Origin of the sequence: Empedobacter sp. UBA6745 (assembly GCF_002453775.1) — a bacterium.
In the GTDB taxonomy this organism is placed as follows: Bacteria; Bacteroidota; Bacteroidia; order Flavobacteriales; family Weeksellaceae; genus Empedobacter; species Empedobacter falsenii_C.
The window spans coordinates 1-48,353 of the sequence record NZ_DKHL01000016.1; the positions used below are offsets into that span (position 1 = coordinate 1).

General features: G+C 31.8%; 50 protein-coding genes. 19 read left to right on the plus strand and 31 right to left on the minus strand.

Annotated elements, in window-relative coordinates; genetic code table 11:
* The coding region (locus tag B4H69_RS05210; RefSeq protein WP_291093031.1) for a restriction endonuclease subunit S at positions 1 to 539 on the minus strand (539 nt) is incomplete at its 3' end.
* An 85-nt stretch (positions 540 to 624) separates the two neighbouring features.
* On the opposite strand from B4H69_RS05210, the gene B4H69_RS05215 reads away from it, so the two are divergent.
* Both B4H69_RS05215 and B4H69_RS05220 read left to right on the plus strand, forming a co-directional pair.
* Positions 625 to 1,548 carry a tyrosine-type recombinase/integrase gene (locus B4H69_RS05215; protein ID WP_180906027.1) on the plus strand — a complete coding sequence of 308 codons (924 nt, stop codon included), beginning with the start codon at positions 625 to 627 and terminating at the stop codon, positions 1,546 to 1,548.
* 84 nt (positions 1,549 to 1,632) lie between these two features.
* Positions 1,633 to 4,512 (plus strand): type I restriction endonuclease subunit R, encoded by a 2,880-nt coding sequence (locus B4H69_RS05220; protein WP_180906026.1) that lies wholly within the window; start codon positions 1,633 to 1,635, stop codon positions 4,510 to 4,512.
* A gap of 342 nt (positions 4,513 to 4,854) precedes the next feature.
* On the opposite strand, the gene B4H69_RS05225 is transcribed toward B4H69_RS05220, so the two are convergent.
* Together B4H69_RS05225 and fabV are read right to left on the minus strand one after the other, a co-directional pair.
* Positions 4,855 to 6,264, minus strand: coding sequence for an amino acid permease (locus tag B4H69_RS05225; RefSeq protein ID WP_180906025.1), 1,410 nt, complete (start codon positions 6,262 to 6,264; stop codon positions 4,855 to 4,857).
* Between the two features lie 313 nt (positions 6,265 to 6,577).
* Entirely contained in the window at positions 6,578 to 7,780 is a 1,203-nt protein-coding gene (gene fabV, locus B4H69_RS05230) for an enoyl-ACP reductase FabV (RefSeq protein ID WP_180906024.1), read from the minus strand.
* A gap of 150 nt (positions 7,781 to 7,930) precedes the next feature.
* Between fabV and B4H69_RS05235 the strand changes: the two genes are divergently transcribed.
* Positions 7,931 to 8,359 (plus strand): transposase, encoded by a 429-nt coding sequence (locus tag B4H69_RS05235; RefSeq protein WP_180906023.1) that lies wholly within the window; start codon positions 7,931 to 7,933, stop codon positions 8,357 to 8,359.
* 12 nt (positions 8,360 to 8,371) lie between these two features.
* Complete coding sequence (locus B4H69_RS05240) at positions 8,372 to 8,677, plus strand: helix-turn-helix domain-containing protein (protein WP_219034548.1); 306 nt, start codon at positions 8,372 to 8,374, stop codon at positions 8,675 to 8,677.
* 32 nt (positions 8,678 to 8,709) lie between these two features.
* Here the strand turns inward: B4H69_RS05240 and B4H69_RS05245 are convergent, their stop codons facing one another.
* Positions 8,710 to 9,021, minus strand: a complete 312-nt coding sequence (locus B4H69_RS05245) for a DUF3817 domain-containing protein (protein ID WP_038333915.1) — start codon at positions 9,019 to 9,021, stop codon at positions 8,710 to 8,712.
* Between the two features lie 196 nt (positions 9,022 to 9,217).
* Between B4H69_RS05245 and B4H69_RS05250 the strand changes: the two genes are divergently transcribed.
* Positions 9,218 to 10,336: a calcium:proton antiporter gene (locus tag B4H69_RS05250; protein WP_180906021.1), complete on the plus strand. Its 1,119-nt coding sequence runs from the start codon at positions 9,218 to 9,220 to the stop codon at positions 10,334 to 10,336.
* A 61-nt stretch (positions 10,337 to 10,397) separates the two neighbouring features.
* On the opposite strand, the gene B4H69_RS05255 is transcribed toward B4H69_RS05250, so the two are convergent.
* The 4 genes from B4H69_RS05255 to truA all read right to left on the minus strand — a co-directional run bounded on the left by B4H69_RS05255 (position 10,398) and on the right by truA (position 14,480).
* Positions 10,398 to 11,348: a LysR substrate-binding domain-containing protein gene (locus B4H69_RS05255; RefSeq protein WP_038333906.1), complete on the minus strand. Its 951-nt coding sequence runs from the start codon at positions 11,346 to 11,348 to the stop codon at positions 10,398 to 10,400.
* A 135-nt stretch (positions 11,349 to 11,483) separates the two neighbouring features.
* Positions 11,484 to 11,900, minus strand: coding sequence for a hypothetical protein (locus B4H69_RS05260; protein ID WP_180906020.1), 417 nt, complete (start codon positions 11,898 to 11,900; stop codon positions 11,484 to 11,486).
* Positions 11,901 to 11,977: 77 nt separating this feature from the next.
* Positions 11,978 to 13,738, minus strand: coding sequence for an ABC transporter ATP-binding protein (locus B4H69_RS05265; RefSeq protein WP_244958010.1), 1,761 nt, complete (start codon positions 13,736 to 13,738; stop codon positions 11,978 to 11,980).
* Positions 13,725 to 14,480 carry a tRNA pseudouridine(38-40) synthase TruA gene (gene truA, locus B4H69_RS05270; RefSeq protein ID WP_180906018.1) on the minus strand — a complete coding sequence of 252 codons (756 nt, stop codon included), beginning with the start codon at positions 14,478 to 14,480 and terminating at the stop codon, positions 13,725 to 13,727. Before truA ends, B4H69_RS05265 begins: the two co-directional genes overlap by 14 nt.
* Before the next feature lie 34 nt (positions 14,481 to 14,514).
* On the opposite strand from truA, the gene B4H69_RS05275 reads away from it, so the two are divergent.
* The gene (locus B4H69_RS05275) at positions 14,515 to 15,006 is read left to right on the plus strand and encodes a metallophosphoesterase family protein (protein ID WP_180906017.1); all 492 of its coding nucleotides are present in this window, start codon (positions 14,515 to 14,517) and stop codon (positions 15,004 to 15,006) included.
* 44 nt (positions 15,007 to 15,050) lie between these two features.
* Here the strand turns inward: B4H69_RS05275 and B4H69_RS05280 are convergent, their stop codons facing one another.
* Positions 15,051 to 16,085, minus strand: a complete 1,035-nt coding sequence (locus tag B4H69_RS05280) for an alpha/beta hydrolase (protein ID WP_180906016.1) — start codon at positions 16,083 to 16,085, stop codon at positions 15,051 to 15,053.
* Positions 16,086 to 16,175: 90 nt separating this feature from the next.
* Here B4H69_RS05280 and B4H69_RS05285 point away from each other — a divergent pair, with 90 nt between their 5' ends.
* Entirely contained in the window at positions 16,176 to 16,898 is a 723-nt protein-coding gene (locus B4H69_RS05285) for a YqjF family protein (RefSeq protein WP_180906015.1), read from the plus strand.
* A gap of 3 nt (positions 16,899 to 16,901) precedes the next feature.
* Here the strand turns inward: B4H69_RS05285 and B4H69_RS05290 are convergent, their stop codons facing one another.
* The gene (locus B4H69_RS05290) at positions 16,902 to 17,381 is read right to left on the minus strand and encodes a GNAT family N-acetyltransferase (protein ID WP_180906014.1); all 480 of its coding nucleotides are present in this window, start codon (positions 17,379 to 17,381) and stop codon (positions 16,902 to 16,904) included.
* Positions 17,382 to 17,542: 161 nt separating this feature from the next.
* On the opposite strand from B4H69_RS05290, the gene B4H69_RS05295 reads away from it, so the two are divergent.
* Positions 17,543 to 18,313, plus strand: a complete 771-nt coding sequence (locus B4H69_RS05295; protein ID WP_180906013.1) for a CDGSH iron-sulfur domain-containing protein — start codon at positions 17,543 to 17,545, stop codon at positions 18,311 to 18,313.
* A gap of 71 nt (positions 18,314 to 18,384) precedes the next feature.
* Here the strand turns inward: B4H69_RS05295 and mnmA are convergent, their stop codons facing one another.
* The 3 genes from mnmA to B4H69_RS05310 form a co-directional block, all read right to left on the minus strand.
* Positions 18,385 to 19,578 (minus strand): tRNA 2-thiouridine(34) synthase MnmA, encoded by a 1,194-nt coding sequence (gene mnmA, locus B4H69_RS05300; RefSeq protein WP_180906012.1) that lies wholly within the window; start codon positions 19,576 to 19,578, stop codon positions 18,385 to 18,387.
* A 64-nt stretch (positions 19,579 to 19,642) separates the two neighbouring features.
* Complete coding sequence (locus B4H69_RS05305; RefSeq protein WP_180906011.1) at positions 19,643 to 20,959, minus strand: Na+/H+ antiporter NhaC family protein; 1,317 nt, start codon at positions 20,957 to 20,959, stop codon at positions 19,643 to 19,645.
* 165 nt (positions 20,960 to 21,124) lie between these two features.
* Positions 21,125 to 21,991, minus strand: coding sequence for a cupin-like domain-containing protein (locus B4H69_RS05310; RefSeq protein WP_291093041.1), 867 nt, complete (start codon positions 21,989 to 21,991; stop codon positions 21,125 to 21,127).
* A 289-nt stretch (positions 21,992 to 22,280) separates the two neighbouring features.
* Between B4H69_RS05310 and B4H69_RS05315 the strand changes: the two genes are divergently transcribed.
* Positions 22,281 to 24,434, plus strand: coding sequence for an OmpA family protein (locus tag B4H69_RS05315; RefSeq protein ID WP_291093043.1), 2,154 nt, complete (start codon positions 22,281 to 22,283; stop codon positions 24,432 to 24,434).
* A gap of 63 nt (positions 24,435 to 24,497) precedes the next feature.
* Here the strand turns inward: B4H69_RS05315 and B4H69_RS05320 are convergent, their stop codons facing one another.
* Complete coding sequence (locus B4H69_RS05320) at positions 24,498 to 25,703, minus strand: RsmB/NOP family class I SAM-dependent RNA methyltransferase (protein WP_038333863.1); 1,206 nt, start codon at positions 25,701 to 25,703, stop codon at positions 24,498 to 24,500.
* 54 nt (positions 25,704 to 25,757) lie between these two features.
* Positions 25,758 to 26,180, minus strand: coding sequence for an acyl-CoA thioesterase (locus B4H69_RS05325; RefSeq protein ID WP_291093045.1), 423 nt, complete (start codon positions 26,178 to 26,180; stop codon positions 25,758 to 25,760).
* A gap of 362 nt (positions 26,181 to 26,542) precedes the next feature.
* On the opposite strand from B4H69_RS05325, the gene B4H69_RS05330 reads away from it, so the two are divergent.
* On the plus strand, positions 26,543 to 28,675 hold the full coding sequence (locus B4H69_RS05330) for a Tex family protein (protein WP_291093047.1): 2,133 nt from the start codon (positions 26,543 to 26,545) through the stop codon (positions 28,673 to 28,675).
* Positions 28,676 to 28,685: 10 nt separating this feature from the next.
* Positions 28,686 to 29,117 carry a DUF4844 domain-containing protein gene (locus tag B4H69_RS05335; RefSeq protein WP_180906005.1) on the plus strand — a complete coding sequence of 144 codons (432 nt, stop codon included), beginning with the start codon at positions 28,686 to 28,688 and terminating at the stop codon, positions 29,115 to 29,117.
* Positions 29,118 to 29,182: 65 nt separating this feature from the next.
* Here the strand turns inward: B4H69_RS05335 and B4H69_RS05340 are convergent, their stop codons facing one another.
* Together B4H69_RS05340 and B4H69_RS05345 are read right to left on the minus strand one after the other, a co-directional pair.
* On the minus strand, positions 29,183 to 29,686 hold the full coding sequence (locus B4H69_RS05340) for a DUF2314 domain-containing protein (protein ID WP_280046156.1): 504 nt from the start codon (positions 29,684 to 29,686) through the stop codon (positions 29,183 to 29,185).
* A gap of 42 nt (positions 29,687 to 29,728) precedes the next feature.
* Positions 29,729 to 31,117 (minus strand): HTTM domain-containing protein, encoded by a 1,389-nt coding sequence (locus B4H69_RS05345; RefSeq protein WP_280046155.1) that lies wholly within the window; start codon positions 31,115 to 31,117, stop codon positions 29,729 to 29,731.
* Between the two features lie 72 nt (positions 31,118 to 31,189).
* On the opposite strand from B4H69_RS05345, the gene B4H69_RS05350 reads away from it, so the two are divergent.
* The gene (locus tag B4H69_RS05350) at positions 31,190 to 31,591 is read left to right on the plus strand and encodes a thiol-disulfide oxidoreductase DCC family protein (protein ID WP_280046154.1); all 402 of its coding nucleotides are present in this window, start codon (positions 31,190 to 31,192) and stop codon (positions 31,589 to 31,591) included.
* A gap of 1 nt (position 31,592) precedes the next feature.
* Here the strand turns inward: B4H69_RS05350 and B4H69_RS05355 are convergent, their stop codons facing one another.
* From B4H69_RS05355 to hisE, 4 genes are read right to left on the minus strand one after another with little or no spacing between them, the layout of a single operon-like run.
* Positions 31,593 to 31,988: a hypothetical protein gene (locus B4H69_RS05355; RefSeq protein WP_280046153.1), complete on the minus strand. Its 396-nt coding sequence runs from the start codon at positions 31,986 to 31,988 to the stop codon at positions 31,593 to 31,595.
* A gap of 23 nt (positions 31,989 to 32,011) precedes the next feature.
* A complete protein-coding gene (locus tag B4H69_RS05360) occupies positions 32,012 to 32,692 on the minus strand; it encodes a TPM domain-containing protein (protein ID WP_280046152.1) in 681 nt (226 codons plus the stop codon).
* A 16-nt stretch (positions 32,693 to 32,708) separates the two neighbouring features.
* Positions 32,709 to 33,485, minus strand: a complete 777-nt coding sequence (locus B4H69_RS05365) for a M48 family metalloprotease (RefSeq protein WP_180906002.1) — start codon at positions 33,483 to 33,485, stop codon at positions 32,709 to 32,711.
* 18 nt (positions 33,486 to 33,503) lie between these two features.
* On the minus strand, positions 33,504 to 33,848 hold the full coding sequence (hisE, locus tag B4H69_RS05370; protein WP_180906001.1) for a phosphoribosyl-ATP diphosphatase: 345 nt from the start codon (positions 33,846 to 33,848) through the stop codon (positions 33,504 to 33,506).
* 230 nt (positions 33,849 to 34,078) lie between these two features.
* On the opposite strand from hisE, the gene gcvP reads away from it, so the two are divergent.
* The 3 genes from gcvP to B4H69_RS05385 all read left to right on the plus strand — a co-directional run bounded on the left by gcvP (position 34,079) and on the right by B4H69_RS05385 (position 38,084).
* On the plus strand, positions 34,079 to 36,934 hold the full coding sequence (gcvP, locus tag B4H69_RS05375) for an aminomethyl-transferring glycine dehydrogenase (RefSeq protein ID WP_180906000.1): 2,856 nt from the start codon (positions 34,079 to 34,081) through the stop codon (positions 36,932 to 36,934).
* A 149-nt stretch (positions 36,935 to 37,083) separates the two neighbouring features.
* Positions 37,084 to 37,794, plus strand: coding sequence for an aquaporin Z (aqpZ, locus tag B4H69_RS05380; protein ID WP_114999241.1), 711 nt, complete (start codon positions 37,084 to 37,086; stop codon positions 37,792 to 37,794).
* A 47-nt stretch (positions 37,795 to 37,841) separates the two neighbouring features.
* Positions 37,842 to 38,084 carry a hypothetical protein gene (locus B4H69_RS05385; protein ID WP_114999239.1) on the plus strand — a complete coding sequence of 81 codons (243 nt, stop codon included), beginning with the start codon at positions 37,842 to 37,844 and terminating at the stop codon, positions 38,082 to 38,084.
* A 91-nt stretch (positions 38,085 to 38,175) separates the two neighbouring features.
* On the opposite strand, the gene B4H69_RS05390 is transcribed toward B4H69_RS05385, so the two are convergent.
* The 9 genes from B4H69_RS05390 to B4H69_RS05430 form a co-directional block, all read right to left on the minus strand.
* A complete protein-coding gene (locus B4H69_RS05390; RefSeq protein ID WP_114999237.1) occupies positions 38,176 to 38,604 on the minus strand; it encodes a hypothetical protein in 429 nt (142 codons plus the stop codon).
* Positions 38,605 to 38,676: 72 nt separating this feature from the next.
* The gene (locus tag B4H69_RS05395) at positions 38,677 to 39,246 is read right to left on the minus strand and encodes a DUF1572 family protein (RefSeq protein WP_114999235.1); all 570 of its coding nucleotides are present in this window, start codon (positions 39,244 to 39,246) and stop codon (positions 38,677 to 38,679) included.
* A 6-nt stretch (positions 39,247 to 39,252) separates the two neighbouring features.
* Complete coding sequence (locus tag B4H69_RS05400; RefSeq protein WP_291093055.1) at positions 39,253 to 39,774, minus strand: DUF421 domain-containing protein; 522 nt, start codon at positions 39,772 to 39,774, stop codon at positions 39,253 to 39,255.
* 245 nt (positions 39,775 to 40,019) lie between these two features.
* On the minus strand, positions 40,020 to 40,928 hold the full coding sequence (locus B4H69_RS05405) for a M28 family metallopeptidase (RefSeq protein ID WP_114999229.1): 909 nt from the start codon (positions 40,926 to 40,928) through the stop codon (positions 40,020 to 40,022).
* Between the two features lie 59 nt (positions 40,929 to 40,987).
* On the minus strand, positions 40,988 to 41,452 hold the full coding sequence (locus B4H69_RS05410) for a hypothetical protein (RefSeq protein WP_114999226.1): 465 nt from the start codon (positions 41,450 to 41,452) through the stop codon (positions 40,988 to 40,990).
* A 1-nt stretch (position 41,453) separates the two neighbouring features.
* Positions 41,454 to 42,122, minus strand: a complete 669-nt coding sequence (locus B4H69_RS05415) for a sterol desaturase family protein (RefSeq protein WP_114999224.1) — start codon at positions 42,120 to 42,122, stop codon at positions 41,454 to 41,456.
* 133 nt (positions 42,123 to 42,255) lie between these two features.
* On the minus strand, positions 42,256 to 43,539 hold the full coding sequence (locus B4H69_RS05420; protein ID WP_114999222.1) for a citrate synthase: 1,284 nt from the start codon (positions 43,537 to 43,539) through the stop codon (positions 42,256 to 42,258).
* Between the two features lie 80 nt (positions 43,540 to 43,619).
* Positions 43,620 to 44,912, minus strand: coding sequence for a phosphopyruvate hydratase (gene eno / locus B4H69_RS05425; RefSeq protein ID WP_038333789.1), 1,293 nt, complete (start codon positions 44,910 to 44,912; stop codon positions 43,620 to 43,622).
* A 206-nt stretch (positions 44,913 to 45,118) separates the two neighbouring features.
* Positions 45,119 to 45,568 carry a hypothetical protein gene (locus tag B4H69_RS05430; RefSeq protein WP_114999220.1) on the minus strand — a complete coding sequence of 150 codons (450 nt, stop codon included), beginning with the start codon at positions 45,566 to 45,568 and terminating at the stop codon, positions 45,119 to 45,121.
* A 134-nt stretch (positions 45,569 to 45,702) separates the two neighbouring features.
* Here B4H69_RS05430 and greA point away from each other — a divergent pair, with 134 nt between their 5' ends.
* The 4 genes from greA to B4H69_RS05450 are packed head-to-tail and all read left to right on the plus strand — an operon-like array spanning position 45,703 to position 47,554.
* Positions 45,703 to 46,182 carry a transcription elongation factor GreA gene (greA, locus tag B4H69_RS05435; protein WP_019976987.1) on the plus strand — a complete coding sequence of 160 codons (480 nt, stop codon included), beginning with the start codon at positions 45,703 to 45,705 and terminating at the stop codon, positions 46,180 to 46,182.
* Between the two features lie 22 nt (positions 46,183 to 46,204).
* Complete coding sequence (locus tag B4H69_RS05440; RefSeq protein ID WP_114999218.1) at positions 46,205 to 46,597, plus strand: HIT family protein; 393 nt, start codon at positions 46,205 to 46,207, stop codon at positions 46,595 to 46,597.
* Between the two features lie 3 nt (positions 46,598 to 46,600).
* Positions 46,601 to 47,170 (plus strand): tetratricopeptide repeat protein, encoded by a 570-nt coding sequence (locus B4H69_RS05445; protein WP_038333778.1) that lies wholly within the window; start codon positions 46,601 to 46,603, stop codon positions 47,168 to 47,170.
* Positions 47,171 to 47,554 carry a hypothetical protein gene (locus B4H69_RS05450; protein ID WP_052217679.1) on the plus strand — a complete coding sequence of 128 codons (384 nt, stop codon included), beginning with the start codon at positions 47,171 to 47,173 and terminating at the stop codon, positions 47,552 to 47,554.
* Here the strand turns inward: B4H69_RS05450 and B4H69_RS05455 are convergent.
* Positions 47,551 to 47,979 carry an NUDIX domain-containing protein gene (locus B4H69_RS05455; RefSeq protein ID WP_180905999.1) on the minus strand — a complete coding sequence of 143 codons (429 nt, stop codon included), beginning with the start codon at positions 47,977 to 47,979 and terminating at the stop codon, positions 47,551 to 47,553. The two genes, B4H69_RS05450 and B4H69_RS05455, sit on opposite strands and share 4 nt — an antisense overlap.
* Between the last annotated feature and the right edge of the window lie 374 nt (positions 47,980 to 48,353).

A 48,353-nucleotide genomic window follows, 5' to 3' on the forward strand; every position in this document is an offset into this window, starting at 1 on the left:
ATTATTTTGCTTTGGGTTTGGATTCTCTTGTCCAATAAAGCCAAAAAAGAAGAAATCTTATTCTGTTCATTAAGTTTAGGTATTGCCAAAGAAAGTGAAGATAATTGACTTGAATATAAATGTACTACGGAAATACCTTGCGCCAGATTAGCTATTTCCATTTTCTTTTTACTGTTTAGATAATAAGACAAAAAGATTCCATTATTATTAGTCTTAATAATATTCAAATCACCACCTAGTGCAATGCCCGATTTCAAGACACAGGAAGCTGTCGCAATATCGATTGTTGTTTCGCCAGAAGCAGGAATTATGACGTCATTCTTTTCACTTAAGACTAAAGTTGATGGATTTACATTAGTCTTGGATTTTATCTCGTTGATTACTTCTCTGTAATGCGTATAGAGTTCACCATATCTTATACATTCAATAATTCCATTTTCCTCTATATCACTTTTAGAAATTCCCTTTCCCTTTGAAAACGTAGCAATCTCTCCCAACTTCTTAGTTTCCCACTCTCCCTCAAACTCAGGAAATCTCAAATTTGGAACATTTTGTATCTCAAATCTGAAAGATTAACAATCTTCAATCTCTAAATGTTTTCCTTTGTTAATTAAATTATAAAAGATGGACAAAAAAAACTTTAAGGAAATTGTGGCCCTTTGGAAAACAGACAAAAAGAACTATGTAAAGAAATCAACCTATTCAGCGTATGTATTGTTATTAGAAAATCATTTGTTGCCAATTTTTGGTGAAAATTATGAAGTAGAAGAAGCGGATGTACAAAATTTTGTTTTAAAAAAATTAGAAGCAGGGCTTAGTCAGAAAACGATTAAAGACATTCTGATTGTTTTTAAAATGGTGCTGAAATTTGGTGCAAAGAACAAATGGATTGCTTACGATGCTTTTGAAATTCAATATCCGACAGTACGTGAAAACCAACACGTGGAAGTGCTTTCGAGAACGCATCAGAAAAAAATCATGAACCACATTCAAGAGCATTTCACTTTTCGAAATTTGGGCGTTTTGATGTGTTTATGCTCAGGAATGCGCATTGGGGAAGTTTGTGCCCTTACTTGGGACGATATTGATACAGACAATGGGATTATTAATGTGAATAGAACCATACAGCGAATTTATGTGATTGAAGATGGTGTTCGAAAAACAGAATTGCTTTTGGACACACCTAAAACAAAAAATTCCATCCGTGAAATTCCTATGAACAAAGATTTAATTAGGCTAATCAAACCTATTAAAAAGATAGTCAATCCTTCTTTTTTCGTTCTAACAAACGATGCTAAACCTACAGAGCCTAGAACTTACCGAAGTTTTTATAAAAACCTGATGAGTTATTTAGAGATTCCCGAAATGAAATTTCACGGATTGCGACATAGTTTTGCTACACGTTGCATTGAAAGTAATTGCGATTATAAAACAGTAAGTGTGCTGCTTGGACACTCCAACATCAGTACGACTTTGAATCTTTATGTTCATCCGAATTTAGAGCAAAAGAAAAAAGCAATTGAGCAAATGTCCAAAGCACTTAAATAAATTTTAGATTATGAATTAGGAGATTATTTATTAGATTTGTCTATATACTAAAAGAACCAAATAAACTCTTAATTCATAATTATTTTGAGCAAACAATCCGAGCAAATATTAGAAGAACAATTTGTCTCACAATTACAAAAATTGGGATATAAATATGTGAGCATTAAAGATGAAAAAGCTTTAGAGTCAAATTTGAAATCACAGTTAGAGAAACATAATCATATCCAATTTTCGGGCAGTGAATTTGAAAAGGTATTGAACATTCTTACTAAAGGTTCTGTGTTTGAAAAAGCGAAAACATTACGAGAAAAGAAACATCATATTATCCGTGATAATGGCGATAATTTGTATTTTGAATTTCTAAATGTTGAGCATTGGTGCCAAAATGAATATCAAGTTACCAATCAAATTACACAAGATGGAAAATACGAAAATCGTTACGATGTTACTTTATTAATTAACGGCTTGCCTCTGGTGCAAATTGAATTGAAACGACGCGGTTTGGAAATGAAAGAAGCGTTTAACCAAATTAACCGTTATCAAAAACACAGTTTTGGTGCGGGAAAAGGATTGTTTCACTTTGTGCAATTGTTTATTATAAGCAATGGCGTGAACACCAAATATTTCAGCAACTTTGGTTCTCATCCACAAGAATTTTTGCAGACTTTTCATTGGACAGATGAGCAGAATAATCCATTAAATAATCTTATTACAGAATTTGCCGATACGTTTTTGGAGCCTTGTCATGTAAGTAAAATGATTTGCAAGTATATTGTTCTTAATGAAACTGCGAAAGCCTTAATGGTGCTTCGTCCGTACCAATATTATGCGGTTGAAAGTATCATTAAAAAGGTAAAAGAAAACGAAATTCTGAACGGTTACAATATCGAAAAGAACGGTTATATCTGGCATACGACAGGAAGTGGTAAAACATTGACTAGTTTTAAAGCTAGTCAGATTTTGTCTAACATTCCAGCCATTAAAAAAGTGGTTTTTGTGGTGGATAGAAAAGATTTGGATTATCAAACCAATCGTGAATACGACACATTTAGCAAAGGCTCAGTAAGTTCTGCGACGAATACGGATGATCTTATTCAAAAATTCAAAGACCCCAATGTTCGCATTATTGTTACAACGATTCAGAAATTAAATAATGCAATTTCGGGTAGAAACATTTCGAAAATGAAGCCGATTCAGGATGAAAGAATGGTTTTTATTTTTGATGAATGCCATCGTTCGCAATTTGGTGATACACATAAAAATATCGTTGGTTATTTTAGAAATATTCAGTTGTTTGGATTTACGGGAACGCCTATTCTTGAAAAGAATTCCGATGGCATGAAAACCACAGCAAGTTTATTTGGAAAATGCTTGCACAAATATGTGATTACAGATGCCATTCGAGACGAAAATGTATTGAAGTTTTCAGTGGAATATGTTCAAACTTTCAAGCAGAAAAAGCATATTGTCGATTTGAAAGTAGAGCAAATCAACGAAACCGAAGTTTACGAAGCTCCCGAACGCAAAGAAGCTATTGTTGATTACATTATTCAATATCACGATCAGAAGACGCAAAGTAGAAATTTTTGTGCGATGATGTGTGTGCAGGATATTGATTCGGTTATTCAATACTATGAAATTTTCAAGCGTAAAAAGCTAAATGGCGAACATAATTTGAAAGTGACTACGATTTTTAGTTACGCTCAGAATGAGGAAGAAATGGAAGAGCGCGTTGCAGTACAACTCAATGTTGCTGCAGAACCACAAGCAGAATATGGAACACGTGTTATTCCGCATCGTAGGGAATTGTTGGAAAAATATGTAGAAGATTTCAATGAATTATTTGGAGAGAAACAGAGCATAAAAGACACCGAAGGTTTTTATAATTATTACAATGCAGTTGCAAAAAAGTCAAAACATCCCAAACCAGAAGCCGATATTTTATTGGTTGCCAATATGTTTTTGACGGGGTATGATAGTAAAAATTTGAACACGTTGTATGTTGATAAAAATTTGCAATTTCATGGTTTGATTCAAGCTTTTAGCCGTACCAATCGTATTTTGGATAAAAATAAAACGCAAGGAAATATTGTTTGTTTCCGAAACTTGAAAGATAAGACAGACGAAGCCATTGCATTATTCAGTAATAAAGAAGCCGTTGCCGAAATTATTGTGGAACCATATGAGAAGTATGTCGAACAATTTAACATGGCTGTTGGCAAGCTTATGAGCATTGCGCCAAAAGTGAATTCCGTAGATAAATTGTACAGCGAAGAAGAACAATTAGAGTTTATTAAGTCATTTAGAGATTTAATGCGCTTATTGAAAAAGATGGGGCATTATTCCGAATTTACTTGGGATGATTTAGCTTTAAATCAAGACCTTTTCAACGGATATAGTAGTAAATATCAAGATTTAAAAGATTCAATCAATCTAAAAACGGACGTTCAAAAAACTTCGATTCTTAATGATATCGATTTCGAATTGGAATTGATACGTCGTGATACGATTAATGTTACCTATATCTTGCAATTGCTTATAAAATTTAGTTCGAAACACGGTGCAAAAGACAAGGAAAGTATCGAAAAAGATATTTTTAATTTGTTGAATACTGAAGTTTCTTTGAGGAGTAAAAGAGAATTGATTGAAAAGTTTATTCAGGAAAGTTTACCTCACATTGAAGATTCAGATAGTATTCCAGAAGAGTTTGAAAAATTCTGGAATATCGAACAAGAAAAGGCTATGCAAGAATTGGTGAATGATGAAAATTTATATTTCGAAAAAACTGAAAAACTAATTGAAAACTATCTCTTTACCGAACGAGAGCCACTACGTGATGAGCTTTTAAGTCTTCGAAAAGATGGTAAGCCAAGTGTTTTGAAATTTAAAGAAACGGGTGATCGTATTTTAAATAAAATAAAAGACTTTATCGATACTTTTGTGATTGGCATTGTGGGGGATTGATCTTTTTACAATTACCCAATAACAAAATTAAGAATCCGACGGAGGTATCTTTATAGCTCACAATGACAAATGGTACCTTTGAAATACAAAGAGTACCATTTTTTATTTATTCTTGAATCATATCATTTTCTTCATTCTATTTTATAGAATATTTTTTTTGAAAATCTGAAAATCAAAGTTTATTTAAAAACGTCAAAAACGACATCAAATGTTCGACTGAAGTACCTTTCAGCCCGCTGAAAGCTTGAACATTTGTTCAAGCTTTTTTTGTTTTACATCAACACAAAAAATCCTTCATCTAAAAAGACAAAGGATTTCTAAAAAACTCAAAATGATGATTTCCTAATCATCAACCTTACTATGTTGTTTTCCGTAGAAAAAGTAAATACAAATTCCGATTACTAACCAAATCAAAAGTCTCCACCAACTTTCCATTGTCAAAGATGTCATTAAATAAACACAAACAATAATTCCTAAAATTGGAACTAGAGGAACAAATGGAACTTTAAACTTACGCTCAGCATTTGGCATTTTTCTACGCATCACAATAATTCCAATACAAACTAAAGTAAAAGCAAATAAAGTTCCAATACTTACCATATGACCTAAATCTTTGATTGGTACAAAACCTGCAAAAATGCTAACAAAAACCAAAAAGAATAAATTGGTTTTCCAAGGTGTATGAAATTTTTTGTGAACATCTGAAAAGAAAGAAGGTAACAATCCGTCATTACTCATGCTATAAAATACGCGACTTTGCCCTAATAACATCACTAATATAACCGATGTATATCCTGCGATAATTGCTAAAATCAATACACTTTGCAAAAATGTATATCCTGTTACCGCAAATGCTGTCGCTGCTGGTGAAGCATCTCCTTTAAAGATTTCGTATGGTACTAAACCTGTCATTACCCACGAAAATAATACGTATAAAATGGTACAAATCACCAACGATCCTAAGATACCAATTGGCATTCCTTTTTGTGGATTTTTAGCCTCCTGTGCTGCTGTAGAAACCGCATCAAAACCAACAAAGGCAAAGAAAACAACTGCTGCACCAGCTGCAATACCTGGCATTCCTCCGAATTGTGTTCCTGGAATATTTTTAGGAATAAATGGTATATGATTTTCAGGGTTAATATGACTCCAACCTAAAACAATAAAAACAATTACTACACTTACCTTTAAAATAACAAGAATATTATTAATAATCGCAGATTCTTTTGTCCCTCTGATTAATACTAATGATAATAAACACACAATAAAGATTGCAGGTAAATTTATCATTCCGCCATCAGCTGGAGCATGCAATAATTCTTGAGGTAAATGAATGTTAATTCCTTGCAAAAATTTATCAACATATGCCGACCAACTCACACTTACGGTTGCTGCTGCCAATGCATACTCTAACACCAAATCCCAACCAATAATCCAAGCAATAAATTCGCCCATTGTTGCGTAAGAATACGTGTAAGCACTTCCCGCAACTGGAATCATCGAAGCAAATTCGGCATAACAAAGTCCTGCAAAAGCACAACCAACTGCGGCTAAAACAAAGGATAAAGTAACTGCTGGACCAGCGTGATCTGCTGCTGCAATACCTGTTAAACTAAATAATCCGGCACCAATAATAGCGCCAATACCCAAAGCAACTAAGGCTCCAGAAGATAGAGATCTTTTTAAACCACCTTCCGTTTCTTGCGAATCTTCTATTAGCTTCGCTAATGGTTTAATTTTCCAAATTGACATAAAAATACATGTGTTAAAACTTGATGAAATGTAAAGTGTTTCGGATATATTTTTCAGATTTGAAAAATAAATTTCATATTTTTTGGATATATTTCTAAAAGAAAACTTAAAATTTAATAATAATACAATTTAAAACTATTATTAAACCATATTTTTAAATTATTCATAAAAATTGATTCATATTTTTAACAAAACAAAATTCAATAAATCGAATAAATACGAATAAAATTATTTTTCACTTATTTTATTGAGACAAAAAAAAACCTCGAAAATAATTTTCGAGGTTTTGTATTATTTTATTGAAACGATCTTCTTATTCTGCAATACTTGGAACTGAAACCAATTCGTTTGTATCAGCATCATAATCGATTTCATCAAAACTAAATCCAAACAACTGTAAGAATTCATCATGATAACCTTTGATATCAGAAATTTCTTTGATGTTCTCAGAAGTTACAATTTTCCACAAATCATCTACTTCTTTTTGTACATCTTCGCGCATTTCCAAATCATCGATACGAATACGTCCATTTTCGTCCAAAGGAACTTCTCCGTTTGCAGTATACAAACGCTCTGCAAACAAACGTTGCATTTGCTCTATTGTACCTTCATGAATTCCTTTTGCTTTCATTACTTTGTACAATAACGAAATATATAATGGTACAACTGGAATCGCAGAACTCGATTGTGTTACCAAAGCTTTGTTTACAGAAACGTAAGAAACACCATTCAAATCTGACAATAGTTCGTTGATAACTGGAACCGTTTTTTCTAAATCATTTTTAGCCATACCAATCGATCCATCTTTGTAGATTCTATGAGTCAATTCTGGCCCGATGTAAGAATAAGCAACAGTTTTTACACCTTCAGCTAAAACACCAGCAGCTTTCAAATCTTCCATCCAAAATTTCCAATCTTCACCTCCCATTACAGCAATTGTATTATCAATTTCTTCTTGAGATTCAATCGGATCAATTGTAATATCTGTTACTTCTGCTGTATGAAAATCTACTGTTTTATTTGTAAATGGCTCTCCAATTGGTTTAAGAACTGATGAATACGCAACACCTGTTTTTGGGTGTGTACGACGTGGCGAAGCTAAACTGTAAACCACTAAATCTACTTGACCTAAATCTTGTTTGATTAAATCAATCGTTTGTTGTTTAATCTCATCAGAAAAAGCATCTCCATTAATACTTTTTGCATACAAACCAGCTTCTTGCGCTTCTTTTTCAAAAGCAGCTGTGTTGTACCAACCTGCAGTCCCCGGTTTTCTTGGCGCAGCAGGCTTTTCGAAGAAAACACCTATTGTTGCAGCATTATATCCGAAAGCAGCTGTAATACGAGATGACAGACCAAAACCTGTCGAAGCTCCAATTACCAATACTTTTTTTGGTCCTTCGGCTGAAATATTTTTTGATTTTACGTACTCAATTTGATTGTGAACATTTTTTGCAGTTCCCTCAGGATGAGTCGTAATGCAAATAAAACCTCTTGTTCTTGGTTGAATAATCATTATACTTAATTTAGTCGCATAAATTTATAAAATAAATTCTATATAACGAAACGATCTTTTTGTACATAAAATCATTCTATTTTTGATAAAATTAATAGGAATACTGATTTCGTTTTACTATATTTACAATTACTCAAAACCTACTTACCTATGAAAGATATTCACATAGGCTCTTTAATCAAAAAAAGAGTCGACGAACTTGGAATTGATATATCCCGTATCAAAAGTTTCTTCAAAACTTATTCTGAAAAAGAAATTAATGCTCAATATTTAAGTAAAAGTATACAAACAGACGATTTATTAAAATGGTCGAAGTTGTTGGAATATGATTTTTTTAGAATTTATACGCAGCACATTATTTTATTTGCTCCTGTTGGAAAAAACGCCGCAACTTCAACATCCCCTAAAAGCTCTGTTTTACCAAATTATCGCAAAAGTGTGTATACAAAAGAGATTATAGATTTTGTATTGAATTTATACACTGAAGAAAAAAAGAAAATTCAAGAAATTTCGAATGAATACAATATCCCTAAAAATACCATTCATAATTGGATAAAAAAATACCTACCACAAAATTAAATCTTACTCATTATGGAAAAACCAAACTACCAAAAAATCTATCAAGACATTATCAAACGTAATTTCCCTGAAAAAACTGAACAGACAAAAAAATTGTTAAAAAAGAATATGAATGTCTTGGATGTTATAAAAGTTTCAGAAATCTTAAATGCTAACAAAACAGCCGAAAATCAAAAGCATAAATCTTATGATTTGAATTCTGTTCTAGAAATTTTAAAATTTCAGCAAAAAAATAATTATACCAATACGTATACTGCTGATAAATTTAAAATCAGTCGAAACACTGTAGCTAAATGGCGCAAAATATATGGGTATTAAAAAACGGTTTCAAAAAGAAACCGTTTTTTAATTTATCTATTATTTTTATCCTCTTTTATTACTTTATGTACCGCTAAAGTTGCAAACGGAATAAATGCGTACATCACATAAATGATAAAGTCTTCGTCGTCCCATTTATATATTCTTCTAACTCTAAAAAGTAAAATCAAGTAAGCTGTAAACCAAAAACCGTGAAAACAACCAGCAAATGGCATTGGCAACACATAATCGAATTGATATTTTATTGGCATTGCGACCAAAAATAAGAGCGTACAACTTATCGTTTCCCACACACATGATGTGCTAAACCATTTTTTTAACTTTTCGTCAGATACGTTTAACATTTTGCAAATTTAATCGTTTATTGATAGTAGAGGTATGATAATCATTAGTTAAAAAGTTTATTTTTACTCAATTATTGAAATAACTATTAATATTTATGATAATTAAATGTTATAATTATTACTATTTATGATAATTATACATAATAATTATCAATATTATTTATTAAATTTGTGAAAATCCAAAACCTCATAATTAATGCATGTAGATAATTTTCTTTCAAAAAAATTCAATTTAGCTTTACCATATTGGACAATCATCTGTCCCATTCTTGCCATATTTTCACTAACTATAGCCGAAGGATTTAAAGGTCAGATGTGGTTTTCTGGAGTCTTAGGAATCATTTTAATTTCAGCCGTTTTATCAGCTGTACATCACGCAGAAGTTGTAGCGCATAAAGTTGGAGAGCCTTTCGGAACCATTATATTGGCTTTAGCTATTACAGTTATAGAAGTTTCGCTAATTGTTTCATTAATGATGTCCGAACCTACCGGCTTCCCTTCTGTTTTGGCAAGAGATACCGTTTTTGCTGCTGTAATGATCATTCTTACCGGAATTATCGGAATCTGTTTATTGGCTGGAGGAGTTCGTTATAGAGAACAAAATTTCATCAAACAAGGTGTTTCAACTGCTTTAATTACTTTAGTTGCAATATCTATATTAACCTTAGTTTTACCTAATTTTTTAACTTCAGAAAAAGGAGGAGAATTTTCGACAAGTCAATTAATTTTTGTCGCAATTATTTCGTTGATTTTATATGGCGGATTTATTTCTGTCCAAACCATTCGTCACCGTGATTATTTCTTACCACAAAGTAGCAAAGATAATGTGACATCAGAATTGCATGTCGAAAAACCAAATTTACTTACAACAATTTCTAGTTTGGTTTTATTATTAGTTGCTTTGTGTGCAGTTGTTTTGTTATCAAAAAAATTATCGCCAACCATCGAAACAATTGTGATGGATTTAGGCGCTCCAAAATCATTGGTGGGAATTATAATTGCCGGAGTTATCTTATTACCAGAAGGTTTAGCCGCATATAAAGCCGCAAAACAAGACCGTTTACAAACAAGTCTTAACTTGGCTTTAGGTTCTGCATTAGCTTCAATTGGATTAACGATCCCTGCCGTAGCAATTGTTTGTTATTTCACAGGATTGGAAGTTACATTAGGAATCGACGCAAAATCATCTATCTTATTAGTGTTATCCTTGTTCACCGTTTATTTATCATTAAATTCTGGTCGAACAAATATTCAGCAAGGAATTGTTTTATTAACACTTTTTGCCACGTATTTATTTACTACAATAGTTCCATAAAGGAAATTAAAAGACATAAAAAAAAACGACTCAAAATTTAATTTTGAGTCGTTTTTTGTTTTTATTTTTTTGGTAAAGAAACCATATTCGAATCTAATTTTTGATCTTTTTCTAAGAATATTTTTCCTCTCAAAATACTTTGAATTGTATTGATTAATTCTTTTTCGAAAGAATCTCTCAATTGAGATTGATGAAAAATCAACGAAACTTCACGCGTTGGAACTGGCGACTCAAAGTTTTTGACAAATTTCTTATATTCTTGTGGCAAATCATCTGCAACCAAAGCAGGCAACAAAGTCATTCCATAGCCATCATTTGCTAATTTAACTAAAGCTTCAAAACTTCCTGAATCTAACTTAATCGGACGATTTTTCAGATTAGAAGTATCACATAAAGCCAACACATTATTTCTGAAACAATGTCCTTCTTGCAAGATTAATAAATCAGAAGTGTTTAAATCATCTTCATTGATTTTATCTTTGTCAGATAAGCGATGCCCGTTTGGTACATAAGCTACCAATGGCTCATAATAAAGCGGTTTTTCGATAATTTGATCCTCGAAAAGTGGCGAAACCACAATTCCAAAATCCAACGAACCATCTTTTATTCCTTTTATAATTTTATCCGTTTGCAATTCTTTGATAATAAGATTTGATTTCGGATTATTTTTCTGAAATGTTTTATAAAATAAAGGTACCAAAGAAGGTAAAACAGTAGGAATAACACCAATAATGAAATCACCTTCTAATAAACCTTTTTCTTCGTTTACCAAGTGTTTCATTCGGTTAGCTTCCATTAAAATTGTTTTTGCTTGCGCAACAATTTTCTCTCCAATTTGAGTGATTTTGATTGGATGCGATGTTCTATCGAAAATATCAATATTCAATTCTTTTTCCAATTTCTGAATCTGCATACTCAATGTTGGTTGAGTTACAAAGGATTTATCAGCAGCAATTGTAAAGTTCTTATGCTCAGCCACTGCCAGCACATATTGTAATTGTACTAATGTCATATATAAAAATTGATATCTATAAATTTTTGTGATAAAGATATACATTATTATATTATCAATCTATATCATAAATCATAATTTAATCCATAAAAAAAGCTCGAAGAAATTCGAGCTTATCATTAAATATAAATTTAATTATTTGTTTAATTGTTTCTGAATTTCAGCTGTCCAATCTTGTAATTTTTTAGCATCTTCTGGTTTCAAAGTTTGAGTAAAACCTTGTAATTCTTTTTGAAAATCTACTGATTGTTTTGTCAATTCAGCTAATTTATTTGCATCACCAGCAGTTGCAGCTAATTTCATGTCAGCAGCCCATTTGTTGTATTTTCCAACAAATTCAGTAATTTTTGGATCAGAGAAAGTTGGTAAATCTTTTGCTACATCAGCAACTTTATCCATTGTCTCTTTACCAGCTTCTACTTGGTCTTCTACTGTATTCGCTACATTTTCTTGTGTGTTTTCTACTTTTGCATCTACTTTTTCTTTTTCAGATTTACAAGAAGATAAAGAAACTACACCTAATACTGCAGCAGCTAAAAATAATTTTTTCATTTTTAATTAGAGTTTTAAAGTTAATATTATTGATTGTTCAAGTTAAACAAATCTAACGATTTATTTCTGTTAAATTTTTAATTTTCTTTCGAGAATTGGACTTCATATAAATTGGCATAATAACCTTTCTGAGCCAACAATTCGCTATGTGTACCTTGCTCAACAATCATTCCATTATCCATCACAATAATTTTATCTGCATTTTGAATCGTCGCCAAACGATGCGCAATAATAATAGAAGTTCTGTCTTGCGTTAGCTTATCAGTCGCTTTTTGTATCAATTCTTCCGACTCTGTATCAATAGAAGACGTTGCCTCGTCCAACACCAAAATCTCTGGATTATAAATATATGCTCTCAAAAATGAAATCAATTGACGTTGACCTACAGAAAGTGTCGAACCACGCTCGCTTACCTCACTGTAATAGCCTTTTGGTAATGACATGATAAAATTATCAATTCCAATAATTTTCGCAGCATTTTGGACTTCTTCCAACGAAATATCTTTATTACCTAGAACAATATTGTCATAAATCGTTGTATTAAACAAGAAAACATCTTGCAAAACAACCGCAACGTGTTGACGTAAATTCTTCAATTCCATATCATGAATATTTACATCATCTATTTTAATTGTTCCAGAATCTATGTCATAAAAACGACTCAATAAATTAATTATAGTAGATTTTCCTGCACCTGTGGCACCTACAATTGCAATTTTTTCACCTGGTTTTGTCGAAAAAGAAATTCCTTTCAATACTAAATTATTCGGAACATAAGAAAACTTCACATTTTCAAAATCGATTTTACCTTTTACATGATCCAATTTTATTGTTCCATTATCTGGTAAAGTTTGATCATCATCAATAATTTTGAACACACGATCTGCTCCTACCAAACCACGCTGAATGGTATTGAAACGCTCTGCAATTGCACGCATTGGCGCAGTTAACAACGTAACATATTGTGTAAAAGCAATCAAATCTCCAACAGAAACATCTCCATAAACAGCTGTTCTAAGTCCTCCAAACCAAATCAAACTTCCCGTCGCTAAAGCCGAAATAATATCGACAACAGGAAACATTAATGAAAAATAGAAAACTGTTTTAAGATAGTTTTTCTTTAAATCATTATTAATCGAAACGAATTTATCATATTCCGCTTGCTGACGATTAAAAACCTGAATAATATTCATTCCTGTTAATCGTTCTTGCACAAACGTATTCAATTTCGCCACAATTGTACGCTCTTCTTGGTAAACATTTTTCAATGCTTTTTGGAATAATCGTGTAATAATCATCATCAACGGAAGAATCACAATCACAACCGTTGCCAAAACCCAGTTCATCCAATACATCACAAAAACGATGAAAACGATTTTCAATACATCGCCTAACATCACTAAAATTCCGTCATTGAAAACCTCAGCAATCGTTTCAATATCAGAAACTGAACGCGTTACCAAAACTCCATTTGGCGTTTTATCAAAATAACCAAGCTTGAATTTGATCAAATGATTATACAAACGAACGCGCAACAAACGGATAACTCGCTGTGCAACAACATTCGCTAAATAAACCATAAAAAAGGACAAAATACCTTCGAAAACTAATACCAAAGATAGTTTCACGATTTGCATTTGAAGTCCTGGTAAATCTTTTGTCTGAATATAATCATCGATGATATTTCCCGTTAAATACGGACGATATACAGAAAAACACGCACTAAAAACTGCTACAAAAACCACCGACCAAAACATCACTTTGCTTTGCGCCCCGATTTGTAAAACACGTTTTAATCCATTAAAATCAAACGATGTATTTTCGTTATTTGAACTCATTTTTAAATAATTCTTTTGGATATTGAACATCTACCAAATATAATCCTTGCGCTGGAGCCGAAGCTCCTGCCGATGAACGTTGTTTTTGTTCAATAATTTCTTCAAAATCGTGGATAGAAATTCTTCCTAATCCAACCTCAACCAATGTTCCAACAATTGCGCGCACCATATTTCGCAAAAAACGATCGGCAGTGATTTGAAAAATCAATTGTCCGTTTTCATTTTTGCGCCAAAACGCCTCTCTTACATCGCAAATATTTGTTTTCACATCGGTATGTAATTTAGCAAAACTTCCGAAATCTCCTTGCTTAATTAACAATTTTGCTGCTTCATTCATTTTTTCAATATTCAATTCTCTATTAAAAATCCAAGCGCTATCAAACGCAAAAGGATCTTTGAAAGGTGAAATAAAATAATTGTACGAACGCGAAGTCGCATCAAAACGCGCATGCGCTTCATCATCCATCAAAAATAAACGATAAGCAGCGATGTCTTTTGGTAAAAAAGAATTTAATTTTTTGATTAAATCAATCGATAATTCATCTTCATAATCAAAATGAATAAACATCTTTTTCGCATGAACACCAGAATCTGTGCGCCCTGCACCGACAATCGAAATTTCTTTTCTTAAGATTTTAGACAATCTATCTTCAATAACTTCTTGAACCGAAATTTGATTGGGTTGAATTTGATAACCAAAATAATTTTTCCCGTTGTATGCTAATTCTAAAAAATATCGCAATTGTTGTAAATTTGAGCAACAAAAATACAACCTTTTGAAGAAAATTCTTTTACTTTCGGACACGCATTCTTATATCGACGATAGAATTTTGGAATATGCACAACAAGCAGACGAAATTTGGCATGCTGGAGATATTGGCGATATTTCTGTAACCGATAAATTGGCTGAAATAAAACCTTTGCGTGCTGTTTATGGAAATATTGATGATAATAAAGCGCGCGCAGAATTCCCGCTCAACAACAGATTTTCGTTGGAAGATGTTGATGTTTGGATTACGCATATTGGTGGTTATCCAGGAAAATATAATCCTGCAATTCGAAAAGAAATCACAGAAAATCCTCCGAAATTATTTATTTGTGGACATTCACACATTCTAAAAGTGATGCCTGATAAACAATTGGGTTTAATTCATATGAATCCAGGCGCTGTTGGTAAACACGGTTTTCAGAAAGTTCGTACGATGTTACGTTTTGAATTAAATAAAGGAAGAATCGAGAATTTAGAAGTAATTGAATTTAAGAAATGATTTTGCGAATCTCGAAGTGCGAGATTCGAAGTTCGTATTTCGTTTTATTTCGCTAACTTGAATTCTTTCAGAATAGTAATAAACTTCGGATTAGTAATATATTCTCTAAATTCGTGTGAATTTTGTCCTGAAAAATCAGTTTCTTCTAAAAACGTATAATTTTTAGAAAGTTCATCAAACAAATCTTTTTTGTAACCAAAATCTGTCGCAATCAAACTTCGTGATAAAAACCCGATCTTCCCTTTTCCTAACACATAATCCGTGTCATTTATCGTGATATGCATGCGTTTTAACTGAGGTGTAAAGGTTTTTAATTGATTATTATCCAACGTAAAATCAACTTTTCCAATTGCAGGCGCCAACATAATACTGTAAATTTTATTATTATTTTCTAACAACGTTTCTGCATTCGTAAAATCGACATGATGCGCATTTTCAGCACGTTTTATCTCACTTTCACGCAACGAAGGATTCACAAGTGAACTCAAAACAACCGATGCACCACGACTATGCGAAATCAAATAAACATCTTTGTTATGAATGACATTCAAAATTCTACGAAGTCCAAAAACGCCCGCCATTTGGCTATTTGTCGTTGCACTTACCCAAACTTTTGCTGCTCCAAAAAGACTTTCGTTTACCAATCCATCCCAATAAAAATTAATTACCTCATCATTCGAAGAATTAATATTCATATAAGTTTTGGCTTTATTGTAATTTTTTAGGCTAAACAAATAATCATTGTCAATTCCATGCACAAAAATGATGACACGTTTCTTATTTTTAACTCTTTTTTCGATATTTTTCAAACGCAAACTTTCATAAGAAGTTAATTGATTTTGGAAGTTACTTTCAGTCGCAATTTTCATCAACGAATAATCTCTACGACTTGCATTTTTAGGAGGTTTACCATATGATTTCAACCAATTATCTGGATAAAAATTTCCGTTTTGATCCACAAAAGAACTTGTTGTATTCGGTTGAATAAAATTATTTGGATTCTGAGAAGTTGGCACATTATGTATTGCTGCACATGACGTTAAAAAACTAATCACGAAGACATAAAACAAGTTTTTCATATGATAAAAATTGGTATGCGAAGTAACTACAATTTTCTTTATTTCGCAATAGATTTTGTACCTTCAACCATAAGTTTAACAAGGTTTTAAGTGAAATATACAATCAAACAAATTTTAGCCGAAACAAATCATCGTGCTTGGCAATATCCTTCAAAATCGTGGAAATATTATCAAGAATGGAACAAAGCTTTATTTTTTCATTACAAAATTGACAAAAAAATTTTGAGAGAATTAGTTCCAAAAAATCTAGAAATTGATGAAATAAATGATTCTGCTTGGGTTTCGCTTGTCGCTTTTACGATGGAAAAAATTAGACCTCGCTTTTTTCCTGCATTCTCTCCTATTTCTGATTTTGACGAAATTAATTTGAGAACCTATGTGACAAAAGACGAAAAACCTGGCGTTTATTTTTTATCGATTGAAGCTGGAAAATTATTTTCTGCAATTTTAGCTAAATCATTATCAGGTTTACCATACGAAAAATCAAATATCAACAGAACCGAAAATTCTTATCAAGCCAATCATCCCAAACGAAATTTCTCTTTATTAACGGATTTCCATGTTGGAATGCAAGTAAAACACAAAACTGAATTGGATTTATTTTTGACTGAACGATATTGTTTGTATTTGGAAGATCACAATCAATTGTTTCGTTATGAAATTCAACATTTACCATGGAAAATCAATCAACTTGAATTAGATTTTTTAACGATTGATTACCAACTTCAAGATTTAAATATCCATTCGAGACCAGATTTAGTGCATTATTCAGAAGGTGTGCAAGTTGTCGCTTGGGAGAAAGAAAGAGTTTAACAATTAAATTTTCTTCTTCAACAAATGTTGCATTCCATTGAACCATTCACGTTGAGAACCGTCATCTATATAACCGACTTTTAGATACAAATCATATGCTGATTTATTGTTGAAATTAACCGCTAAAACCAATTCATCAATTGTAGGAAAATTATCTTTTACAAAATCATCCATCAAATTCATAGAAATTTTTCCGTAACCCTTTCCTTGAAATTCTGGATTTATCGATAAAGAACGCAACAACAACGAATTCGTATTATTCGTCATCTCCAATTTATCGTCACCATAATCTAACACAAAAAAACCAATTGGCACTTCATCTAACAAAATTGTAATTGGTTTTGCATGTCCATCTGCGCGTAATTTCAAACGCTCAAAAGTCTCGCTAGGCAAGGCTGTAAAAGGAATTTGGTCTTCTGGCAAATTGTATAACAAAGCATCGTGATGTTTGGTTTCTGTATGTTTGAGTTGAATTGTCGACATGCTAATTATTTTAATTAAAATTAATCAAAACATTCTAAATCTTATGTAAAAACAACAAGGTTTATCTATTAAATTTTAACGAATTATCAATAAAAATTTAAAATCATTCTAACTAAAATACTTTTTAAATTGTAGATAATTTCAATCTAAAATCTACAATTATGGATAATCAAAATAAGTTAAATATTCAAATCGGGACAACTCAAAATACAGATGGTATCTATGTAGAAGTCACAGAAAATGGACCTTATATCTTGCACGGAAAACCTAAAATTGTTCAGCAATTTATCGTTCCAAATCAGCAAGGAATTTCTATCAATTACCAAGAAGGAGAAGAATTTGAAGCAAAAGATGCAACTTATATTTGTCGTTGTGGATTATCCCAGCACAAACCTTATTGTGATGGTTCGCATAAAAAAGCAACAGAAAATGGTGTGGATTTAACTGAAAAAGCAACTTTCAATCCCGAATTATTAACTGCAGAAGTTATAGAAGGACCTGTTGTTTCGCTCACTGATGACGAAAAATTATGTGCTTTTGCTCGATTTTGTGACAATGGAAAACGTATTTGGAACCAAGTTCAAGATTCTACACAAAACTCTGTTGATTTGAGTGTTGAAATGGCGCATCATTGTCCTTCTGGACGATTGATTGTTTGGGATGAAAATAATCAACCAATCGAAGATGATAACACCTCAGCTTCTGTTGGAATTATTGAAGATGTTACGAATGATTTAAGTGGTCCTTATGCATTATGGGGAGGAATTCCGCTAAAAAGTGCGAATGGCGAATATTACGAAGTACGAAATCGACAAACAATTTGCCGTTGTGGACAATCTTCTAATAAGCCTTTTTGTGATGGAACACATGCTTCGATGAGATTTCAAGATGGATTACCAAAGCAACCAAAAGCAGATGGAAAAGTTTTTTAATAAAATAATATTAACATAAAAACGCTCAAGAAAATCTTGAGCGTTTCAATATAATAATGATATTTATATTTTTAATTATTAATAACACCAGAACCTAAAAGTTCGTCATCAACATACCACGCACAGAATTGACCTTCTGTAATCGCAGATTGAGGATTTTCAAATTCAACATACATTCCGTTTTCAGCTTTGTGTAAAATTGCTTTTTGCAAAGGTTGACGGTAACGAATACGCGCCATCACTTCCATTGTTTCATCGGTTTTCAAAGTTAAATCTTCGCGAACCCAATGTACTTCTTCCTCTTTTATAAACAATGCTTTCTTCAACAAACCTGAATGATCAGCACCTTGACCTGTGTAAATAACATTTGTCTCTACATCTGTATCAATAATAAACAAAGGTTCTACTTTTCCTCCAACTCCCAATCCTTTTCGTTGACCGCGAGTGAAATAATGCGCACCTTGATGTTTACCTACAATTTCTCCGTCTTCTTGTTTATATGAGAAACCTTTTGCTTCGAAATCTAATGCTTCATATTTATTTGCAAAAGTTGGAATTTCTCTTTTATATCCGTTCCAATCTTTGGCTATTTCTACAATTACACCTTCTTTTGGTTTTAATTGTTGTTGCAAAAATTCGGGTAAACTAACTTTTCCAATAAAACATAAACCTTGCGAATCTTTCTTATTCGCTGTAACCAAGCCTTGCTCTTGTGCAATTCTTCTTACTTCTGGTTTTTCTATATCTCCAATTGGGAATAATGCTTTGCTTAATTGATCTTGCGACAATTGACACAAGAAATACGATTGATCTTTATTGTTATCATTACCTTTTAACAATTGAAAAATCTCTTTTCCATTTTCATCAATTGTAGAAGTTTTTCGTGCATAATGTCCTGTTGCAACGTAATCTGCTCCTAGTTCTAAAGCTGTTTTCAAAAACAAATCGAACTTAATTTCTCGGTTACATAACACATCAGGATTTGGTGTTCTTCCTTGCTCGTATTCATTGAACATATAATCTACAATACGTTCTTTGTACGAATCAGACATATCAATTACCTGAAAAGGAATATCTAATTTTTTAGCTACCAACAAAGCGTCTGCACTATCTTCTATCCATGGGCATTCATCTTCCAACGTTACCGATGCATCGTTCCAATTACGCATAAATAATCCGATCACATCATAACCTTGCTCTTTTAGCAAATAGGCTGTAACACTTGAATCTACTCCTCCAGAAAGTCCTACGACAACTCTTTTCATCTTAAAAAATTTCAGTCTACAAAGTTATAAAATAATATCCGACGAATGATTATCCTACATCAATCTATTTTTTAAATGATTTTGGCTGAAAAAATAAGATAAAAATAAGGGTACAAATTCCTGTTAAAAACGGATAATATAAGTTAGATAATACATCAACAGAAGAAACTTTTGTTGCACTTGAAATTGTATTTGCAGCAGCAACAGCTGCCAAAACTTGTGCTCCATAAGGTAAAATCCCTTGTACAAAACATGAAACTGTATCCAAAATACTCGCCACGCGTCTACCTTCTAAATCGTGATGATCAGAAATGTCTTTTGCTATTTTACCACAAATCAAAATAGTAATCGTGTTATTTGCCAAACAAGCATTTGCTAAAGCTGTAAGCGACGCAATACTCATCTCAGCTTGACGTTTTGTTTTGATATTTTTGGTTAGATGATAAATGATAAAATCTAATCCACCATTTAGACGAATAATTCCTACAATTCCGCCAATGATTAAACAAATAATACTCAACTCAAACATTCCTTTGAAACCTTCATTAATAGAAGAAACTAAGTCTAGTAAAGGAACACCTGAATAGAACAAACCAATTCCAAGAAACGATAGAATTCCTACAATTAAAGCCCAAATCACATTAATTCCAGACATTGCAAGTCCAAAAACTAATAGATAAGGTAAGATTAAAATCAAGTCAAAATCTAACTGTTTTCCTTGAAAATTGGTTGTGTCAAAATGTTGAGAAAGTGAAAAATATATAATCGTCGAAACAATAGCTGCTGGAACTACTATTCGAAAATTAGTTTTAAATTTAGATTTCATACTAACTTCTTGCGTGCGTGTTGCAGCAATTGTTGTATCAGAAATAAACGATAAATTATCGCCAAACATTGCTCCACCAACCACTGCTCCTAACAAAATTGGCATAGAACCTGGAATCATTTTATCCATTTGTACTGCAATCGGCGCAACGGTTACAATTGTTCCAACCGATGTGCCCAAAGCCGTCGATATAAAGCAAGACAACAAAAAGAATCCTGCTACAATAAAGGAAGCTGGAAGGTAATTCAAGAATAAATTAACTGTTGATTCTACAGCACCAATTGTAGACCCTAAACTTCCAAACGCTCCAGCGAGAAGAAAAATTAAAATCATCAACATAATGGTTTCTTCACCTGCATTCTTACAAAAAGCCTCGGCTTTCGTATGAAATGAAACCTTAGGGAATTGAACAAATGCAATTACGAGCGCCAACATGAAAACAACCAATGCTGGAACGGAGTAAAAATCGTTTAGATAAATAGATGCCGAAAAATAGACAAGTATGAAAATGATTAAAGGCAATAAAGCCCAAAAATTTCCTTTTTTTATGATCATATTACTAAAAATTCAGAAAAATATTCTGCAAATATCTATCGAAATTTTAAAACATGAAAATCAAATATTTATTGATTTATAAGTTTTTAGGACAGTAGAATAAAAAAAGGAACATCTTTCGATAGACATTCCTTCATTTAGAAAATTTTTCTAAAAACTGTATTTTTATTTCGCAATTAATTTATTTGTTTGTGTAATTGCGCGCTCATTTTTTTCAAGAATCCAAGCCTGACCTTTTATTTTTCGCATAATATTATCATACGTACGCATCAAAAAAACATTATAAATAGCTTCTGATAAATGCTTTGGTTTATGCGCTAACGAACGCAAACTCATCGAAAAACCTGGCGTCAAATATTTCATGTAATGCCACCAACCTTCTGGCATATAAAGCATTTCTCCGTGTTTTAAATCAGCAACCATAGGATTGATATTTTTCAGCGCTGGCCATTTATCAAAATCTGGATTATCAAAGTCAATATCTTCTCTACAAATTACCGAATGCGGAATTTTGTACATGTATTTCGAATCCTCTGGCGGAACAATAATACAACGTTTTTTTCCTGCAAAATGAAAATGCAAAATGTTCGCTAAATCGATATCATAATGCATAAAAACATTCGATCCTTCACCTCCAAAAAATAACATTGGCATCGATTTGAAAAGATTCAAACCCAAATCTGGCATTTTATAATCTTGTTGCAATTGCGGAACTTGACTCATCAAATTATACAAAAATATACGCAAATCTGTCGGTTCACTTTGCAACAAATCCACATATCCAGACATTTTCATCTTTGCAACTGGTTCATTTACTTTCTTCGTATAATCAACCGGATCATTATTATATAAAGGGACAACCTTGTCGCCAGCAACTTGTTTTATATACTCAAAATTCCACTTTTCGTACGCAGGCCAATCCTCTGTAATTCGCTCTACTACAACTGGTTTTTGAGGTTTAACGTAATATTTCTGAAAATCTTTTGCAGAAATACTTTCTACTCTTTCAACTTCTGTGAAATTAAAATTCATCTTTTATGTAAAATAAAGTGCAAATTTACTTAACTTTTTTGTTAAATCTGAACGATGCAATTATTAAACCAATCTTTTTTAGATATGATTGAATAATTATTTCTGATTTGATAATTTATTAAATATACATTAAACTTTACAATAACTGATGATAGAAAACACATCAATTCTTTCATTATCTTTACATTGAATTTTTAAAATTGATTCGTTGAACGCAAAAAATCTATTTTTTCCCATCTTTTTTATTCTACTGAATACATTTTGTTGTGCACAGCAAATTTTTCCGTATTTGGAACTTAAAAATGAGGAAGATTTTGAAAAAATAGAAGCAATTTCTCTCGAAAACAACTACAGTTTTAATCATTTATTGGGAAATTTGAGTCATATTTTTACTTTTCAGAACAATTCTTCGGAAAATATTTCGGCTAAATTTATTTACCCTTATCAAGCTTCTCAAAATGTATACGAATTAAAAGCTTTTGTAAATGATAAAATTTTTGAAATTCAATCCAAATCAATTGTAGATATTCGAAAAGAGTTGAAAAATATTGACGCTTCAACTATTTTTAAAAATCAACAAAACAATCAAGTTTTACAATTAGATTTAGGAAAAATTCCTGCGAATGCAATAATTAAAATTCAGCTAAAAGTTTCGAAAATTGTTGAAGAAAATAGTTTGAATTATCAAGTTTCGTTTCCAGAATTTATCGTTAAACGAACAGAATCTTTTACGCAAATTCATCGTTGGAACAATCAATTGAATGGTTTTCCGAAAAACATAAATTCAAACATTCATCTTTCTGGAAATTTTCCAATTTCAAAAATTGTTTCTGATTTAAAGTTTTCAAAGGAAAATGATCGAAATTATGTTTCAAAAAATTCCGATAAAAAGATTCCAACTCTTCAATATGCTTATACAAAAAATGAACTACAAACCGGAATTGAAACGTTTACTGAAAATGGTTGCGATTATATTTTAGGAACAATTGAACCTGCAAATAATCCTTCTAAATATAATGCTCCACGAGAATTTTTGTTCGTTTTGGATGCTTCTGGTTCTATGATGAATCAACCAATTGAAACTTCCAAAAAATTGATGAATCAACTTCTTCCAAATCTAAACGAAACAGATAAATTTAATGTGTTGGTTTATTCTACGAAAAATGAATTAATTTTTAATTCTTCTCAATTTCCAACGAAAGAAAACATCAATTTAGCTTTAGAAAAAATTAATTCTTTGAGTGGAACTGGCGAAAAATTATTGGATGAAGCAATAGAGCAAATTCAGAAAAATCCTTTTGATAAAAATTATAAACGAATCATTACAATTATTTCTGATGGAGCGATGAATTTGAATGAAACTGTTTACAATTCACTCCGAAATTATGCAAAAGATACTCAATTTATAACATTAGGAATTGGAAAGGAATTGGACTATCATGCGATGAATTTCATAAGTTTAGCAACAGGAACGCTTCCGATTACGGTCAATGAACCAAGAGAATTGAATCAGAAAATAACACAATTTCTGCAAGCTGTTTTGAATTCTTCTATTTATCATCTTAAAGTTCAATCATCCCAAATCAACCTCAACGAAACGTTTCCGAAGAATTTCAATACGTATTTAGCTCAAAATTCTGTCAATTTTGTTTCACGCGATTGTAATCGTCGTTATCCAAAAAAAATAGAAATTATTGGTAATCAATCGAACCAAAATTTCACTCAAAATTTTGAAATCAAACAACCAAATCCAAGTGAATTTACCGAAGCAATTAAGTTTTATTGGGCAAAACAAAAAATTGATTATCTCTTAAAAGATGAGGAACGTTGCGGTGAAATGTGCAAAAAAGATGGACGATATCGAAAAGAAATTGAGAAAATTGGAACTGAATTTAACATTTCAACACCTTATAATTTATTGATCCAGAAAGGAAATATAGAAAATTACAACAATGATTATGATACAGATGGCGATGGCGTGATGGATATCGAAGATGAATGTCCGTATATAAAAGGAAATCGTTTTGGAAATGGTTGTCCAGAAAGCAATTTGAGTGATAAAAAGATTGGAAATTATGTTCAAGATTATTCAAATTATTTAATGGAAACCGTCGAATTTGATTTTGATAAAGCTGAAATCAGAGCTATTGATTATCCAAAATTGAATGAAGTTGTTGCAATTATGAAACGAAATCCATCACATCATTTTGTTATCGAAGGTCATACAGATGCGGTTGGAACAGAATCTTACAATATAGATTTATCACAACGAAGAGCAAACGCTGTGTTGAATTATTTGATAGAAAAAGGCTTAAATAAAAATCGATTTTCAATTTCCGCTAAAGGTTTTTCAGACTTGAAACACAAAGAATGCAATCCTGCTGCAAATTGTATTGACTGGAAAAATTTTGAAAATAGACGAGTTAGATTTAAGATAAAATAATTATTGTAACAAAAAAAGACCAAGCTTTCACTTAGTCTTTTGTATCTTATAATAATTAACAGCTTAAGAAATTCTTTCAATCAAAGCCATGTAGAATCCATCATAATTAGTTTGAGATGGATAATGCATTTTATCTGAAACCATTTTATAATTTGGATTATTCTTCAAGAATTTTTCTACTTGCTGCTCATTTTCTTGTGGTAAAATAGAACAAGTTGCATAAACCATCATTCCACCAACTTTAATGATTTTAGAATAATCAGCTAATATTTTTTCTTGTGTTGCTAATATTTCGTCAATAAATTCTGGTCTTAATTTCCATTTTGCATCAGGATTACGTTTCAAAACTCCCATTCCAGAACAAGGTGCATCAATCAATAAGCGATCAGCAGAATTCTCCATACGCTTGATTGTTTTTGCTTCAATCACCTTTGTTTGTACATTTTGCACATTGTTACGTTTTGCACGACGTTTCAATTCTTTCAATTTCCAATCGTACAAATCCATTGCAATAATTTGCCCTTTGTTTTCCATCAAAGCAGCTAAATGCAATGTTTTTCCTCCTGCACCAGCACAAGCATCTACCACACGCATTCCTGGTTGAACACGTAAATATGGCGCAATCAATTGTGATCCTGCATCTTGAACTTCGAACCAACCATTCTGAAATTCATCTGTACGAAAAATATTTGTTTTCTCTTCTAGCTCTAAAGCATCTTGATATTTCGATAAAACTTTCGTTTTTATTCTACGCTCCTTCAACGCTTTTTGTAATGTTTTACGGTCTGTTTTCAAGGAATTCACACGTAAAACTGTTGGTGCTTGCGAGTTCATTGCATGCACTTCATCTAACCAACGATTTCCCAACGACTTCTCTCCTAACTCGAACATCCAATCTGGATACGATTCAGCAACCGCAATATTTTTAGACGAATTGTGATGTCTTTTCAAGACTTCTTTTGGATAGATTTTTTGAAATTCTTCCCATTTTGGTAACGTTTGCTCTGGATCTAAAGCAAACCAAGTTCCAACAAACTCCCAAATTGTATCAGGAGAAAGCGGACGGCTCATTGCCCCTTCAACCAAACGTTTCCAACGAACTAAATCGTAAACCGTTTCGGCAATAAAAGCACGATCGCGCGCTCCCCATTGCTTATTCGATTTCAATGTTCGCTCAACTTCTTTATCTGCATATTTTCCTTCGAAGAAAATTTGTTGCAATGTGTCGGTAATTCCGACAAATAAATTTTTATATGGTAAAATCTTCATAACTCGGTGCAAATTTACAAAGACTTAAATGATTAGCGTAATTAATTTATAAGATTATACAACTTCAAAAAGATCTTTTATCTTTTGAGGAACCTCAACCACTTTATTTTGCTGATAATCGAAGGTAACCATTCCTGTTTTCGCTTTTGCAATTAATTTATCTTTTGTAGAAATTTTATAGATTACATCAAAACTAACACGCGAAAAATCTTGCACACCAATCTCAATCAACAATTCATCACCATAAAAAGCTTGATTTTTATACTCAATCGCAACATCACCCATAATCACACTTACACCTCCAAAATCTAATTCCGAATAGCCATAATGTTGAAAAAACTGAATTCGCGATTCATGTATAATGGACAATACTTTATCGTTTGCCAAATGATTTCCATAATTGAGATCAGTTATGCGTACTGGTATTATTGTTGAAAATAAAAATTTGTCTGAAAAATCTAATTTTATACGAGCCATTTTGTAGATATATTTGCTCAAAGATAAGAAAGTTGTATAAAAAAAAACGGGTTTAAGCTCCTCAGCTTAAACCCAATTGATTTTTAAAAAAACTTACACTAGTAAGTATAAATTTAACATTAAAAAAAATCAATCTTACTCTCTACTACCTAAGGTCAAATTTAGAAATAATTTAATAAACACCAAAACTTTTTAGAAAATTTTTATTATTCTTTTTTATTTAAAATAAGACTGATATTAAAAACTCTAAATATTAGATTATTATATAAAAAAAGCACTCTATTAAATACGACCTATATAAATAAAACATGCTATTTTTTATGTTTGTGAAAAATAGTAATTTGCAAGGCCAAACTTTTAACATGAATTTGATTCAATACATTCATCAACATCTTAATTCTATTTCAGAAAAATCAATCAACAATACAGTAAATTGTTTGAATGAAGATAATACCATACCCTTTATTGCGAGATATAGAAAAGAGGTCACAGGAAATCTTGATGAAGTTCAAATTTCTGCTATAAAAAAACTGCAAAATCAATACAATGAAATTGTTTCTCGAAAAGAATTTATTTTAAAAACATTAGAAGAACAAAATCAATTGAATAATGAATTACAACAACGTATTCAGAAAAGTTTTGATTTGGTCCAATTAGAGGATTTATATCTTCCTTATAAAAAGAAGAAAAAAACACGTGCGACAATTGCGAAAGAAAAAGGTTTAGAGCCTTTGGCGAAAATCATCATGAAACAAAATAATATTCCTGATTTAGATGATTTAGCAAAAAAATATCTGAATGAAGATGTGACAAGTATCGAAGATGCTTTTGCAGGTGTACAAGATATTATTGCGGAATGGATCAATGAAAATGAGTATGTGCGTCATCGATTACGAGATATTTTCAGAAAATCTGCTTTGATTGAAAGTAAATTAGTCAAATCTAAAATAGATGATGAAGATTCGGCTAAATATTCGAATTATTTTGAATACGAAGAACCATTGAAAAAAATTGCTTCTCATCGATTATTGGCTATTTTACGTGGCGAAAATGAAAATTTCTTGAAAGTAAATGTATCAATTGATAAAAAAGAAGCCTTCAAATTTTTGGAGTACACGTTGATCAAATCTATTCAACCAGAAGTTTCTTGGGTTATTGAAGAAGCTATAAAAGATGCGTACAAACGACTTTTGGCTCCTTCAATCTCAAATGAAGTGTTGAAAGAGGCAAAACAAAAAGCAGATGAAACATCGATTAATGTTTTTTCGAAAAACTTAAATCAATTGCTTTTAGCACCACCTTTGGGACAAAAACGAATTTTGGCAATAGATCCTGGTTACAAATCGGGGTGTAAAGTGGTTGTTTTAGATGAACAAGGTGATTTGTTGCACAACGAAAATATTTATCCACATGCGCCACAAAATGAAAAAATACAAGCTATCAAAAAACTAAAATCGCTTGTCAATGCTTATAATGTTGACGCAATTTCGATAGGAAATGGAACGGCTTCTCGCGAGACAGAAAATTTGGTACAGAACATTGCATTTGATCGTCCACTAAAAGTTTTTGTTGTGAATGAAGCTGGTGCTTCGGTTTATTCGGCTTCTAAAATTGCGCGCGACGAATTTCCAGATAAAGATGTTACTGTTCGTGGCGCTGTTTCTATAGGCCGTCGTTTACAAGACCCTTTGGCAGAGTTGGTAAAAATAGAGCCAAAATCGATTGGAGTTGGTCAGTATCAACATGATGTCGATCAAACTTTATTGAAAAATGAGTTGGATGATGTTGTTTCTTTCTGTGTGAACAAAGTTGGTGTAAATCTGAACACGGCAAGCAAACATTTGCTAAATTATGTCGCTGGAATTGGCGAAAAAATGGCTGAAAATATTGTAGAATATCGAAGCGAAAATGGTGCTTTTAATTCGAGAAAAGATTTACTAAAAGTTCCTCGTTTGGGCGAAAAAGCATTCTTGCAAGCTTCTGCTTTTTTACGAATTCCGAATGCAAAAAATCCGTTAGATAATTCTGCTGTTCACCCAGAATCATATGCTCTTGTAGAGAAAATGGCGAAAGATTTGAAAGTTGATTTGAAAGATTTGATTCAGAATAAAGAATTGATTAATCAACTTGATTTGACAAAATATATTACAGAAAAAGTAGGTTTACCAACTTTAGAAGATATTAAAAAGGAACTCGAAAAACCTGGTTTAGATCCGCGTTCTACAGCCAAAGTTTTTAGTTTCGATCAACGATTAAAGAAATTCGAAGATTTGCAATTGGGCATGAAAGTTCCTGGAATTATCAACAATATTACTAATTTTGGTTGTTTTGTAGATATAGGAATTAAAGAAAATGGCTTAATTCATATTTCTAAAATTTCGAATGAATTTATTTCTGATGTGAATTCAAAAGTGCATTTAAGTCAACAAGTTGAAGTAACCGTAATTGGAATTGATACAGAAAAACGTAAAATTCAATTATCTTTGATTGATTAAGGAAAATAATATGAAGACAATTTCAATTCTATATTTTGTACTATTTAATTTAAGTATTTTTTCTTGTGCTCAAGAGAAAACGATTAACAAAGATTCTCAAAAAATGTTTACAGAATTTACTCAAAAAGATAAGTTTAATAAAGATGAATCTCTATTTTATCCTGGGTTAGAGGATAAAAATATTCAATCTAATTTGACAAAAGAAATAAATAAGCTTGCTAAAACATTCGAATCTATTCAAAGTAGTAAAAATCCCAGTAGCGATTTTTATCTTAAAGCAATTGAAAGTAGTTTAAAAACGATTGAAAAATATGATTTAGACACAGAAAATCGAACAAGAGTTGCAAATTATATCGAAGAATTAATGGATATAGTTGAATTAGAAAGTTCAAACGGACTTCTCAATAATTATGTTTATGGTTTTGATCCAACAAAAAAATAATTTCAAAATTAAAAGGCAATCTAACGAAAGATTGCCTTTTTGATTTTATTATTTTTGAGCAGAAATTAATCCTCAAACTTTACTTTATATTGTTTATCAAACTCTTTTTTCTGCGCATCAGTCATCTTACTACGCATATATTTTATTGTAAATCCACCAATCATTTTATCGCCTTTATAATACATCCAATCCGATAATTTAGTCGGATCAATCACAACTGTATCATTGTGTTTCACCAATTTTGTGTATTGCGGAACGTTGTCTACAATTCCTTTTAATTGATCGTTATCCGAATATACATCACGAATCCAAATATGCTCTTTTTGTGTCGAATTCGGAATATCATACATTTGTTTGACAATAAAATTAGTCGTCGTTGTATCTTTCATCGACAACGCCAATTTGAAATCATCAAACGTTTGTTGCGCTTCTTTTCCAATACTGTCCAAATCTTTTTGTTCTTGCTTTTGCTTATCCAAACCTTTGTAAGCACTTACTCCATTATCTTCCTTATTACCACAAGAAAATAATAAAGCCGAAAAAGCTATTGCGAATAATGTATATTTCATAATTGTATTTCTTTGATTGTTGTCCTATAAAGTTACATAAATTTATTCAAAATAAGATAAATTCAACTCTTTTGGTGTTGGCTGAATCCATTTTTGATGTCCAAAATAACTCCAAGTTGTGTAAGCTAAATTGTAATTTGGATTTGTAAATTGATAATAATCGCTGCCATTGACAGAAACTTTCGCATCCACAAAAACTTTGACATCATTCACGCCATTTTTCGCATAATCATACTTTACATAGCGTGCAAATTGCCACATCATGTCTGGACTAACCGCCATTTTTGACATTTGTTTAAAGGTTAGATATTTAGTCAAATCTACTTTCTCGCGTTTCAAGAATTTACCTTTTTTCTGTGGATCTGGTTTCGAAACATATACCACAACTTCACCCGCTTTGTTACGCAACATCATTCGCCAAGCCATGCGATGACCTTCCTCTGTCCAAAAAACATTTCCCGGAATAAAATAGTGTCGAACAGGTAAATATATTTGCCAAATCACATAGAAAAACATCAAATAAGAGAACATGACACGACGAGTTGTCAATAAATTATCTTCATCTGAACGATCCATCATAAATGATTTTTTAGGAAAAATAACTTCCTGAATTTTAACGGGATCATAAAAGAAAATTAACATTGCCAAAGCAAAGAAAGGAAATATCCCAATCCCGAAAACTGCTGAATTGAAAATATGAAAGGCTACAGCACATTTAAAAGCAATTCCGCGCGTTCTATTCATCAACATTGCAGGAATAATCAATAAATCAAAAAAGAAACCACCCCAAGCAAACACTTGTGCAAACTCTAAACTACTTACAACTTTTCCTAAACCAACAAGATTATATTTTGTCGTCAATAAATCGCCATATTCATGGAATTTCATTTGTAAAAAAACACCGTTAAACCAATCTGGATAAATCTTCGCAAAAGCGGCAAAAGTGTATACTATCAACAACTGAATAATGAATAAAGTTGGTACCCAATTGCGCATGGTTAGACGTTTTATTTTCGGGAAAATCAAACTATCAATCGAAAAGAAATGATGTGCAGGAATTATTGTCATCATCCACGAAACTAGCATAAACAGATAATAATGGTTGTTGTAGCTTGTTTTTTGCATGAAATACGTCAACGACCATAAAATCGAAAATACGATAATAGAAAATCGGTAAGCAAAACCAAATACGATAAACCAGCCTAAAACTCCCATGAGTACATACAAATAAATCATATTTTGTCCCAAGAAAACATTGGTCCATTCGAATCCGATGAACGAAAATGTAATATGCGGTTCAACAAAATTTGTTTGTACCCAACCTGTAAAAATGGCTCCCCAACATTCTGCAACAATTAATAAACCAAAGATTATTCGGAAAATTACAAGTGGAGAATTATCAACTTTTCGGAATAAATATTCGCTAAACATGATTGATTGTTAATTTTGGCTAATTTAAAAATAACCTTTAGAGTTTAGCTACTTTTGGCGTATATTTATTGTATGAAAACGAGGAAAATTATTTTGTTTGATGGAATTTGCAATTTATGCAATCAATCTGTTCAGTTTGTGATTGAACATGACAAAAAAAATCAGTTTCGTTTTGCTTCGTTACAATCTGATTTTGGACAAAATTTCTTGAAAGAAAATAATTTAGATGCCACAAAATTTGATTCTGTCGTTTTTATTGAAGATGATAAATTTTATACCAAATCATCTGCAGCACTTAAAATTTCCAAATATTTGGACGGAATAACTTCTTGGTTGAGTATTTTTATGATTGTTCCAAAACCTTTGCGCGATGTGGTTTATAGTTTTATTGCGAAAAATCGTTATCGTTGGTTTGGAAAACAAGAAAGTTGTTGGCTTCCGACTCCAGAATTGAAAGCAAAGTTTATTGATTAAATTATTTTATTTTTTCATATATCCTTTTTATCAAAAGAAAATTCATTACCATTACAGTTAATAGTAAGAAAAATAATACAATATTTCCGTGTATAATTGTCACAAAATAATCTCCCATTTGGATTAATAAAAACGAGAAATTAATACAAAACAGTGCTATTCCTAACACATAATATTTTCTTTTAACAAAAAGACTTATCATAAAGAAAAATAAAGCCAGAATTCCCGTAAGAATTGCAAAAAAATCATCATCATTACCAGAAGACTCTAATTGAGTAACATAGTTAAAATCATCTCCTTGCATAAATCCTAAACCATTAGTGTGATAAAAGAATGAATAACTAGTAATTGCTACAATAAGATATAATACTTCAAGAAAAGAAAAATGGACTTTCAATTTATTAACTCTGTTTAAATTATTTAATCTTCTACAACTATTTTTTCATTAATTTTTACAATAGCTTCATTGATTCCTTCAAAATATTTTTCTTCTTTAAAGTTTGGAACAATTAGCTCATCAATTAGCTTTTGAGAAAAATCGTCAGAAATTATATTTCGAGCAATCTTATTCGTCGAAATTCTAACTTCTCTTGATTTTAAATTAAACACAATTATCATACTTCCTTTTTGAAACAGATCCGAACTATTGTTATTAAGAATTGAAAATGAATAATCTGTTATATTTTCATTTGGAAAATAATCATCCGTAGAAATTATAAATAACTGAAAACGATTGGTCTTTTGAATTTCCTTTAATTGTTTTTCAAGTTTTGCTAAATCTTCTCTATTAAAGACTTTTTCTAAATCAACAATATTTGAAAAGGGAACCAAAGAGTAATTCTCTATAAAAGAAAATTCAGTACAATTTTTAATCAAACTCTTTTGTAAATTGAACTGAAAGACATTTACATCTGATATTAAAAATTTATCCGCATCCGTTTTTATAAAATCTCTAAAATCTAAGAATTTTATTTTTCCTGATAATGATTGATCTTTTGTAATTGATTTACAAATTTCTTTGCTAATTTGACCATAATCTTGAGCATAAGAAAATGTAATATTTGTAAATAAAAGAACTGATAAAAGTATTTTTCTTATCATTACAACGAATTAAAATCTACTGATTTCTATATTTCTCTATAGCAGCTTTTATTTTTTCGCGACGATTTGATGGCGATGGATGCGTACTCTGAAATTCTGGAACTTGGCTTCCTCCTGAAGCTTCTTCCAAAATATCCATTACACCAATCAATGCTTCTGGATTATATCCTGCCTGAATCATAAATCGAACGCCCAAATCATCAGACTCCAATTCATCATCTCGACCATATTTCATGTTCACCATATTTGCCACAACTTGCGCATAATAAGCCGAATTTGCATCTCCAGCTGCAACACCAGCCGCTCCTGCAATTCCTTGCGAAAGCTCTTGTTTCGACATTTGTTCTGCACTATGACGCGCAATAACATGACCAACTTCGTGTCCCAAAACTCCAGCCAATTGATCTTCGTTTTGCAAACGCGTCAATAAGGCTTCGGTAATAAAAATTGGTCCACCAGGCAATGCAAAAGCATTTACAGTTCGATTATCTGCTAACACATAAAACTGAAATGGATAATTCGTTTTATGTGCATCACTATTATTAACAACTTTCGCGCCTACTCGTTTTACAAGCTCCTGGTATTGAGCATTTCGAGATAGTCCACCAAACTCTTGTGCCATTTGCGGAGCCGAATTAATTCCCATCGCAATTTCGTCATCTTTGGTTAATGAAATATATTGCTTTTCGCCTGTAATTTCATTGACTTCAGAAGAAGAAAAATATTTTATAACAGAAAAAATAACAATTGCTGCCGCAATTATTAATTTTATCGACGTTCCGCCCTTTTGCATATCAGTGTAAGGTGTTAATTATTTTTTATGCCTTTTCTTTAAAATCTCCAAAACATCTTTCAATTCAAAACCACGTGCATGTAGCGCCATTAGGTAATAAAAGAAAACATCTGCCGATTCTTCTAAAAAGTTTTCGTCGTTATCTTGTTCCGAAGCAATAACCATTTCTACAGCTTCTTCTCCCATTTTTTTAGCGATTTGAGAATTACCTTTTTTATGAACACGTTTCATTTTAGATTTTTTCGCATCCTCTAATTTCGCCTCTTCCATCATTATTTCCAATTTCTTTAAGAATGGAAATTTTTTCGCTTCTTTGACTTCAGAAGTATTTTCATTAAGTTCCATAAAATCGTTTGTTTTCATAGATTTTTTTAAACGTAGAATAAATTTAAGAAATTCTACCGAATTATTTATCTCAATTCTATTGCCAATATTACTATTTTTTGAAAAAAAAGAAAGATTTTATTCACATTTATTTCTAAAAAAATAAAATTCTAATCTATTCATTCAATTAATTTTTAACATTGTTATTCACTTTTATTTTAAGATAAAAAAACGTATTTTTACGCGAAAATAAACATAGCGCAAACACAATGAACACAAACGATTTTTCCATTAGACATATTGGAAACAATGCGCAGCAAGCAGCTGAAATGCTTTCTGTAATTGGGAAAGATTCTATTGATTCTTTAATTGAGGCAACAGTTCCTCAGAACATTCGATTGAAAAATGCTTTGGATTTACCAGAAGCTTTATCAGAATTTGAAGCTATTAATCATTTAGCTGAAATCGCTTCAAAAAATAAAAAAGTAAAAAATTATCTTGGATATGGATATTATGGTACAATTTTACCAGCGCCAATTCAACGTAATGTATTAGAAAATGCTGGTTGGTACACAGCTTATACACCATACCAAGCGGAAATTGCGCAAGGACGTTTAGAAGCTTTATTAAATTTCCAAACTGTTATTTCTGATTTAACAGGTTTACCTATCGCAAATGCCTCTTTATTAGACGAAGGTACTGCATGTGGTGAAGCAATGCACATGTTATTTGAATCTCGTTCTCGTGATCAAAAGAAAAACAATGTCAACAAATTTTTTGTAGCAGATAATTTATTCCCTCAATCTGTAGCGGTTTTAGAAACGAAAGCACACGGTTTAGGAATTGAATTAGTTGTTGGAAACTTTGAAACGACTGAATTAACAGAAGAATTCTTCGGAGCGATTGTACAATACATCGGGAAAGGAGGACAAATCAATAATTATAGATCATTTGTAGAAAAAGCAAATGCAGTTAATGTAAAAGTTGCTGTTGCAACAGATTTATTAGCTTTAACATTATTAACACCTCCAGGTGAATGGGGAGCTGATATCGCAATTGGTACTTCTCAACGTTTTGGTGTTCCTATGGGATACGGTGGACCGCACGCAGCTTTCTTATCTTGTACAGAAGAATACAAACGTGTAATTCCAGGGCGTATTATTGGAGTTTCTCAAGATCGTTTAGGAAACTATGCGTTACGTATGGCTTTACAAACACGTGAGCAACACATCAAACGTGAAAAAGCGACTTCTAATATTTGTACTGCACAAGTATTGTTAGCGGTTATGGCTTCTTTCTACGCGGTTTACCACGGAAAAGACGGTTTACAATATATCGCTGATCAAATTCATACTAAAGCAGCTGTTTTACACGGAGGTTTAGAGCATTTAGGATTTAAATTAGTAAATACTAATTTCTTCGATACAATTCAAATTGAAGTTGAAAACTCAGACGAAATTGTAAAGATTTTTGCAGAAGAAGAAATTAATGTAAATGGATTCGAGAACGGAAAAATTTCAATCACAATTGATGAAATGACTTCTGAAGAAGATATTTTCGAAATTTTAAGTGTTTTTGCAACAATTAAAAATACAGAAGATGGTTTCGAATTTGAAGTAGATGATTCTTATTTACCTCAAGATTTAATCAGAACTTCTGATTTCTTAACACACGAAAACTTCAATTTATATCATACAGAAACAGAATTAATGCGTTACATCAAGCGTTTAGAGCGTAAAGATTTGGCTCTTAACCAATCGATGATTGCATTAGGTTCTTGTACAATGAAATTGAATGCTGCAACAGAATTATTGCACATGTCTTGGGAAAGAATGGGGAATGTACACCCTTTCACTCCAAAAGATCAAGTAGAAGGTTACCAAACATTAATCCAAAACTTAGAAGATTATTTAGCTGTAATCACAGGTTTTGATGCAACTTCTTTACAACCAAATTCTGGTGCGCAAGGAGAATATGCAGGATTGATGGTAATCCGTTCTTACTTTGAAGCAAGGGGAGAAGGACACAGAAATGTTGCTTTAATTCCACAATCTGCTCACGGAACTAACCCTGCTTCTGCTGCAATGGCGGGAATGCAAGTTGTTGTTGTGAAGAACTTAGAATCTGGTGAAACAGATTTAGTTGACTTGAAAGAAAAATGTGAAAAACACAAAGATAACTTAGCTGCATTGATGATTACTTATCCATCAACGTATGGTGCTTTTGATAGCAATATCGAAGAAGTTACTGAAATGATTCACGCATACGGAGGTCAAGTTTATATGGACGGTGCAAACATGAATGCGCAAGTTGGATTAACTTCTCCAGGAAACATTGGTGCAGACGTTTGTCACCTTAACTTACACAAAACATTCGCTATTCCTCACGGAGGTGGAGGACCTGGTGTAGGACCAATCTGTGTAAAAGCACATTTAGCGCCTTTCTTAGGATCTTCTCCATTAATCGAAACTGGAGGAAAAGAAGCGACAAATACATTCGCTGCGGCTCCTTATGGTTCTGCGTTCATTTTACCTATTTCTTACTCTTACATTTTAATGTTAGGTGCAGAAGGTTTATTGAAAGCGACACAAGGTGCAATCTTGAATGCTAATTACATGAAAACTCGTTTAGAGAAGCATTTTGATATTTTATATACAAATGGAAACAATGTAGTGGCACACGAATTTATCTTAGATTGTCGTCCGTTCAAAAAAGCTGGTATCGAAGTAACGGATATCGCAAAACGTTTGATTGATTATGGATTCCATGCGCCAACAGTATCTTTCCCAGTTGCTGGAACATTGATGGTTGAGCCAACAGAATCTGAAAACAAAGCAGAATTAGATCGTTTTTGTGATGCGTTAATTTCTATTCGTCAAGAAATTGATGAGGTTGCAAACGGAGATTATCCAGTTGATAACAACGTATTACACAACGCGCCTCACCCAATTCACTTGATTACGGCAGACGAGTGGGAATATCCTTACTCTCGTTCTAAAGCTGCATATCCAGCAGAATGGGTTCGCGAACGTAAATTCTTTGCATCTGTTTCTCGTATTGATGATGCTTACGGAGATCGTAACTTAATCTGTACTTGTGCTCCTATTGAGGCTTATATGGATTAATTATTCTAGAAAGAATATATTATAAATACAAATCGCTCTGAGAAATCGGAGCGATTTTTTTATTGAAATAATTTAAATGTTTAAAATGTTTTTATTTCTTAAAATTTTCTTAAATTCATTCCAACTAAACTTTTAATATTAAAACATTTATGAAAAATTATGCTGCCGAGTTTTTCGGTACTTTTTGGTTAGTTTTCGGAGGTTGTGGTAGTGCAATCTTTGCGGCTGGTATTCCCGAATTAGGAATTGGTTACGCTGGTGTTGCATTAGCATTTGGTCTTACTGTACTAACAATGGCTTACGCAGTTGGTCATATTTCTGGAGGACATTTCAACCCTGCTGTCTCTTTCGGTTTATTTGCTGGAGGACGATTTGACGGAAAACAATTATTTCCTTACATTATTTCGCAAGTATTAGGAGCAATTGCTGCTGCTGGAGTATTATACTTAATCGCTTCGGGAAATGCAAATTTCGCTATTGACAATACCAAAGCTGGAGCATTTGCTTCCAATGGATATGGCGCATTTTCACCACATGGTTACAGTATGTTATCTGCTTTTTTAATTGAATTTGTCTTAACAGCCTTCTTCTTAATTGTTATTTTAGGTGCGACAGACAAATTTGCAAACGGAAAATTTGCTGGAATCGCAATTGGATTGGCCTTAACGTTAATTCACTTAATTTCTATTCCAATCACTAACACATCTGTAAATCCAGCCCGTTCTACATCACAAGCTATTTTTGTACGGGGCGAACCTTTAATACAATTATGGCTATTCTGGGTTGCGCCTATTACAGGCGCAATTGTAGGTGGATTAATTTATAAAACACTTCTACAGAAAGAAGAAAATTTAGCATAAAACCTGAAAAGCTCCGAATGGAGCTTTTTTTTTAATAAAATATTAAAATGTCAAAAAATAGAAAACCAAATGTTTTATCAATTGACGAATTAGAAAAAATGAATACAAAACAATTATTAGCTTATCTACATAAACTACATACTTGTGAACAATCATTTGAAAAATCTGATATGATTAACAATCCTGAAATAGTAGATAAAAAAACTATTTACTATAAACAATCGGATAATTGGAAGCAAGCTTATAAAAATGTAAAAGAAATTCTAAAAACAAGAGAACATATCCATTAGTTAGTTGTTATTATTTTTTTTCAAAAACTCATCTGTAAAATGCTGTGTTTTCTTACCTGCCGAAAACTTCGTTTGATTGTAACCTGCTGATTTATTTTTTGAATACAAGAATATATCCATCTAAATCACTTCCGTAATTAATTACTAATGAATCTCCAGCAATTTTATAAAAATCACCTTGTTTCTTATTTTCAACATATAAAATTTTATACTCTATTTTATCATTTAGTTTTTCTTTAGAAGTATAAAAATCATAATTACCAGTTACAATTCCAGCAGTTTCATCTACATGATTAACAACACTTAATTTATTTGTCGAAGTATTAAATTCCCAAATAACTTTTCCTTTTTCATGTTGAATAAAAGCTTGATCAGGGTAAAATCCATATGTTTTATCTAAATTCCAAACTCCATTCAACTCTTTATCTACATTGTTATTTTTAGAGTAATCATCATTTTGACATCCAAAAAATGCAAAAATAGAAAATGTACAAAATGCTACTTTTAAAATTGCTTTCATAATGTTATTTTATTAGTTTAATTTCTAATAAGATAATTAATCATAAAAAGGTTGCGTCAAAGTATTATTTAATTATTCTTCTTTCAAAAACTCATCTGTAAAATGTTGTGTCTTTTTCTCTGTAGAAAATTTAATTTGATTATAGTCTGAAGATTTATTCTTTAGAATTGAAAGTGAATTCCATTTATTATCTTTTATTAACTTTCCTATAAAAACAATTTGACCAACATGATATGGATAATGCGCCAATTGACGATTAATGGCTTCTATTACTGTATGTCCTTCATTTCGGATATAGATGATTTGTTCTAAATCTTCATCCGTTTTGATTTGTGCTAAAGCATTAAACAAACACTTCCAACCTTTCTCCCATTTCTCTAAAAGTTGTTCTTTAGTTTTGATTGTATCTTCAAATTCTTCATCACGATTTCGCCACTCTTTTTCACCATCTGTTGTCAAAAAATCAGTCCAACGCGACAACATATTTCCTGAAAGATGATTCACGATAATCGCAATACTATTTGAGTTTTCATTGTATTGCCAAAACAATTCTTCATCTGTTAATTGCGAAAATGTTTTCTCTCCCAATTGTTTATAATACTGGAATTGTTTGATAATCCCGTTTACTAAATTATTTTCCATATTTTGTTAATTGGTTCCTTGTAAATTTTTGTGATTATGTTTGCGTTTATAATGTGTTTCCTTAAATTGATTTTTATCCGTTGTCACAATTGAGATATTTCCATCAATCTCCATCATCGCCAATTTCACATCTTTGATATGTTCCACACCATGTTCGCGCATTGCTTCGTTCAATTCTTCCGAATTAATTCCCAATTTGCACAACATCGTAAAATCAGCTTTTCCATTACGGATTAAAATTTCAGGTTTTTGTTCAATTAAGTTTCCTAAAAATTTATTCTTTAGCAGTATCTTTTTGACAATAAAATTTAAAAGAAACAATACAAAAGCTGCTATCAATCCACCTTGCAAGCTCGAATCTGAACCAACCATAGCATTTTGAACAGCATTACTAATCAATAAAATCAAAATAACATCTGCTGTATTTAATTGCGATAATTGTTGTTTACCAAAAATTCTAAGTGCAATTAACATAAAAAAATACACCGAAATACAGCGCAAAACGATTCCTAATAACCTTCCATACATTTATTTTAAGGTAAATAAAAGGTACTAAAAAATCCGTTCTGAAATTGGAACGGATTTAAAAATTTATTTTGATTTTCGAAGAATATAAATTCTGGAAACTCTTAAAATTAAATAAATAATTGCGAGATAAAACTTTTTCTCATAAAACAATTCAAGACCTTTTATTGGGAAAAATTTTTCTGATAAAAACGCTAACAATAAAATTACAATAACTGCAATACTAACAATATTAATTGCTTTATCCATTAATCGTTATATTTTGGTTGAATATTTTTCTTCATCATTTCGTATAAAGAATGTCCAATTCCTTGCGTAATTTCTGATAGATTTTCGAAATTAATCACCGAAACTTCATCATTTTTTTGATGATAATGATGTTGATTTTCCATGTTTACAGAAGAAAGCGCATGCGATACCACTTTATGATTTACAAAATTTACATTATCCGAACGATAAAATAATTGTTGTTGTAAATAAGGATCGTTTTCGACTTTGAATGTTCTAGTCGAATTGTTGTTCATCAAATTCATCAAATCCGAACGATCGCTACCTGTCATATACACTTTTCCTTCGCCAAAAGCAGAAACAGTTCCAATCATTTCTAAATTTAACATCACTTTCATATTTGGTAAATAAGACTGAAAATCTGTATTTTCTACCAACATTTTAGAACCAATTAATCCAATTTCTTCAGCATCAAAAGCCATAAACATCATGGTTTGTTTAACTTTTTTATTTTTGAAATAATCAGACAAAGCCATTACAGCCGAAGTTCCACTCGCATTATCATCTGCTCCATTAAAAACTTTATCATCGCCTTTGTCATCTGTTCCAACATGATCAAAATGCGCACCTACAGCGTAAATATCAGACGATTTACCTTCTTTGATTCCGCAAACATTTTGTCCCGTTTTCCCTTTATATTCAAATTCGATTAAATATGAATCACCAACACAAGGTTTTAATTTATTTTGTTTGAATTTTTCAGCAATCAATTCAGCAGCCAATCGATTTTCGGGTGTTCCAAATTTTCGACCTTGCATAGCATCAGAAGCTAATTCTTCGACATATTTCTTTTGATTTTCTTTAGAATATTGCGCGTTTGATTGATTGAATGCAAGTAATCCAATTGCAAGTAAAGTATATTTTTTCATTTTCTGTGTGAGCTTAATTTGACGGAAGATACGAAAAATTAACTTTTCTTCTCAAACATCTAATTATAAACACATGGAAAGATATTTTCTTTTACCAATTCTGTTTTTTCATTTACCTTTTTAAAATACCAAGAAGTAGTATGAGGTCCGGTTGAGATTATATTTGATTTGAAATCATTTAAATTAATCTTAAATCCTAACTTCTTAAAAATCGAATCATTTTCTTTATTTAATCTTATGAAAATAAGGTTATTATTAATCATAGTTGCATAATAATTAGTCTTTATTCCATAAAGTTTGTATCTAGAAATACTTGATAATTGTAAATAATCTTTTTTATAATTTAAATACCAAACATAGCCTTTATTAATACAATAATCATTAAGATTTATATTCGTAATTATTTCTTTTAAATTTTCATCATTTAAAACCACTAATTCAGCAGAAAAATTTTCTTTTATTTCTTGAGCAAAAAGCAAATTAGAAAATAACAATAAAAGTATTATAGTTTTGATACTATTCATATTAACTTTTCTTCTCAAACATCAATTCTTTTACTTTTTCTTTGTCTTCTTTTTCATTCTTTAAGTCGAACATTGTTCCGAAAATACGATCCCAAAATGTATTGGAAACGCCAAAACCTAATTCTTCGTCTTTATAATGATGCAAATGATGATTGCGCCAAAGTGGTTTCATAAACTTGAAAGGCGGCGCAACAGCGTGAATCAAATAATGCATAGACGCATACAATAAATAGCCAATCATAAAACCAGGAAAAAAAGCAAAAGCATATTTACCTAAAATTAAATATTGAATCAAGAAAATGATTGACGCCAAAAGAATACTAGGAACTGGAGGCATAAACAAACGTTGTTTATCGCGCGGATAATGATGATGATTTCCGTGAAAAATGTAAACAATTCGTTTTAGACTTGGTTGTTCAGCTGTCCAATGAAAAAGATAACGATGCGCAAAATATTCGAACAATGTCCAAAATAACATCGCTCCAAAAAATAAGCAGATAACTGTCAAGGCAGATAAATCGTAACGAGAAATTCCATAATAAATACAGTAGGAAAGTAGAGGTATGTACATTCCCCAAATAACTGCGGGATGACCTTTTGTCAACATTTCGAGGTATTTGTTTTCGAAGATTTGTGCTTGACCTTTATTATGTATTTTCTCAAATTTCATGGTTACAAAATTTAATTTACTTAAAAATAAGGCTTTAACACATTTTAAACAAACAATCTCTAAAAATTAATTGTTAAAAAAAATCCGAAAATCAAACTTTGATTTTCGGATTGTATGATGAATAAGATAATTCTTATCTTTTTTCAATTTCAACGTAATCACGTAATGGTGCTCCTGTGTATAATTGACGAGGACGACCAATTGGTTGATTCGTCTCGCGCATTTCCATCCATTGTGCAATCCATCCTGGTAGACGTCCAACAGCAAACATAACTGTAAACATTTCAGTTGGGATATCTAACGCTTTGTAGATAATTCCTGAATAGAAATCTACGTTTGGATATAAGTTTCTTGATTTGAAATACTCGTCTTCTAAAGCAGCTTGCTCTAATTTTTTCGCAATATCTAAAATAGGATCATTGATTCCTAATTTCTCTAAAACGTTATCCGCAGCAACTTTGATGATTTTCGCACGAGGGTCAAAGTTTTTATAAACACGGTGTCCGAATCCCATTAAACGGAATGGATCGTTTTTATCTTTTGCTTTTGCTAAGTATTTTTCAACATCTCCACCATCATTTTTGATCGCTTCTAACATTTCTAATACTGCTTGGTTAGCACCTCCGTGTAATGGTCCCCATAATGCAGAGATACCACCAGAGATAGAAGCAAATAAACCTGCGTGAGAAGAACCTACTAAACGTACACTTGATGTAGAACAGTTTTGTTCGTGATCTGCGTGTAAGATTAATAATTTGTCAATTGCATCAATAATAACTGGATCTAAGTCTAATTCTTGACCTGGTTTTTTGAATAATAATTGATAAAAGTTTTCTACGTAAGATAATTTATCGTTAGAGTAGTTAACTGGTAATCCTTTAATTTTTCTTTGTGTCCAAGACGCTAATACTGGGAATTTACCTAATAAAGTAACTGCCGCTCTATACATATCATCTGGAGAAGTAACGTCTACAACTTTTGGGTTGAATGCTGATAAAGCAGCTGTTAAAGATGTTAATACTCCCATTGGGTGAGCAGAACTTGGGAATGCATCTAAGATTTTGATTAAATCTTCTGACACATAGTTGTACTCATTAATATCAGCGATAAATTTATCTAATTCAGCTTGTGTAGGTAATTCTCCTTTGATTAACAAATACATTACTTCTACGAAAGAAGATTTCTCTGCTAATTGTTCAATAGGATATCCACGGTACATCAATTTACCTTCTTCACCGTCTAAAAATGTAATTTTAGATTCGCATGCCCCTGTATTTTTGTAACCTGGATCCATTGTAATTAATCCAGTAGCACTTCTTAACTTGGAAATATCAATAGATTTTTCATCCATTGTACCAGTTGTAACAGGTAGCTCCAACTCATTTCCGTTGTAATTTAATATTACCTTATCTGACATTTTATAGTTTATATTATTTATTGCGTAATTTACACTTTTTTTATTAATTTGAGACTGATAAATATCAGTCTCAAATTATTTTATCGCTTAACTTTAAAAGCCTTAAGTCCTGGAAAGATTGCAGTTTCTCCAAGAATCTCTTCAATGCGTAATAATTGGTTGTATTTCGCCATACGATCAGAGCGAGAAGCAGAACCAGTTTTGATTTGTCCTGTGTTCAAAGCAACAGCTAAATCTGCAATTGTAGCATCTTCTGTTTCTCCAGAACGGTGAGACATAACTGCTGTATAACGTGCATTTTGCGCCATTTGTACTGCTTTGATCGTTTCTGTTAACGTACCAATTTGATTGAATTTTACTAAGATAGAATTTGCTGTTTCAGCATCAATTGCTTTTTCTAATTTAGTTACATTCGTTACCAATAAATCGTCTCCAACAATCTGAACACGTTTACCGATTTTATCTGTTAAGATTTTCCAACCTTCCCAATCGTTTTCGTCCATACCATCTTCGATAGATATAATTGGATACTTCTCTGTCAATTCTGCTAAATAAGCTGCTTGCTCTGCAGAAGTACGGATAGCTCCTTTTTCTCCTTCGAATTTTGTATAGTCATATTTTCCATCGTGATAGAATTCTGATGATGCACAATCTAATGCAATCATAATTTCTTCACCTGCTTTGTAACCTGCTTTTTCTATTGCAGAAATTACAGTATCTAAAGCATCTTCTGTACCATCAAAAGTTGGTGCAAAACCACCTTCGTCACCTACTGCTGTAGATAAACCACGGTCGTGTAAAATTTTCTTTAATGCATGAAAAACTTCTGTTCCTTTGCGTAAAGCATCAGAAAAAGATTCTGCCTGAACTGGCATAATCATGAATTCTTGGAATGCGATAGGCGCATCAGAATGAGAACCTCCATTTACGATATTCATCATAGGAACTGGTAATGTGTTTGCATTAACTCCACCGATGTATCTAAACAATGGTAAACCTAATTCTTCTGCTGCAGCTTTTGCAACTGCCAAAGAAACACCCAAAATTGCATTAGCACCCAATTTAGCTTTGTTTTCAGTTCCATCTAAATCAATCATTACTTGATCGATTAAATTTTGTTCGAAAACAGAAAAACCAATTAATTCTGGAGCAATCACTTCATTTACATTCTCGATAGCTTTCAAAACTCCTTTACCTAAGTACAAGTCTCCACCATCACGTAATTCTACTGCTTCATACTCTCCTGTAGATGCTCCTGATGGAACAGCTGCACGACCTAAAACACCTGATTCTGTATACACGTCTACTTCTACAGTTGGGTTACCACGAGAATCTAAAATTTGTCTTGCATGGATATGCGAAATAATGCTCATTATTAATATTTTTTAATTGATAAAATTTTGATTTACCAAAAATAATGGATTTGAGTAATCTTTACAACGAAATTATCTTTTTTTAAAAATAATTTAATTCAAAAACCATTCGAAAAATTTATGCATGCATAATAAAGAAGTATAATTTCGATGCCTGCAAAGATTATTATTTTTTGAGTGAATTAAAAAAACTTTCGTTAAAAAATTTAATTCGTTATTGTAAGCGTTCCATTTGCATTTACATACACTTGGTAAGTTCTTGGTGCTCTGTTCGCTACTTTTGTAGGTTGTCCTGTTAATAAAATCCATTCAGAATTATCTGCATCACATACAATACTGATGTCATTCTTTACATACAAAGTAGTTTCTGCACCAGGACAAATATGCGGCGCATTACGATCGTAAGCTTTGAAACCAGAAGCCGTACGCACCACAATCAAACCTCTAGAACCAGCTGTTGCTCCATCTACATATACCCATCCTCCTGGATTGTTTAGATTAGAATACAAAGGTAAATTGATATTGATTGAAACATTCACAATCGTATTTGGCACACAACTTACTACACCGTCATCTGAATTACAACCTTGAAATAAGCTTGCAAAAACACAAACCAAAATAACCTTATTTAGAATCGTTTTAATAAATTGTTTCATTTTTAATTTGCTGTATTTTTTTTATTATCTTTGTAGTACAATAACTAAATAGTCCTGCGCATAGTATTACATATGTGTAGGATTATTTATTTTATAAGACCTATTTAATAAAAAATTAATTAAACATTGTTGTTATGGCAAATATACAATATGTAACGAAAGAAGGATTAGAAAAGTTGCGTGAAGAGCTTCATCAGTTAGAAACTTTTGAGCGTCCAAAAATTTCGCAACAAATTGCTGATGCTCGTGATAAAGGAGATTTATCTGAAAATGCAGAATACGATGCTGCAAAAGAAGCTCAAGGAATGTTAGAGATGCAAATTGCTAAATTGAAAGAAGTTGTAGCATATGCACGCGTAATTGATGAATCTAAATTAGACCATTCTAAAGTATCAATATTATCAAAAGTTAAAATAAAAAATACAGCGAACGGACAAGAATTAGTGTACACTTTGGTACCTGAATCTGAGGCTGATTTAGCTAAAATGCGCATCTCTGTAAATACTCCAATCGCAAAAGGATTGTTAGGAAAATCACTTGGAGAAGTTGCAGAAATTACATTACCTAACGGAATGACTTTAAATTTTGAAATTTTAGAAATATCTTTGGACTAAGATTTCAAAAATTAAAAAACATATGGCAAGCATTTTCACTAAAATTATAAACGGAGAAATACCATCATACAAAATTGCCGAAAACGATAAGTACATCGCTATTTTGGACGCGTTTCCTTTGGTAGAAGGTCATGTATTGGTTATCCCGAAAAAAGAAGTCGATAAAATCTTCGATTTAGACAAAGAAACCTATTTAGGTTTAATGGACTTTTCTTATGAAATTGCACAAGCTATAGAAAAAGCAATACCTTGTTTACGCGTTGGCGTAGCTGTTGTTGGTTTAGAGGTACCACATGTACATGTGCATTTGGTTCCTCTAAATACAATGCAAGATATCAATTTCTCAAATCCAAAACTTCAATTATCTGCCGAGAAAATGATCGAAATTGCAGATAATATCAAATCATATTTATAATCGATGAACAAATACATTAAATTAGTAATCGCCGCTGTATTAATCGCTTTAGCAATCTTTTTGTTTACCATTCGCGAATACGGTTGGGGATTTGTTTCGTTATTAGTCGCTGTATTTCCAATTTTATTCTATTTCAGAAACGAAAACATCTTGTTAGCTTTCTGGTTTTTACGTAAAGAGGATATGGCAAAAGCGAAAAAATGGTTACAAAAGATCAAAAATCCATCATCAGAATTAATTCCTAAACAAATGGGATATTACCATTATATGATGGGAATTACTGAAGCGCAGGACAATGTTGCCGTTTCAGAAAAATATATGAAAGAAGCCTTAAACTACGGTTTATCATTTGATCATGACAGAGCAATGGCTAATTTATCTTTGGCTGGAGCTGCAATGTCAAAAGGTAAAAAGAAAGAAGCGGAAGGTTATATTAAAGAAGCGAAGAAAAACGATTCGAAAGGAATGTTTACAGATCAAATCAAAATGATGAATGATCAAATGAAACGTTTCAACGTAAGTAATTCGCAATTACAAAACCCACATATGCGTCACAAAGGACGTAAATTCTAAATGGATATATCAAAATTTACAGAAGAATCATCATCAAACACCAACAAGTGGAAACTGATTGAAGAATTTTTTCAACAAAATTTCACAGACGGTGAAAGACCAGATTTAGATACCATTCTTTTTTTAATCGGTGTTCAAGAATTAGGACAAGGAAAAAAACGATTTAAAAAAGATGATAAACTCAATTTATTACACATTGCAGTTTGTCGCGTGTTAGAACCTTTTGGTTTTTATCGTTTCGATGGATTAGATCCAGATGGTTGGCCACATTTTGAGTTGTTGGAAGATTTACCACCGCTTAAAACTAATGAGCAAACCTTGTTAATGAAATACGCTGTTATACAGTATTTTGATGATCAAAAAATAATAAACTTCGAGTCTTAAGATTCGAAGTTTTCTTTTTTATACAAATCAACTACCACTTTATCTGCATCCAGTGTAAATTTCTCTACATTCAATTCTTCTTTCGATAACCATAACAATTCGTTGATATCAGCATCCAAAATTTTCAATTTAGCCAATGCTTTCTCTGTAATTGTCGCTTTATAATAAATTAATAAAACCTGTTCTGTTGGATCAAAAGCATTCAGCACAAAAAAATCTTGTGTATAAAAATGCTCATGAACTTCCACTTTCAAATTCAATTCCTCTTTTATCTCTCTCCTTATACAATCTTTAGTTCCTTCACCAAACTCCAGTCCACCTCCAGGAAACTTATAAATTAATTCTCCCTGAAACGGCTCGTGAATCACCAATACCTTTCCCTTGTGCTCCAATAACGCATATACACGCACATTAAATGGTTTCATATCTTCTTTTACTTTAAAACCTAAATATATAAAAATTCTTCATTCAATTGTTTATTATTATGGCGTTCCCTTCGGTCGGGCTATCCGTTCCAATCTTTTGTAGAAGAAGATTCTATTACAGATTAGAAAAATTCAATTCCTACAAAAGGATTTCCACTACTATCCCTAACGCGGGTTTTGAGTTATAAGTTGTAAGTTTTGAGTGATAAGTTATAAGACGTTAGATTTACTAGAATAAAAATCTATGCAAACTATCCTCTTGAGGGGATTATAGGGGTGTTTATGAAGTATTACGTAATAAGTTTTATGTTATACGTAGAACGTAGCACTTAAAACCTATAACTTTATTGAACATAAAAAAGCCTCAAGAAAAT

Coding starts and splice junctions, on each gene's coding strand:
- B4H69_RS05215 (WP_180906027.1), top strand. CDS start 625: ATGGACAAAAAAAACTTTAAGGAAATTGTGGCCCTTTGGAAAACAGAC.
- B4H69_RS05225 (WP_180906025.1), bottom strand. CDS start 6,264: ATGTCAATTTGGAAAATTAAACCATTAGCGAAGCTAATAGAAGATTCG.
- fabV (WP_180906024.1), bottom strand. CDS start 7,780: ATGATTATTCAACCAAGAACAAGAGGTTTTATTTGCATTACGACTCAT.
- B4H69_RS05235 (WP_180906023.1), top strand. CDS start 7,931: ATGAAAGATATTCACATAGGCTCTTTAATCAAAAAAAGAGTCGACGAA.
- B4H69_RS05240 (WP_219034548.1), top strand. CDS start 8,372: ATGGAAAAACCAAACTACCAAAAAATCTATCAAGACATTATCAAACGT.
- B4H69_RS05245 (WP_038333915.1), bottom strand. CDS start 9,021: ATGTTAAACGTATCTGACGAAAAGTTAAAAAAATGGTTTAGCACATCA.
- B4H69_RS05250 (WP_180906021.1), top strand. CDS start 9,218: ATGCATGTAGATAATTTTCTTTCAAAAAAATTCAATTTAGCTTTACCA.
- B4H69_RS05255 (WP_038333906.1), bottom strand. CDS start 11,348: ATGACATTAGTACAATTACAATATGTGCTGGCAGTGGCTGAGCATAAG.
- B4H69_RS05260 (WP_180906020.1), bottom strand. CDS start 11,900: ATGAAAAAATTATTTTTAGCTGCTGCAGTATTAGGTGTAGTTTCTTTA.
- B4H69_RS05265 (WP_244958010.1), bottom strand. CDS start 13,738: ATGAGTTCAAATAACGAAAATACATCGTTTGATTTTAATGGATTAAAA.
- B4H69_RS05280 (WP_180906016.1), bottom strand. CDS start 16,085: ATGAAAAACTTGTTTTATGTCTTCGTGATTAGTTTTTTAACGTCATGT.
- B4H69_RS05290 (WP_180906014.1), bottom strand. CDS start 17,381: ATGTCGACAATTCAACTCAAACATACAGAAACCAAACATCACGATGCT.
- B4H69_RS05295 (WP_180906013.1), top strand. CDS start 17,543: ATGGATAATCAAAATAAGTTAAATATTCAAATCGGGACAACTCAAAAT.
- mnmA (WP_180906012.1), bottom strand. CDS start 19,578: ATGAAAAGAGTTGTCGTAGGACTTTCTGGAGGAGTAGATTCAAGTGTT.
- B4H69_RS05305 (WP_180906011.1), bottom strand. CDS start 20,959: ATGATCATAAAAAAAGGAAATTTTTGGGCTTTATTGCCTTTAATCATT.
- B4H69_RS05310 (WP_291093041.1), bottom strand. CDS start 21,991: ATGAATTTTAATTTCACAGAAGTTGAAAGAGTAGAAAGTATTTCTGCA.
- B4H69_RS05320 (WP_038333863.1), bottom strand. CDS start 25,703: ATGAAGATTTTACCATATAAAAATTTATTTGTCGGAATTACCGACACA.
- B4H69_RS05325 (WP_291093045.1), bottom strand. CDS start 26,180: ATGGCTCGTATAAAATTAGATTTTTCAGACAAATTTTTATTTTCAACA.
- B4H69_RS05330 (WP_291093047.1), top strand. CDS start 26,543: ATGAATTTGATTCAATACATTCATCAACATCTTAATTCTATTTCAGAA.
- B4H69_RS05335 (WP_180906005.1), top strand. CDS start 28,686: ATGAAGACAATTTCAATTCTATATTTTGTACTATTTAATTTAAGTATT.
- B4H69_RS05340 (WP_280046156.1), bottom strand. CDS start 29,686: ATGAAATATACATTATTCGCAATAGCTTTTTCGGCTTTATTATTTTCT.
- B4H69_RS05345 (WP_280046155.1), bottom strand. CDS start 31,117: ATGTTTAGCGAATATTTATTCCGAAAAGTTGATAATTCTCCACTTGTA.
- B4H69_RS05350 (WP_280046154.1), top strand. CDS start 31,190: ATGAAAACGAGGAAAATTATTTTGTTTGATGGAATTTGCAATTTATGC.
- B4H69_RS05360 (WP_280046152.1), bottom strand. CDS start 32,692: ATGATAAGAAAAATACTTTTATCAGTTCTTTTATTTACAAATATTACA.
- B4H69_RS05365 (WP_180906002.1), bottom strand. CDS start 33,485: ATGCAAAAGGGCGGAACGTCGATAAAATTAATAATTGCGGCAGCAATT.
- hisE (WP_180906001.1), bottom strand. CDS start 33,848: ATGAAAACAAACGATTTTATGGAACTTAATGAAAATACTTCTGAAGTC.
- gcvP (WP_180906000.1), top strand. CDS start 34,079: ATGAACACAAACGATTTTTCCATTAGACATATTGGAAACAATGCGCAG.
- aqpZ (WP_114999241.1), top strand. CDS start 37,084: ATGAAAAATTATGCTGCCGAGTTTTTCGGTACTTTTTGGTTAGTTTTC.
- B4H69_RS05385 (WP_114999239.1), top strand. CDS start 37,842: ATGTCAAAAAATAGAAAACCAAATGTTTTATCAATTGACGAATTAGAA.
- B4H69_RS05390 (WP_114999237.1), bottom strand. CDS start 38,604: ATGAAAGCAATTTTAAAAGTAGCATTTTGTACATTTTCTATTTTTGCA.
- B4H69_RS05395 (WP_114999235.1), bottom strand. CDS start 39,246: ATGGAAAATAATTTAGTAAACGGGATTATCAAACAATTCCAGTATTAT.
- B4H69_RS05400 (WP_291093055.1), bottom strand. CDS start 39,774: ATGTATGGAAGGTTATTAGGAATCGTTTTGCGCTGTATTTCGGTGTAT.
- B4H69_RS05405 (WP_114999229.1), bottom strand. CDS start 40,928: ATGAAAAAATATACTTTACTTGCAATTGGATTACTTGCATTCAATCAA.
- B4H69_RS05410 (WP_114999226.1), bottom strand. CDS start 41,452: ATGAATAGTATCAAAACTATAATACTTTTATTGTTATTTTCTAATTTG.
- B4H69_RS05415 (WP_114999224.1), bottom strand. CDS start 42,122: ATGAAATTTGAGAAAATACATAATAAAGGTCAAGCACAAATCTTCGAA.
- B4H69_RS05420 (WP_114999222.1), bottom strand. CDS start 43,539: ATGTCAGATAAGGTAATATTAAATTACAACGGAAATGAGTTGGAGCTA.
- eno (WP_038333789.1), bottom strand. CDS start 44,912: ATGAGCATTATTTCGCATATCCATGCAAGACAAATTTTAGATTCTCGT.
- B4H69_RS05430 (WP_114999220.1), bottom strand. CDS start 45,568: ATGAAACAATTTATTAAAACGATTCTAAATAAGGTTATTTTGGTTTGT.
- greA (WP_019976987.1), top strand. CDS start 45,703: ATGGCAAATATACAATATGTAACGAAAGAAGGATTAGAAAAGTTGCGT.
- B4H69_RS05440 (WP_114999218.1), top strand. CDS start 46,205: ATGGCAAGCATTTTCACTAAAATTATAAACGGAGAAATACCATCATAC.
- B4H69_RS05445 (WP_038333778.1), top strand. CDS start 46,601: ATGAACAAATACATTAAATTAGTAATCGCCGCTGTATTAATCGCTTTA.
- B4H69_RS05450 (WP_052217679.1), top strand. CDS start 47,171: ATGGATATATCAAAATTTACAGAAGAATCATCATCAAACACCAACAAG.
- B4H69_RS05455 (WP_180905999.1), bottom strand. CDS start 47,979: ATGAAACCATTTAATGTGCGTGTATATGCGTTATTGGAGCACAAGGGA.